30 protein-coding genes and 1 pseudogene are annotated in these 41,328 nt (G+C 44.4%); 5 read left to right on the forward strand and 26 right to left on the reverse strand.

Annotated elements, in window-relative coordinates; translation table 11 throughout:
* Positions 1 to 918: 918 nt before the first annotated feature.
* From ulaG to AB3329_RS09125, 22 genes are all read right to left on the reverse strand, one after another.
* The gene (ulaG, locus tag AB3329_RS09020; protein ID WP_368395672.1) at positions 919 to 2,010 is read right to left on the reverse strand and encodes an L-ascorbate 6-phosphate lactonase; all 1,092 of its coding nucleotides are present in this window, start codon (positions 2,008 to 2,010) and stop codon (positions 919 to 921) included.
* Positions 2,011 to 2,269: 259 nt separating this feature from the next.
* Complete coding sequence (locus tag AB3329_RS09025; protein WP_368395674.1) at positions 2,270 to 4,324, reverse strand: PTS sugar transporter subunit IIA; 2,055 nt, start codon at positions 4,322 to 4,324, stop codon at positions 2,270 to 2,272.
* A gap of 35 nt (positions 4,325 to 4,359) precedes the next feature.
* The gene (locus AB3329_RS09030) at positions 4,360 to 4,995 is read right to left on the reverse strand and encodes a beta/alpha barrel domain-containing protein (RefSeq protein ID WP_368395675.1); all 636 of its coding nucleotides are present in this window, start codon (positions 4,993 to 4,995) and stop codon (positions 4,360 to 4,362) included.
* Between the two features lie 4 nt (positions 4,996 to 4,999).
* Positions 5,000 to 5,899, reverse strand: coding sequence for a 4-hydroxy-tetrahydrodipicolinate synthase (dapA, locus tag AB3329_RS09035; protein WP_368395677.1), 900 nt, complete (start codon positions 5,897 to 5,899; stop codon positions 5,000 to 5,002).
* Positions 5,900 to 5,903: 4 nt separating this feature from the next.
* Entirely contained in the window at positions 5,904 to 6,515 is a 612-nt protein-coding gene (locus tag AB3329_RS09040) for an SIS domain-containing protein (RefSeq protein ID WP_438272902.1), read from the reverse strand.
* A gap of 60 nt (positions 6,516 to 6,575) precedes the next feature.
* Positions 6,576 to 7,838, reverse strand: a complete 1,263-nt coding sequence (gene ulaA, locus AB3329_RS09045) for a PTS ascorbate transporter subunit IIC (protein WP_368395679.1) — start codon at positions 7,836 to 7,838, stop codon at positions 6,576 to 6,578.
* A gap of 422 nt (positions 7,839 to 8,260) precedes the next feature.
* The gene (locus AB3329_RS09050; RefSeq protein ID WP_368395681.1) at positions 8,261 to 8,536 is read right to left on the reverse strand and encodes a PTS sugar transporter subunit IIB; all 276 of its coding nucleotides are present in this window, start codon (positions 8,534 to 8,536) and stop codon (positions 8,261 to 8,263) included.
* The gene (locus AB3329_RS09055) at positions 8,529 to 8,993 is read right to left on the reverse strand and encodes a PTS sugar transporter subunit IIA (RefSeq protein WP_368395683.1); all 465 of its coding nucleotides are present in this window, start codon (positions 8,991 to 8,993) and stop codon (positions 8,529 to 8,531) included. Before AB3329_RS09055 ends, AB3329_RS09050 begins: the two co-directional genes overlap by 8 nt.
* Before the next feature lie 284 nt (positions 8,994 to 9,277).
* Entirely contained in the window at positions 9,278 to 10,945 is a 1,668-nt protein-coding gene (locus AB3329_RS09060) for a BglG family transcription antiterminator (RefSeq protein WP_368395685.1), read from the reverse strand.
* Between the two features lie 790 nt (positions 10,946 to 11,735).
* Positions 11,736 to 12,449 carry an L-ribulose-5-phosphate 4-epimerase gene (locus AB3329_RS09065; protein WP_368395687.1) on the reverse strand — a complete coding sequence of 238 codons (714 nt, stop codon included), beginning with the start codon at positions 12,447 to 12,449 and terminating at the stop codon, positions 11,736 to 11,738.
* Positions 12,450 to 13,313, reverse strand: a complete 864-nt coding sequence (locus tag AB3329_RS09070) for an L-ribulose-5-phosphate 3-epimerase (protein ID WP_368395689.1) — start codon at positions 13,311 to 13,313, stop codon at positions 12,450 to 12,452.
* Positions 13,314 to 13,317: 4 nt separating this feature from the next.
* Complete coding sequence (locus AB3329_RS09075; protein WP_368395691.1) at positions 13,318 to 13,983, reverse strand: 3-keto-L-gulonate-6-phosphate decarboxylase UlaD; 666 nt, start codon at positions 13,981 to 13,983, stop codon at positions 13,318 to 13,320.
* A gap of 158 nt (positions 13,984 to 14,141) precedes the next feature.
* Complete coding sequence (locus tag AB3329_RS09080) at positions 14,142 to 14,627, reverse strand: PTS sugar transporter subunit IIA (protein WP_368395693.1); 486 nt, start codon at positions 14,625 to 14,627, stop codon at positions 14,142 to 14,144.
* A gap of 176 nt (positions 14,628 to 14,803) precedes the next feature.
* Positions 14,804 to 15,082: a PTS sugar transporter subunit IIB gene (locus AB3329_RS09085; RefSeq protein WP_067064165.1), complete on the reverse strand. Its 279-nt coding sequence runs from the start codon at positions 15,080 to 15,082 to the stop codon at positions 14,804 to 14,806.
* A gap of 118 nt (positions 15,083 to 15,200) precedes the next feature.
* Positions 15,201 to 16,661, reverse strand: coding sequence for a PTS ascorbate transporter subunit IIC (gene ulaA / locus AB3329_RS09090; protein ID WP_368395694.1), 1,461 nt, complete (start codon positions 16,659 to 16,661; stop codon positions 15,201 to 15,203).
* Positions 16,662 to 17,160: 499 nt separating this feature from the next.
* The gene (locus AB3329_RS09095) at positions 17,161 to 19,524 is read right to left on the reverse strand and encodes a phosphoketolase family protein (protein WP_368395695.1); all 2,364 of its coding nucleotides are present in this window, start codon (positions 19,522 to 19,524) and stop codon (positions 17,161 to 17,163) included.
* A gap of 340 nt (positions 19,525 to 19,864) precedes the next feature.
* The gene (locus tag AB3329_RS09100) at positions 19,865 to 20,932 is read right to left on the reverse strand and encodes a zinc-binding dehydrogenase (protein ID WP_368395697.1); all 1,068 of its coding nucleotides are present in this window, start codon (positions 20,930 to 20,932) and stop codon (positions 19,865 to 19,867) included.
* A gap of 46 nt (positions 20,933 to 20,978) precedes the next feature.
* Positions 20,979 to 22,247, reverse strand: coding sequence for a PTS galactitol transporter subunit IIC (locus AB3329_RS09105; RefSeq protein ID WP_368395698.1), 1,269 nt, complete (start codon positions 22,245 to 22,247; stop codon positions 20,979 to 20,981).
* Positions 22,248 to 22,833: 586 nt separating this feature from the next.
* Complete coding sequence (locus AB3329_RS09110) at positions 22,834 to 23,133, reverse strand: PTS sugar transporter subunit IIB (RefSeq protein ID WP_067064175.1); 300 nt, start codon at positions 23,131 to 23,133, stop codon at positions 22,834 to 22,836.
* A gap of 552 nt (positions 23,134 to 23,685) precedes the next feature.
* Positions 23,686 to 24,159, reverse strand: a complete 474-nt coding sequence (locus AB3329_RS09115) for a PTS sugar transporter subunit IIA (RefSeq protein ID WP_368395699.1) — start codon at positions 24,157 to 24,159, stop codon at positions 23,686 to 23,688.
* A 31-nt stretch (positions 24,160 to 24,190) separates the two neighbouring features.
* Positions 24,191 to 26,134 (reverse strand): BglG family transcription antiterminator, encoded by a 1,944-nt coding sequence (locus AB3329_RS09120; RefSeq protein WP_368395700.1) that lies wholly within the window; start codon positions 26,132 to 26,134, stop codon positions 24,191 to 24,193.
* A 247-nt stretch (positions 26,135 to 26,381) separates the two neighbouring features.
* Positions 26,382 to 27,674 carry an adenylosuccinate synthase gene (locus AB3329_RS09125; RefSeq protein WP_368395701.1) on the reverse strand — a complete coding sequence of 431 codons (1,293 nt, stop codon included), beginning with the start codon at positions 27,672 to 27,674 and terminating at the stop codon, positions 26,382 to 26,384.
* Between the two features lie 187 nt (positions 27,675 to 27,861).
* On the opposite strand from AB3329_RS09125, the gene gshAB reads away from it, so the two are divergent.
* From gshAB to dusB, 5 genes are all read left to right on the forward strand, one after another.
* The gene (gshAB, locus tag AB3329_RS09130) at positions 27,862 to 30,126 is read left to right on the forward strand and encodes a bifunctional glutamate--cysteine ligase GshA/glutathione synthetase GshB (RefSeq protein WP_368395702.1); all 2,265 of its coding nucleotides are present in this window, start codon (positions 27,862 to 27,864) and stop codon (positions 30,124 to 30,126) included.
* Positions 30,127 to 30,580: 454 nt separating this feature from the next.
* Positions 30,581 to 31,405, forward strand: a complete 825-nt coding sequence (locus AB3329_RS09135) for a hypothetical protein (RefSeq protein WP_368395703.1) — start codon at positions 30,581 to 30,583, stop codon at positions 31,403 to 31,405.
* Positions 31,406 to 31,464: 59 nt separating this feature from the next.
* On the forward strand, positions 31,465 to 32,739 hold the full coding sequence (locus AB3329_RS09140; protein WP_368395713.1) for a toxic anion resistance protein: 1,275 nt from the start codon (positions 31,465 to 31,467) through the stop codon (positions 32,737 to 32,739).
* A gap of 233 nt (positions 32,740 to 32,972) precedes the next feature.
* Positions 32,973 to 33,845 (forward strand): Hsp33 family molecular chaperone HslO, encoded by an 873-nt coding sequence (hslO, locus tag AB3329_RS09145; protein WP_368395704.1) that lies wholly within the window; start codon positions 32,973 to 32,975, stop codon positions 33,843 to 33,845.
* The gene (gene dusB / locus AB3329_RS09150) at positions 33,832 to 34,806 is read left to right on the forward strand and encodes a tRNA dihydrouridine synthase DusB (protein WP_368395706.1); all 975 of its coding nucleotides are present in this window, start codon (positions 33,832 to 33,834) and stop codon (positions 34,804 to 34,806) included. Before hslO ends, dusB begins: the two co-directional genes overlap by 14 nt.
* Before the next feature lie 547 nt (positions 34,807 to 35,353).
* Here dusB and AB3329_RS09155 read toward each other — a convergent pair.
* From AB3329_RS09155 to AB3329_RS09170, 4 genes and pseudogenes are all read right to left on the reverse strand, one after another.
* Positions 35,354 to 36,016, reverse strand: a complete 663-nt coding sequence (locus AB3329_RS09155; RefSeq protein WP_368395707.1) for an alpha/beta fold hydrolase — start codon at positions 36,014 to 36,016, stop codon at positions 35,354 to 35,356.
* Positions 36,017 to 36,228: 212 nt separating this feature from the next.
* Entirely contained in the window at positions 36,229 to 37,734 is a 1,506-nt protein-coding gene (locus AB3329_RS09160; protein ID WP_368395708.1) for a CHAP domain-containing protein, read from the reverse strand.
* A gap of 351 nt (positions 37,735 to 38,085) precedes the next feature.
* A pseudogene (gene essC / locus AB3329_RS09165) lies at positions 38,086 to 40,533 on the reverse strand (type VII secretion protein EssC); the annotation flags it as partial.
* A gap of 162 nt (positions 40,534 to 40,695) precedes the next feature.
* Entirely contained in the window at positions 40,696 to 40,905 is a 210-nt protein-coding gene (locus tag AB3329_RS09170; RefSeq protein ID WP_368395710.1) for a DUF4176 domain-containing protein, read from the reverse strand.
* Positions 40,906 to 41,328 lie beyond the last annotated feature (423 nt).

Below are 41,328 nucleotides of genomic sequence, written 5' to 3' on the forward strand. Positions count from 1 at the left end.
CTGCCAGAACGACTAGAAAGGTGCGGTCGACTGTTAAGGCGACAAAGCTTTCAGTCGTTTACGGCTAGCGGTAACTAGGTAACGATACAGATTTCCTGTCCCCTCACTTTCCCTTTTCTAGGTTCGGGCTGAAATCATCCACTGGATGATTTCACTGCACAGCTCTTAGGGCGTGTTCAATTAACAAGATACAAAGCCCGTTTAAAAATCCGTATGAAAATAAGGGATGACGAGTGATGCTGGCATCACGATGACAGCCATCTTTTTCACTAGGATTTTAGGGCGTGTTCAATTCATCAAGATACAAAGCCTGTGAAAAACGCAAAAGGAAAATAGGGGACTGACTGACGAATCGCCAGATTCTAAGTCAGGACATCTTTTTCCCGCAGCGTTTAAGACGTGTTCGATTCCAACAAGATACAAAGCCCGTTAAAAAAGCAAAGCAAAAATGGCGGTAAGTCCGAAATCTTTGATTTCGCAGACGCACCTCTGCCAGAACGACTAGAAGGGTGCGGCAGGCTGCTAAGACTGCAAAGCCTTCAGACGTTTACGGCTAGCTAAGTTGAAATCAATTCTAAACTTACTATATCTTTTTCCCGCAGCGTTTAAGGCGTGTTCGATTCCAACAAGATACAAAGCCCGTTAAAAAAGCAAAGCAAAAATGACGGTAAGTCCGAAATCTTTGATTTCGCTAGCGCACCTCTGCCAGGACGACTAGAAGGGTGCGGGCGGCTGTCAAGACGACAAAGCCTTCAGACGTCTACGGCTGGCGGTAAGCCAGAAATAACCTGAGGCAGATGGTACAGCCTAGAAAAATACCCGCACATCCTGCGACATGCGGATATTAAAACCTTCAGTCAACTGCAGCCGACTGCTGAAAAAGCCTTATGAAACACGAGGAAAACCTAAAAAGCAGGTTTACAGCAAGGCCTTAAATTGAATATTGGAATCCTCTTCAAAGCAATCATCAAAGCCGCGAGGATGATGGTATTCAATGAGGTTTTTATCCTGAGGATAAGTATACTTACCGCCGACTTCCCAGATAAATGGATGGAATTGATACTGAAGCCGATCTTTACGCATTTTCCAAAGCTGAATAATCTCATCTGTTGAAGCCATGAAGTTAGACCAGATATCATAGTGCACCGGAATAACAACTTTTGCCCGCAGATTCTCAGCCATACGTAAAAGATCAATTGAAGTCATTTTGTCTTGAATACCAACTGGATTGTCACCATAATTGTTAATGGCCACATCAACATCAAAGTCTTTGCCGTGTTTTGCAAAATAATTAGAAAAGTGTGAATCTGCCCCATGGTAAACCGTACCGCCAGGAGTTTCAAAGACATAGTTAACAGCTTTGCGAGCCATTTCTTCGTCTGTAACAGGCAGTCCTGCCAATTCTCCGTCCTGAGCCTCAGCACCTTCTACCGGCAGGGTTACCAGGCAGGTCCGGTCGAAAGATTCAACTGCAGTGATTTTAAGATCTTTTAATTCAATCGTGTCACCAGGTTTAACAACAATGATGCGTTCTTCAGGAACTCCCCAGTTTTTCCAGATTTTTGCACATTCGTAAGGGCCGACAAATTTGACATGATCAAGTTTAGGATTATTGACAATAGCAGCTGCAGTGTTGATGTCAATATGGTCACTGTGAAAATGCGAAACCAAATAGTAATCTAATTCATTGATAGCAAATGGATCGATGACCATCGGCTGAACACGAAGATTGGGCTGGAGCTTGCGCACTCCGGCCATATTAGCCATCTGGTGGCCGCGAACCATGTCCTTAACTTTCTTTGTATGCTTGCCCCGATTGGACCACAAATCCATGACAACATTTGCCCCGCCGGGGGTTTTGAACCACACGCCGCAGTTCCCCAGCCACCACATCGCTACATTGCCTGCCGGAACCTCTTCTGCTTCAATTTCTTCGTTGAGCCAGGTCCCCCATTCCGGAAAGGTATTTAAAATCCACGACTCTCTGGTAATGTCTTTTACATTTGGCATAGTTTTACTCCTCCTGATAGTTTTACATTTTTCTACACTATTAGTATAGACCCAAAAAGGGGCACAAAAAAGACCAAGTATCACACAAGCATGTGTGCAAAAATGTACTTTAGGCACTTAACAGCCTTCATTGTGTCAGAAGTCGGGACAGAACCTGATGAGCAGGGGAAATAGACGCAGGCATTCCCGTTTTTTAGATTAGAGCCAGCTGTCCGCGCTCTTATTGGAAGGACTGAGTAGCTCAACGTCCACTATTGGTTTATTGGTTGGCTACAATATAGTCGTAGATTTTATCTGGGGCAGATTGGTCAAGCGTTTCGAAAAAATCTTTTCGGGTGAGCAATTTCAGCAACTGGTTCATAGCTAACAGATGGACACTGCTCTTAGGAGCTGAAAGGAGTAAAATGTATTTAACTTTTGTCTGTTCTTTAATCATGTAGGGCTTTTTCAAAACAATCAAACTCATTCCCAAGTGGTTACCGCCTGTATCTCTAGCATGCGGCATACAAAACAGATCAGTCAGCTGCATAATCTTTCCGGACTGATAGTCTTCTAAAAGTTTTTTTAAATAAGACTCTTTAATGATTTTATTTCTCAGCAAGGGAGCGGCTGCCAGAATAATCCCTTCTTCATAGCTGGATATTGTAACAATGCTTTGAATAAATTCCAAGCGCAAAATATCTGATAAGTTTGGTTTGGCCGAACCTTTTTCCTTATCTGTATCAATCGCCGGACTCAGTAAATAATCATATAATTCACCTTGGAGCTGCTCAGAATTTTTGATATCGCTGTTTTTACTGATAATAGTCATCAAGTCTGTTACCTTAGGAAAGCGAACCTGACCGATACCAAATCTGCTGTAGACTTTCTTGAGCAAGTGATAGCGTTCTTGTGGTGTCATTGCCGGATTGACAATGAAAATATTTTTGTTAACTTGATATAAGTCAACATTATTTTCTGTTGAAAAAATCAAGTCAACCGTGGAAGTTTCCTGCAAAAAATGATGACTGTCATAAGGGCCGATGAAATGAAAATCCGGAAAAAGAAGCTTGAGCTGCTGGAAGACAAAACTTGAGCTACCGATACCTTTCTGGCAAATAACAGCCGCAACTTTTTTACCATCTTTTTTAATCCCGTAATCTTCAATAGCCACAATGAAGTGCATGCTCAAATAAGCTACTTCTTCATCAGGAATTGGGAACTGATAATAGGATTCAATCGCTTTTAAAGAAGAACGGACAAGCTGAAATAAGTTGGCATACTGCGAACGAATCCGTGCTGAGAAATTATTGAGAATCGGAATTTTATATAACATACGGTAATGAACTGCTCGAAAATGGCTGTACAGATTGCTTTTGACTTCTTTAATATTGTAAAATTCAATGCCGGATAAAAGTTCAAAACGATTGATAACCTTATTGACCAGATTAAGTATAACAGTTCGGTCAAAAGTGGCTTCTGATATAGATACAGTCGTAAAGGTCAGAATCCATGAGGTCAAAAAGCTAATAGCCTTTGGACTGGGGGTAAGAGCCAGAATTTTTTTTAGTACAGCTGCGGCAATCATGAATTCCTTGGATGATTTTAAAGAAGTGTAGCCTACTGTATCCTGAGGACCTGTCTTGGACAGATAAGGTTTGAACAGGGTCAAAGTATAGGTAATTTCAAGCAGCTGCTTATCCGTAAGCGTAAGCCCGTATTTTTCTACGGCACAGTGCCTAAAAATAGCCGTGACAGATGCTAAATCGTTAATCTTTTCATTGTAAAACAAATAATCATAGAAAAAAGTCTGCCAATCCGAGGATAAGTCCTCTAAAATATAAGACATGGCCAAATAACGAATTTGATAGTCATCACCCGATAAATAATAGCCGACAGTTCTGTCATTAGCTATACGGATATGATAAGGGGACAGTTCTTTTTGCAGTTTTTTAATATCTTCCATAACGGTCGATTTACTGACTTTTAGTGAAGCGAGAAAGTCGCTGGTTGACAGATAAGCTACCTCCTTTCGAAAAAGGATAAAATAAATATATTTGCGGCGCTCCTCTGCAGTCAGTAAATAATCATCAAAAAAGTGCCCCTTATTAAAACAGTCAATAAAAAATTCTTTATTCTTAAAAGATAAGATAAGGTTCTGCTGCAGTAAAGACAAAGCTTGCTGATGATGCTCCTTTAAAAAATCGTTAATATAGTCCAGCGTATAAAGGATCTGTTTTTTTGATAGACCTGTTCTTGCCATAAGCTTGGTTAGGCTGATTTCTTCTTCACTGATAAGAATATTAATGATTTGGATTGATTTTTTATCTAACATGGCCTTCTCCATTAGATCATCCTGCAGCAGTGCTGTTATGAACGCTTAATATATCGTTTAACAGCCTGCCGCAACAGACGGGCATGTTCCTCAATTGTTTGAGCGCTCCCGCTGGTCAGCAAAGAGCCGATTCCCATACAGTCCACTCCGGCCTCCAACCATGCATCTACGTTTTCTAAAGTAACCCCGCCAGAAGAGAGAAGCGGAATAAAGGGAAGAGGTGTTTTCAGGGCGGCAACCAAATCCGGCCCCCAAAATGATGAGGTTGGAAAGGCTTTAATCATTGCCGCACCGGCTTCCAAGGCTGCAACAGCTTCTGTTACAGTCGTGCAGCCGGGCATATAGGCGATTTGATAGCGGTTGCAGATTTTCGCTACTTCTTCTTTGAAAGTAGGAGCAATGATAAACTGCGCTCCTCTCATAATCGCTTCCCAAGCTGTTTCGCTGTCCAGAACTGTTCCGGCACCTATTAGCAGTTCTTCTCCATGTTCTTTATACAGTTCTTCAATCAAATGACCGGCATTAAAATGAGTGTAACTGATTTCCAGACAACTGACGCCGCCGGCTAAACAGGCGGCTGCAATCTCTTTAGCCCTCTCTGGTCTTTGTGTGCGGACAATAGCCATAATTTTACCGCTATAGATTTTATTCAATACAGCTAATTTTTTCATGTTACTACCTCGTAAATCCTTCATATTCCTGATAAGCTGCTAACACCTGATCTATTGTGTCTTTTTGGTGGTCAGTCAGGCAGCTGAGTACAGGAGCCAGCGGCTGGCCGACAGGAATGCCGATTTGATTGAGTGAAAATTTCAAAACAGCCGGTACAGTAGCTAATTTAAGAACTTTACGAAAGGCTTCGATACTGTTTTGAAGTTCCTGAGCTTCTGCCAGACGCCCTGCTACAAAGGACTGATAAATCCCTGCGTCTGTTTTAGTTAAAAGATTGGATGTTGCTGCAACTGCTCCCTTGGCTCCTAGTTTTAAGGCTGCTAAAATCTTCGAATCCGACCCTACAAGTACTGAGAAATCTTCATGATCCGTCAGCTCAATATAACGTTTAAGCTGCTTAAGATCGCCGCTGCTGTCCTTTACAGCAATAATATTAGGGATTTTAGCCAAACGGCCTACTGTTTCTGCTTCCAAATTATTACCGCTGTTTTTCGGTATATTATACAAAATAATCGGCAAATCAACAGCTTGAGCAATGGCTTTATAATGCTCATATATCTCCTCTTGTGTCAATGAGAGAAAATACGGAGTGATAACAGAAACAGCAGCAACTCCAGCATCTGCCATACGCCTGCTTAAATCAATAACTTCCCTAGTTGCGACAGCTCCCGTCCCGACATAAACCGGCAGACGGCCTGCTGTTTTTTCGACAACTAGCTTAGCGTAAGCCAGTTTCTCATCCGGACTTAAGCCGTAAAACTCACCGTTGGTTCCAAGAATAAATAACCCCTGTACACCGCCTGCCACTAATTTTTCAATTAATTTTTCAATTCCTTCATCAGAAAAACTGCCATCAGCAGCAAATGGTGTGACCATAGCCGTTATGATACCATCAATAGTCAATTTTTTATTTCCTTTCTAGCGATTCGCCTAAAGCTCCGCCCGGATGCCAGAGATGGTACTGTTTCAAATTAAGCCGGTTTTTTTCCTGTAAAACAATCGATAAGGCTTGTAAAATCAAGATTTCGACAACAACTGATGCTCTGGGGGGCTTATTAAAAGAGTCTCCTTCCTGCTCTACACCGGCAAACAGGGTTAAATCTGTATTCTCAGCCAGCCAGGAAGAGGCTCCGCCAGTAACAACAATAAGGGTCACTCCCAGTTTTTTCAAAGCTCCGACTGTCCTTTGCAGCTCTTGTGTCTCTCCACTGTTTGAGACAGCAATTACAATATCTCCACTCATAACCTGTCCGGCAGAACCATGAAGTGCTTCTGTCGCATCTAAGAAATAACTGGGAGTCCCGGTTGACGAAAATAGAGCCGCAATATAGTGCGAAACATGACTGGGTTTGCCGATACCTGTAATATGGACACGGCCGCCCTGCTGTTTAGCATTTAGGATAAGATCGGCAGCCTGATAAATTTTGGACTTATCTAATTGCGCCATAAACTGACTGACTTCGGCTGCCAGTGTTTCTGTAAAATAGTTTAATTGTTTTTCTGCTATGTCGTTTGTCATAACTCCCTCCTATTATTCTGCTGGGTCTGTTAAAACATATCCTTGCCGGTTTTCAACAGTTTAACGGCCCATTACCTTTAAAACAAAGTCCAGCAGGTTCCCAACGATATTATAGTCAATATTAGGAAATGTAGAGCCCTCTATTCCTAAAGAGCCGTAAAGCGGATAAAGCAGAACCGGCAAAAAGGCTAATAGGAGACCTTGAATAAAAGATCCTGCCAAGGCTCCCCGCCAGCCGCCAGTGGCGTTGCCAAATACCGCGGCTGTCCCGCCGGAAAAAAAGCAAATATGCGCTGCCGGAATAATGATAACCGGAAATTTAAATACAACCATGACAAAGACAGCAATTAAGCCAGCTATGTACGAAGAAATAAAACCGATAATAACAGCTGTCGGTGCAAAAGGAAAGACTGTCGGAACATCCAAAGCCGGCCGTGAATTGGGAATAAATTTTTCTGAAATAGAGACAAAAGCTGCCGTAATTTCCGCCAAGAACATTCTTACTCCTGTCATCAAAATAGACATGCCGGCAGTAAAGGTAAAGGCTTGAACAAATGGGAAGACCAGCCAATGGGTATCACCGGCTAATTCCTGTGTTGCTGCCGGTCCCGCTTTTAAGGCCGACAGATAGAAAAGCAACAGCATAATAACAGCCACACCCATCAGGAAATCTCGGAAGATGGATAACCAGCCAGGAAAATTAAAACCTTCCGTTGTCTCCTGTTCATGCTTTTTAAAAAGTTTACCGATATAGCCTGAAGCTGCATAGCCAATCATATTAAAATGTCCGATTGCGGTAGCATCGCTGCCAGTAATCTTTCTCATAAAAGGCTGACATAACTGCGGTAAGGCTGCTGAACAGAAACCCAGGATCAAGCCACCACTGATAATGGCCGCTACATCACTGACCCCGTGAGCTTTTAATACAAGTGATAACACACAAGCAAAGAACAGACTGTGGCCGGTTGTAAAGAAAATATTTTTAAAAGGTGTTAATCTGGCGACAACCAAATTCATCACAAAGCCCAAAATAAGTGTACAGCTTGTAACAAAAGCAAATTCGCTCTGTGCAAGAGCAGTCGCTGCCTCTGGAGAAGCAACAACTCCTACCAGATGAAACCCTTTCTGAAAAAGTGTGTTAAAGTTTTGAAGGGCTACAGTCATGATAGAACCGCCAGAGCTAAAGACAACAAAACCAATAACCGTTTTAAATGTTCCAGTTAAAACGTCCGGTCCGCTTTTTTTCTGGGCCAAAAGACCGACCATAGCTACTAAACCCAGCAAAATAGCAGGTGTACTTAAAAAACTAATAATAAAATCCATTTTTCTCCCCTCACACAAAGATACAAAGCCCGTGAAAAGAGCAAAGCAAAAATGACGGTAAGTCCGAAATCTTTGATTTCGCAGACACACCTCTGCCAGAACGACTAGAAAGGTGCGGTCGACTGTTAAGGCGACAAAGCTTTCAGTCGTTTACGGCTAGCGGTAACTAGGTAACGATACAGATTTCCTGTCCCCTCACTTTCCCTTTTCTAGGTTCGGGCTGAAATCATCCACTGGATGATTTCACTGCACAGCTCTTAGGGCGTGTTCAGTTCACACAAAGATACAAAGCCCGTGAAAAGAGCAAAGCAATAAAGAGGCTTGCCGATAATTCTAAGAGTTGCTGCAGCTAAAAGTAACCTTGCTCATAACTGACGTATCCCCGCATCAGGCTCTCTCTTTTTGCTAAAGCTTGAAGCTGGCTAATTTAAAACACTTTCCAGCTTATTTTTGATTTCTTCTTTGTCTACTACACTGTTGATGCCGATAATTTTCTGAGGAATATGCTTTTCGGCCAGTTCATCAGCTACATCTGTCAATGTAATGACAATGTCTCCGGTAAAGCCCGGTAAAGCATCTAAAGATGCATGCTCTACCTCCAGAGGGAGCTCATGCTCCCGTATAACTTCCTCAACTTTAATTTTTAACATCAGACTAGAGCCTACTCCTGCACGACAGGCTACAAGTGCTTTAATCATAACTGCTGCCTCCTTCATATTTTTTTAACAATGATAGAAAATCCTCTTTTGTTGCCACTGATGCTAGCTGTCTTACAAATGCTTCACGGCTTAATAAATCGGCTAATCCCGATAATAATTCAAGGTGAGAATGATTAGCCGCAGCACTCAAAGGAAAAAGATATTTCACAGGATCGTTTGTCTTATGTCCAGAAAAAACAGGCCGCTTCAGTTTTGTAAAACCCAGAGCTGTTTTTAAAGCGCCGCTGCCTTCCGGTGCATGCGGCAGGGCAATATGTCTGGTAATCACAATATAGGGTCCGCTTTCATGAAAAATATCAACAATCCGTTCAGCATAAGCGTCGGTTACAAAACCATTTTCCGCCAAAGGTTTTACCGATAACCTGATTGCATCTGCAAAATCTTGAGCCACAACATCTATTAAAATTAAACGGCTATCTATAGCTTCCGATAACATAATGCCGCATTCCCTCCTTTCTTCATGACAATAGTAACAAAAAAATAAGGGCTTTTTAAGCCCTGTTTTGGTCCGATTTTTGGCCTGCAGCCAGCTAAAAATCGGACTCTTAGTTTTCAATAAAATAAAAATAGTCTGTTTTTTAATTTTATGCAGGTATAAAATTAAGGGCTCACAAGCTGCAGCTTTACAGCATAAAAAAAGTCGGGACAGACCTCCGCAATCAATTATTGAGGTCCGCCCCGCTTCTCTTATTTATTACAATATGTCAAAAGCAGCTCTCCTTAGTCCAATTCGGCCAGTGAAGCCAGTTCTTCGCCTACTATTTTTTCAATTTGGGTTTTTAAGGCGTAGCGGTCTTTGGCATTAGAAATATAGCCCTGCAGGCATTTTTCCAATTTTTGGCTGAAGAGTGATTCCGTTTGACTGCCTTGATTTTTTACAAAACGCTTTAACTTAATAATGTCATCATCATCCATAATCGGATGTACGACAATCCAAGGAATACGGCTGTCTAAAGCATCACTGGTTGAAATCACTAAATCAGCTTCCATAATATCATTGACACTGTGAAACTGTTCCGAAGTCAAAACAGCATCAATTTGGCAGTTATGCAAATGTGTCCGACACTGGCTCAGAAGGAGCTTTTGCACTCCGATTCCTTCATCACATACCAGAACTGCTTTCTTTTGGTATGAAGCCGTATCTTGCTTTTTCTGCAGTTCCCCGCCCAAATGAATAGTAAGGTAAGCAATATCATCATCGGTCATACGAATCAGCCAAGCTTCCTCCAAAAGAGGAACACAAGACTTGGTCATGGCAAATAAATCACCATATTTCTCTTTGATATGCTTGGTCAGAGGATTAACCGACAAAACACCGTACGTTTTCCGATAAAGCATCGCCTTACAATGAGTCAGGAGCTGATTCAGCAGGTAATCATGATTTTTAAAGCTAAGACCGTAACGCTCCTGAATCTCTTTAAGAAAAGCTTCCAAGGTAGCACGCATCTCATCATAATCACGGCTTTCCAAGTGACTGTCACGATCTTTGCGAAAAGAGAGCAAAAGCATGGCAATCAGGCTGATTTCAACATCATCCAGCTGGAGAGCAAAAGAAGCAGACAGGCCGTCAGCAATTTCACGCGCCAGCTGGTACTCTTTTCGCTGCCAAGTCATACTGAAATCCCTTTTAACTGCTTCTTTTTCAGCTTCTGTCAAATCGATACTGCGGTAGCTCAGCAGCAGATAAGGCAAAACCTGAACCATAAATTGGCTGTCTTGAGCATTAAGGGTCTTCCCCAGACTTTCTTGAGCAGAAGCGAGCCGTTGCTGCAGATAGGCTGTCACTTCATCAGAAAAATAGCTGTTAAAACCTGTTAAATCAATGATTCTCTCCCTGATAATATCAACAAAATTTTTGTTTCCTTCTGTATAGATCGTATAAAGCAGACGATATAAAAACTGAATTTTAGACAAGGGATGGCACTTTAAATAATAACCTCTGGACTTAGTAACCTGCAGCTGAATATCATATTCATCGGTCATCAACTTACGCCGAATATCATTAAGGTCATTAAGAATCGTATTGCGGGAAACAGCATTCAGCTGCATCAGCTGGTCAATGGTAACCCGGTCTTTGGAAACAGCAATATAGGTTAAGGTCAGCTGAATACGCTCTTCTACACTCATCACATAGCTGTAATCATCAAGCTGTTCCAAAAGCTCTTGACAGACAGCCTTCTGCTCTTCATTTAAAACAATACCGACCCGCGGATAACTGACAATTTTCTCCATACCAGCCGGCAGAGCTTCATTAATTTTCTCTAAATGGTAATAAATTTTACGTCTGGACTGATTGAGCTTCTTTGAAATAGCCATAACCGTTTCAGGCTCATCAAGGCTCAGTAAATACGACAGGAGGGCATAACTTTTTTTATCTAATATAATCATCAATCCCCACCAAGATACAAAGCCCGTTAAGAACGCAAAAGGAAAATAGGGGACTGACTGACGAATCGCCAGATTCTAAGTCAGGACATCTTTTTCCCGCAGCGTTTAGGGCGTGTTCAATTACACCAAGATACAAAGGCCGTTCAAGCTCACAGCAAAAATGACGGTAAGTCCGAAATCTCTGATTTCGCAGACGCACCTCCGCCAAGACGACTAGAAGGGTGCGGTCGGCCGCTAGGACGACAAAGCCTTCAGACGTCTACGGCTAGCGGTAACTAGGTAACGATACAGATTTCCAGTCCCCTCACTCTCCCTTTTCTAGGTTCGGGCTGAAATCATCCACTGGATGATTTCACTGCACAGCTCTTAGGCCGTGTTCAATTAATAAGATACAAAGGCCGTTTAAAACGGGATGACAGCGGCCTTATGCTTATCTATTAAATAGTATAATATAAAAATGTCACTTTTTGCTAATTCCTATCTGGGTTATTATTTTTCCTCATCTTTTACGGCAGGAAAACTTACAGACAGCTGCAAACTCCCAGAAAGACTTTTTGCGTCTGCTCTTCTTTGCAGTTCTTTAGTATAGGCTGCTAACTGCCTATAGCAAGTCTGAAAAGCCGCTGTTAAGACACTAAGGAGGCTGGGACAACAGTCCTGGCCTCTTTTTATTCTTCCCTATTTTCTTCGTCAGCTTTTAATTCAGCCACTGACGGTCCTGGACAGACTGCCAGAGCTTATCCAATCAGAAGAAGAGCAGCAAGCTTTCTTTTGTTGATCGTCTTTGCTGCTAGTCTGCATTTTTTTGCCCATAATAAGCATTAGGACCGTGTTTGCGCAGGTAGTGTTTATCTAAAATATAGTGAGGTGCCGGCTGCACTTGAGGATTTAGCTGCTCTGTCAGCCGATTCATTCGTGCTACTTCTTCTAAGACAACACTATGGTAAACAGCCTGAGCTGGATCTTTCCCCCAAACAAAAGGACCGTGGTTGCGGACGACAATCCCAGGAACAGCTACCGGATCAAGACCGCGCTCTTTAAAGGTTTCAATAATAACTGTGCCAGTCTCTTTTTCGTAGGCTGTACTAACTTCATCAGGTGTCAGCGAACGGGCGCAGGGAATCGGACCGTAGAAGTAATCAGCATGAGTTGTGCCATAAAAAGGAATATCCCGTCCGGCCTGAGCCCAGCCAACAGCTTCTGTCGAATGGGTGTGGACGATACCGCCGATTTCTGCAAATGCTTTATAAAGCTGAACATGGGTCGGCAGGTCGGATGATGGGTTGAGATCGCCTTCAATCACATTTCCATCAAGGTCTGTCACAACCATGTTATCCGGTGTCAGTTTTTCATAATCAACACCGGAAGGCTTGATAACAATCCGGCCGCCTTCCCGGTCAACTTCCGAAACATTTCCCCAAGTAAATTTTACTAGACCGTGGGCAGGCAAAGCAATATTCGCTTCATAAACGCGCTGCCGCATTTCTTCTAATGATTTAACCATTTATTTTAACCCCGCTTCTTCAATCAAAGGGTAGAGAAAATCCTGAGCTGCTTTAATTGCTTTTTCTGTCTCCTCTACCGTCTCACAATTTTCAGACCACATTTCCAGTAAAAACGGCCCTTGGTAATTGGTTTCTTTCAAAACAGCAAACATACCCGGCCAGTCAACGCAGCCATCGCCAAAAGCAACATCACGGAACTGCCCCTTGCTTTTATGCGTAACAGCATAGGTGTCTTTTAGGTGCAGGGCGGCAATAGAGGCGTGCCCAAGGAAGAATTCACTGTAAATGTCGTTATGCCAGGCTGAAAGATTGCCCGTGTCCGGATAAACAAAGAGATAAGGAGAATCAACTGCCTTTTCTACTGCTAAATATTTTTCAATAGAGTTAATAAAAGGATCATCCATAATCTCGATGGCCAGAATGACCTGAGCCGCCTCGGCCCAGTCACAGGCTTTCCTCAGATTCTTAAGAAAACGGGCCCGTGTTTGTGCCGACTTTTTCTCGTAATAGACATCATAACCAGCCAGCTGGATAACCCGAACCCCTAAGTCCTGAGCCAGCTCAATACATTTCCGCATGGTCTCCAAAGACTGGGCTTCAATTTCAGGGCTGTTGGAGCCCAAAGGGTAACGGCGATGGCCTGAAAAGCAGATGCTGGGTATTCGGATACCTGTCTCATAAACAGCCTTAACCACATCAAGCCGCTCTTCTTTGCTCCAGTCCAGTCTGACTAAGCGGTTATCGCTTTCGTCAATGGACATTTCAACAAAATCAAAGCCTAATTTTTTAGCAAATTCAAGACGTTCCCGCCATGAAAAAGGCTTGGGTGTTGCCTTCTCATAAATTCCGATAGGACGAGCCATGCAGTCACCCCCAAATCCGTTTAATTTCTTCTTTAAACGCCCGGGCCGCAGCTGCCGGATCATCGGCTTCTGTAATGCCTCGGCCGGCGATGAACGTAAAGACATCAACGCCATCAAAAAGTTTCAGGGTTTCAACCGACAAACCGCCGGTTACTGACACACGAAAGCCCATGTCAATAAGTTTCTTTACCTTATTAAGATCCTTTTCTCCCCAAGTTTCACCGGCCAGCAGCGCATCGCGCGACTGGTGATAGATGGCCTGAGAGATTCCGGCATCCAGCCATTGCTGCGCCTGCTCATAAGTCCAGTCCCCATACAATTCGATTTGGATCTCCCCGCGTTCGCCGCGTACTGCTTCGATGGCCTTGCGAGCCGCCTCCATAGTTGGAATGGTCGCGCAGCAGATGCAGGTCATCCAGTCAGCCCCGCGTTCAGCATTATTTTTGGCTACTGTGCCTCCGGCATCCGCACACTTCGTATCGGCAACAATCCATTTATCCGGAAAAAGATTGCGCAGTACTTCCACTAATTCGCTGCCGACTTGCAGCAGGCAAACTGTGCCGCCTTCAATAATATCCACTTCCTGTCCCACAGACACGGCAGCCTTAATAGCCCCCTGAAGGTCGGAGTGGTCCAGAGCAACTTGTAAATTTGGAAGTGTTTTTGTCATATCTCATCATCCTTTCATTTTTATGCAGTATTATGCAGCAAAGACGGTATCAATCAGCCGTCTGCTGTTTTGAAAACGTCAAATCATCTTGTCTTATTTTTTCAAATAGGAGCTGACTGTCAGAGGAAAGGCTGCAGTCAGTCCTTTCTTTATTTTTATTAGGAATCTAAGTCCAAACCTTCAAGATAAGGACTGTCTTTAGATTCTTCAACCATAGCCAAAACTTCTTCTGCTGTTTGGCAGGCGATCAGACGTTCGATGGAATTGTCCAGTTCAAAAAGTGCAATAATCTGCGGAATAGCTACAGAAGTATGAATTTCTGAGCTGGTTGCTGCCAAAGCCAAAAGAACGGAGACTTCCTTCCCGTCTGGAAAAACGACAGGCTCAGTCAGTGTCACTAAAGAGAAAGCATCACGATTGACCCCTGCTTCAGGACGGGCATGCGGCATGGCCATACCAGGCATCAAAATATAATAGGGGCCGTATTCATCGGTCGAATCAATAATGGCTTGGTAGTACTCTTCTTTAACAGCACCGCTTTCGATCAAGGGATCGACAGACAGTCTGACAGCCTCTTTCCAATCTCCGGCTGTCAGACCCAAGCGGATGGACTGATTTTCTTTAAAAGCTTGTGTTAAATTCATATGACTTCCTTTCTTTATCTTTTTCAAATAAGATACCGCCCCCAGCTATTAATGTCAGCAGAGATAAAATGATGAGGGATAGCCTGAGGGCAGATCAGCAGTTTTTCTGCAGCATTTTGTTTAGTTTAATAGTAAAGGTGCCCTCAGCAAAATGGAAAGCACCTTACCACATATCATTACAAAATAGCCTGCAGTTTTGTTTTTATTTCATTATCATCCATCAGATTATCAAGGCCGACAAGATGCCCGTCAGTGCGCCCTTCCAATTCCTTGATCAAGTGATTGGAGGCCACAACAATATCGTAACCCGAAGCCAGCCCTTTAGCTTCGCCGACTGAACAGGAAGCTGACTCGATATCAGTCACTCCCAGCTGACGCAGAGCGTTCTCAACTTTCATTTTTATCACCATAGATGAGCCCATACCATTACCACAGGCTGTAAGAACTTTAACCATTTGTTTTTCCTCCTGTTTTTCTTTTTATCCTAAATCATTTCATTTTCAGCCGCTCCTCTGCAGCTTAGCTGTACTCCTAAAAACAGCCCTATACTTAGATTCAAGCATACCACTACATTTATTCTTCGTCTGGAGCATCTCCGCGATAGTAAGCTTCTTTGTCCTTAGCTTTGATAAATTGAAGCTGAGGGATTGCAAGCAAGAAGACACAGACAAGAATAAAGCCGATAATACCAATATATTTGAAAAGATAAGCAAACGGTACCCAAGGAATCGCAAAGTCAATATTGCCGTGGTAGCCGCCATAAGAAGCCAGACCCAGCAGAGACACAGCCAAAGCGCCGACTGCTACCTGCAGAACCCCTGAAATAAAGGAGAGGACAACAGCAGCTTTCCAGCCGCCGCGTTTATCCGCATAAACCGCAACTGCAGCATTATCAAAGAAGACGGGTACGAAACCGGTAATAATCAGGACCGGATTTCTAAAGATAATTAAAAGTACAATCGTCACTAACTGACCAATCAGACCGGTTGCAAAACCAAACAGTGTCGCAGAAGCTGAACCAAATCCATAAGAAGCAGCAACATCGACCGCAGGGAAGGAACCTGGCAGCAACTTAGCTGAAATCCCTTGGAAAGCGTTAGTCAGTTCTGCCACGAACATCCTTACCCCCTGCATCAAAATAAAGAGATAGACAGAGAAAGTAAAGGCTGTTGAAACCACATACATAAAGAATGACTGGGTTTCTGGATTAAAGAGGGTGCCTGTTGTAATAATTTCCGGATCCGACATGATTTCAGGTCCCAAAATATACAGAATGACACCGAAAAAGACCAGCATCAGTGTTGCAGAAGCAACGACAGTATCATGGAAAATATTTAGAAAAGCGGGTAGTTTTAAATCATCCAGATTTTCTTCTTTTTTACCTAATTTTGGTGCCACTTTATCGACAAACCAAATGGCAAACTGCTGCTGATGGCCGATGGCAAAGCCGCCGCCGCCAGTCAGCCGCTGAGTAGCCTCCACGGTCATATTAGAGCTGACAGCCCAGTAAAGTCCGCAGATAATACCAATAGCCAGAGTCCCCCAGAACTGGTTGCGCAGCACCGGTATCAGAACTAAGGTCATCATGGTAACAGTTGCTGCCTGCTGTACCATGATGTGCCCAGTAATGAACAAGGTCCGAATTTTGGTGATTTTACGCAGAGCAACCAGCAGAATATTGAGGAAAAAGCCAATCAGCAGTGCTGTCGTTGCTGTTCCTACAAAAGCCGGAAACTTCTCTTCAATCAAAGTATTAGCAGCTGTCAGCCCAAAATAAGGGTCAATCACCGCCGCACCAATGTTAAACTTCGTATTCAAAGCGGCCAAAATCGGACGGAAAGTGGTAACCAAACCAGAAGCGCCGACATTGAGAATCATATAGCCGACGGTTGCCTTAACAAATCCTGCAAAAACATCATGCCAAGGCTTCTTAAGCAGAATATAGCCGATTAAAACCAGAAGTCCGACGAAAAAGGCCGGCTGCTGCAAAATGTTTTGTGAGAACCAGTTAAGAATATTTAGTAGTATATCCATATGAACTACTCCTTTTCTAAATGTTCTTGTTTTCTTATATCTTTATTATAGATTCTGAAAGCCTAAACAAAAAGACCAAGAAACACACAATCATGTGTACAAAAATGTGCTGAAAGGTTTTGTCCAAACGGCTGGCAATCCTATTTTGGAATCATGAAATCTGCTTAAATACATACAAGCTAGGCAGCACTGCCTGCTGCCTTATTATCTTCTATCCGGCTTAGTGTTTTTTAGCAGCTGATACTGACATAAGTTTAAAGAAAAGATAATCATTGGTTTGGGGCAAACACAGCAGCGGTCTTTGCAAATAGGGATAACAAAAAAGACAGGACCATGGATTTCTTTCAGGGAAAAATTCATGGTCCTGTCTTTGGAAAATTGACAAATAAAACAATAGCGCTATTAAAGTTTTTTGAATAAGAAAAACCGGGACTTTTTCAGCCCGGTCTTAAGAAGTTCTTTTTAAACGGTTACTGCATCTGTTCTCAGACAGATAGGATCAGTCTAAGCTTTCCCACTGCCAGCCTTTAACCTCCGGAATATCGTCGCCATGCTCCCGAATATACTGTGTATGGTAAGCGATTTTGTCATCCATCATTTTAGCAAAATCAGCTGCCCTATCTCCCAAAACGGTCACAGCAGCATCCTGCGCCAGATGGAAGCGGTCCAACTCAGACAGGACACGCATATCAAAAGGTGTGGTAATATCTCCGTTTTCTCGGTAGCCATGAACATGAAGATTGTGGTTGCGACGACTGAAGAAGATATCCCGAATCATTCCCTCATAGGCATGAAAAGCGAAAATAACAGGTTTATCTTTTGTAAAGACGGCATCAAACGCAGCATCGCTTAAACCTCGTGAATCAATATCAGGATGGCGGAGCTTAAGTATATCAACAACATTGACAAAGCGAATTTTCAGATTTGGGAAAGCCTGATGCAAAATAGTAATAGCAGCCAAGGCCTCCAAGTTCGGTTCTGTTCCAGCAGCAGCAAAGACCACATCCGGCTCCTGCCCCTTATCAGTCGATGCCCAGTCAATAACCTTATAGCCTTGTTCAGCCAGTTCTTCTGCTTCCTTGACAGAATAAAATTGAGGACGGGGATGTTTTGATGTCACCACTAAATTAATTTTATCCTCTGACTGCAGCGCCTTATTCATTACAGCCAGCAAAGAATTGGTATCTGCCGGCAGGTATTCTCGAATAAACTCCGGTGTCTTTTCAGATAGATGAGTCAGAATGCCTGGATCTTGGTGGGTATAGCCATTATGATCCTGCTGAAAAACAGTAGAAGTAGAGATTAAATTTAAAGACGGATAATTCTTGCGCCACTTCGTATGTGTTTTTGATTTGCGCAGCCATTTAAAGTGCTGAGTAATCATCGTGTCAACCACGCGCAAAAAGGACTCATAAGAAGCAAAGAAACCGTGACGTCCCGTTAAAACATAGCCTTCCAGCAGTCCCTCAGCCTGATGCTCAGACAGCTGGGAGTCAATCACGCGCCCGACCGGACTGAGCCATTCATCATAAGTCTCGTCCCTGCGAGCCAGCCACTGCCGATCTGTTTTAGTAAATACTTCATTTAGCCGATTGGATTTTGATTCGTCCGGGCCAAAAATACGAAAATGATTTGGGTTGACTTCCACTAAGTCGGCAGCATACTTCCCGAATTCTATCATATCTTGAGCAAGGACAGCGCCTGGTTTTGCAGTGTCTACAGCAAATTTTTTCCAGTCGGCAGTGTCTATCGGCTTAAGGACACCGGCATTAGTAATCGGATTAGCAGACATACGCCGGTCCCCCTTAGGAGAAATAGCAGCAACATCAGGAACCAATCGGCCAGCCTCATCAAACAGCTCTTCCGGCCGGTAAGATTTTAGCCACTTTATCAGAGCATCTGCTTGTTCCATATGCGCAGCATCGACAGGAATCGGAACCTGATGGGCACGAAAACCGCCTTCAATAGGTGCGCCCTGCCATTCTTTAGGACCTGTCCAGCCCTTAGGAATACGCGCAACAAGAACCGGCCATTGGGGCATGCTGGCCTGCTCAGCCGGACGCTGACGGGCTGCTGCCTGAATGGATTTAATCTTTTCAACAGCCTGATCCAGTTTTTCTGCCATCAGCTGATGAGCAGCCAAATCGGGAGTCTTAACATCTACAAAAATAGGATCCCAGCCCAGTCCTTGGAAGAATTGCTGCAGTTCTTCATCCGTACGGCGGGCAAAAATAGTCGGATTGTGGATTTTTCCGCCATTGAGATACAAAATCGGTAAAACTGCCCCATCATTAACAGGATTGATGAAGGTGTTCGACAGCCAGCCTGCCATCAAAGGACCTGTCTCAGCCTCACCATCTCCAATAACAGTTGCTGCAATAACATGAGGATTGTCTAATACTGCACCAGCTGCATGTGACAGCGCGTAGCCTAATTCTCCGCCTTCATGAATGGAGCCCGGAGTTTCAGGAGCTGCATGTGAAGCGATTCCTCCAGGGAAAGAGAATATTTTGCACAGTTTGGTGAAACCAGCTTCATTTTGGGGAATTTCAGGATTTAATTCCGTATAACGGCCGTCTAAATAGGCATTTGCAACCATCACCTGGCCTCCATGGCCGGGGCCCTCGATATAGAACATGTCCAAGTCATATTTATTAATGACACGGTTAAGATGGGCATAGATAAAATTTTGCCCCGGAACGGTCCCCCAGTGTCCAATTGGGTGAGCCTTAAGGTCATCTTTGACGAGGTCTCTTTTTAAAAGAGAATTGTCCTTGAGGTACATTTGTGCGGCCGAAAGATAGTTAGCTGCGCGCCACCAAGCGTCAACCTTTTTTAAGTAATCTTCTGATTCATAGGTCATAAGTTTTCTCCTTGTGATTTTTTGAGCATAGCTCTTTTAAAGAAAGGGGCAGGACGAGAATTGGCAGATGCGGGGAATCCATTGTTCGTCCCACCCCATACAGTCGTCTGAACCGTCCCTTCCTTTGCCTAGACAAGAAAGGCGATCAGACAGCTTTTGCATTTTATGTTTAAACCGGTATACTGTCAGACTTTGAGGCCTTTTTTACTCAAAGACTAATTTTACGCTGAAAGTCAGCATCAGTCTGCCTCATACAAGTTTTTAAGAAAGGACCGGTTAGGTTAGACAGAGAAGTTTCCTGTGAACAGACCAGCAGCAGGCCTGTTCTTTCTTTTTTCAGTCAGTCTAACTCTCCGGGATTGGAGGCAATCAAAACTTTCAGTTCTTTACCGGCCATCATTGCTTCAAAAGCATCCCGCCAATGTTCCAAATCAAAAACAGCAGTCACCATTTTTTCTTCATCGATAGCCCCTTTACCTTCCAAATGAATGGCTATCGGCCAGTCATACGGATTCTGTGAGCGCGATCCCTGATAAAGAATTTCATGCTGAATAATGGTTCTTTCATCCAGCTCATTCAAGTCTTTAGCAAACAGCCCGACTTGCTGCAGAACCCCTCCCTTACGAATCAGAGGGAGAGCTGCGTTAACTGCCGGAATAGCACCGGAACAGTCATAAACCTTATCCACACCCACGCCATCAGTTACCTCTCTTATAATTTGCGCCAAGTCTTCTTCCTGTGTATTAACAACAATATCTGCTCCCAGTTCTTTTGCAATCTGCAGCCTGTCTGCATCTTTAGTCACCCCTGAGACAATCGTAAAGGCGCCGATTTCTTTTGCAATCTGCAGAGACAGCAGCCCCATTGGCCCAGGACCGATAATCAGGATAGTATCGTGAAAATCAAGCGGTGTCAGCTGATACATAGCATGCACACAGGAAGCCAACGGTTCAGACATAGCAGCCAGTTTGTAGCTGACATTATCCGGAAGGATATGGACACTCTCCTCCCGTGTCAAAACATAATTAGCCATACTTCCAAAGGCTTTTGTCCCAATTCCCGACCGCTTTTCACACAAGTTATACTTTTTCTCTTTACAGTAAGTACAGGTTCCGCAGGTATCAAAGGTTGTCTCACTGGTTACACGGTCTCCTACTTTGACTTTTGTAACCCTTTCTCCGACAGCTACCACCTGCCCTGAGAATTCATGCCCTAAAACCAAAGGTGTAACAGCATTTTTATATTCTCCTTTATAGGTGTGAATGTCTGTCCCGCAGATACCTGTATAGGCTACTTTCATCAACACACGATCCCCTTTTACTTCAGGAACATCAATCTCTTCCAAGGACATATGATCAAAGCCGGGTGCTGATTTTAAAACAGCCTTCATTTTTTTAGGAATACTCATTTCCATCTCCTCCATAACCATCATTTTAAGATTATCAGAATGCCTTTTAAAAAACGGAGTTAACCAATTCTGACAGCTTCAGGAAAATCCAGTTCAATAGGTTGCCGCCTGTATCAAAATTGGAAATTTGCGAAGCCCCCTTAGGAAATTTAATGACACCTTCTGCCATTTTGGTCAGTACAGGCGCATAATCTGTGGCCATCCACAGAGCAAAAGTAATCACAACTGTCAAAGCAATAACAGAGTGCAGAATGTTCCCTTTTCGCGTAGGCACAACCAGAGCAGCGAAAAAGGGAATAGTCGCTAAGTCAGCAAAAGGCAGGACGCGGTTCCCCGGAAGCAAAACAGCAATCAAAAGAGTGATAGGAACCATCAGGAGTCCCGTTGACAGTGCAGCGGGAGAGCCGGTTGCCAGTGCCGCATCCATTCCTAAGAAAATTTCACGATTGGCATAACGCTTTTGAAGTGTAGCCTGAGCGGCTTCCTGAATCGGAATAAGGCCTTCCATCAGAATCTTGACCATACGGGGCAGAATAAACATGACTGCTCCCATAGCCATGGCTGTCTGCAGAATTCTTGTGATATCATAGCCTCCTAAAATAGCCATGGCACCGCCGATAATAATCCCCATAATCATCGGTTCTCCAAAAATACCAAAACGTTTTTGAATCGTCTCAGGTTCAACATCCAGTTTTCCAATACCAGGAATCTTGCTTACTGCCCAAGCAATCGGTATCCCAAGAAGCGCATAGCCCTGAGCTGAGCCAGTTGTTATCGAAACCCCTTCAAGCCCATAATACTCCTGAACATAAGGAGCTGTTTTATCAGCAACAAGCTGGACAATGACAGTATAGCCGATACCGCAGACAATCCCCCAGAAAAAACTTCTGGTTACAATATAACCGGTCGCAGCTGCCGCACTCATATGCCAATAATTCCAGATATCAATATTAAGTGTTTTGGTCCAGTTAAAAGCCAGCATAATAAGATTCACTGCTAAGATAACCGGTATCATGACTGCTGCAATCGGCTGGGCCCATGTCGCTGCCGCAACAGCCGGCCAGCCTGCATCTACAATTGTCAGCTCCAAACCAAATCTCTCAACCATAGCCTGAGCTGCAGGACCGACATTATCCGATAAAAGACCTAATACCAGACTGATCCCCAACATCCCAATTCCTACAGTTAAACCTGACGTGATAGCATTCCGGATAGGTACCCGAAAAATAACAGCTAAGGTAAAGATGATTATCGGAAGCACTACGCTTGATCCCATATTCAAAATACCTTGAACAACAGTTGTTAACGTATCCATAACCCACTCCTTCTATAAGATACAAAGGGCGTGTAAAGAGCAAAGCAAAAATAGGAAAATTGACGAAGAGTCGCTGAGACTCTAGGAGATTTTATCTTTTTTGCACAGCTCTTAGCCCGTGTTCAATTACACAAGATACAAAGGCCGTTTAAAGCTCACAGCAAAAATAGGAGCCTGACCGATGAGTCACTAAAGACTCGAGGGAGGGCTATCTTTTTTGCAAAGAGCTTAGGCCGTGTTCAATTCAACAAGATACAAAGCCCGTTTAAAAATCCGTATGAAAATAGGGGATGGCAAGTGACGCTTGCATCACGATGACAGCCATCTTTTTCACTAGGATTTTAGGGCGTGTTCAATTCAACAAGATACAAAGCCCGTTAAGAAATCCGCATGAAAATGACGGTAAGTCCGAAATCTTCGATTTCGCAGACGCACCTCTGCCAGAACGACTAGAAGGGTGCGGCAGGCTGTAAAGACTGCAAAGCCTTCAGACGTTTACGGCTAGCTAAATGAGAAGTCAGCACCTGATGGCGCATTTCTTTTTCACTAGGATTTTAGGGCGTGTTCAATTCAACAAAACGTTTTCTCACTGGCGAGCCTGTATTTTAGCGGCTTCTTCTAAAATTTGAGCTTCAACCTTGTCCTGTCCAATTCCAGTTAAGAATGCCATTGCTTTTATTGCCGGTATCTTATACTCTGTAGGCAGCATCGTTGTTGTAATCAGCATATCATTTGAATCCTGCTTAGAAACAGCCTCTGCTATTTTAATCTGTGTAATTTGTGCATCAATGTGATTGCGGGCAAATAAATCTTCGATTTTTTTCATAACAACTGTAGAAGTTGCTATACCTGCCCCGCAGGCTACCAGTACTCTAACTTTTGACATAATTAATCTCCTCTCAACAAGATACAAAGGGCGTATAAAACGCAAAAGGAAAATAGGGGACTGACTGACGAATCGCTAGATTCTAAGTCAGGACATCTTTTTCCTGCAGCGTTTAGCCCGTGTTCAATTCAACAAGATACAAAGCCCGTTAAAAGAGCAAAGCAAAAATGACGGTAAGTCCGAAATCTGTGATTTCGTAGGCGCACCCCTGCCAGAACGACTAGAAAGGTGCGGCAGGCTGTAAAGACGACAAAGCTTTCAGACGTTTACGGCTGACGGTAAGCCAGAAATCTGTGATTTCGTAGGCGCACCTCTGCCAAGACGACTAGAAAGGTGCGGCAGGCTGTAAAGACTGCAAAGCTTTCAGACGTTTACGGCTGACGGTAAGCCAGAAATCTGTGATTTCTCAGGCGCACCTCTGCCAGAACGACTAGAAAGGTGCGGTCGACTGTTAAGGCGACAAAGCCTTCAGACAGCTACAGCCAGACAATGATTAAAATCAGAATTCAGCTTGTCCATTCTTTTTTGCAAAGAGCTTTGCCCGTTTCCCGTTTAAATATTATTAGTTTTTACAATCGTTATGATGTCATCTGCAGAACCTGCTTCTCTCATTTGTGTCAATACTTTTGAGTTCTGCAGCAGCCCCATCAGCGACTGAAGCATTTCAAGCTGGGCATGAGGCTCTTTCAGGCCTAAGACAAAAGCTATTTCAGCAGCTACTGACTGATTAAAATCTTCCATACTGACAAAAGTAACCGGTTCAGTTGTGACAATAGCAACAAACTCTTTTTTGATGCACTCAGCGTCAGTATGCGGGATAGCGACACCCATTGCTTCTAACTGCAGGCCTGTTGGAAAATTTTCTTCGCGTTCTATGATTTTTTCAAGAAAGCTTTTATGGACGTAGCCCGAATCGAGAGATTCTTGATAAATTTTCTGAAACAGAGCGCTCTTTGAGTCAAAATGTTCATTGACAAAGATTAGCTTCGGTGTGATATAATCCTGAAGTTTCATTTTTTCAGTCATACGGTTCCTCCCTTCCATTAGCTTCCTTAAATCACAATCGTTTCATAAAATCAGAAACAGTCGTCGAATGCCATAATTGATCAATATAGTCTGAACTGTCAATTTTCGAATAAAGGCTGATAAGAGCATCCTTATAAAAAAATTCATCTTCCTGAGACATGGAAATCAGCATAATGACTTTAACCATGTTGCTGCCCCAGCGAATCGGTTTCTTCAAAGTCATAATCACTAACTGCGACTCACTCACAGCAACCGGCAGAGCATGCGGGAGCGCTATACCGGTGTAGACACTGGTGCTCCCCAAATCTTCGCGAATCCGGATAGACTGGCGGTAGGACGGATTCTCACGATTTTGAGCGGCTGACTTGGCAACAAGGAAATCAATACAGTCATTAACAGTCCCCTTATCCACATTTAAAAAAATATTGCCGCCAATCAGCTGATGAATCAAAGACTTTGTGTAAGCTTCCTTGCTTTCTATAACAGATAAAACCCGTCTATTCCCCTTTTGGAGCTGTAAATAGCGGCTTTGCAAATTTTCTAAATCTGCATCGGTCAGTATAGGACTGATAAAAATAATTTTAGAAGCATCCACATCCGTATCTGACAGTGAAATAGAGCTGATAATCATATCGGCCTGCTCGATTTTAGCCTGAGTCAGTTCACTGGCATCAATTTTGACCAGATGATCAAAATTGGATATGATATGCGACAGCGACCGTATATTCAGCTCAGTTGTTGCCAGACCCTGAGGGCAGACAAGATAGATCAGCAAAGGTTTAGCCAATTTTTCAATGGCAATTTCAAAGTGTACTGTTAAAAACGCCATTTCGCCATCAGTAATATCAATGGAAAATGTATCTGAAAGTTCCCGGCAAGACAGCCAGACAATATTGTAGAGAACACTGTACTTCTTTTTGATTTCTTCTGTGATATCACTGCTGACAATAATCTTATTTTTCAGACGGAAAATCATCGGCTGAACATGGCTGATCAGCATCTTAAACAAATGACGGTCTTTTCTTAAATCTATACTGAGAAGCCGGCTGACACGATCGATCAGATTGCTGATAATACTGTTAATCTGGTCTCCTACAATCAAATCATTGGTTTCATAACCGACAGACAATAAGGTATAGGACAGATTGATAATCTCTAACAGCGGCATTGAATCACCTTTAAAGCAAACATACTCCCTAAATAAATCACAGGCAAAAGTATAGACCTCATAATAAGAAAGCTTATCAACAAAATGCATACTGCCGTCGGAAACAAATGTATGACCGTTGACATAACGCATTTTGGCAATCAATAAATCAACAATCAAATAAATGCTGTACTGCTCACTCAGAGTAAAATGATAAATTTCAGCATAATGGCTGACAATGGATATCACACGCTCAATCTCCTCTTTTGAGAAGAAATAGGTGAACCGTTTAGTTTGGGTTATGCTAGGCAGGTCCAAATGGAATTCTGTTATCAGATAGTTCCTCAGAAAAGTCCGAATCTCCTGCTCTTGTCCGACAATATGATATTTGCCGTTGTGGCGCTCCATGCGGATACGATAATCAGCAAATTTATTTTCCAATTTATCAATATCTCTTCTGACTGAGGTTTCGCTGACAAAGTACTGAACGGACCAGTCAATGATGTCGACTTCTTTTTCATCAAAGAAAAGGGACTTCAGCAGCAGATATTCTCTGGATATATCGTTAATTTCTTCCGCGTGGAAATGGAAATGGTTTAATAAATCCGCAAGATGCTTCTTTTCATTAGCATCAACAGCCAAGCGTATCCCCCTCCGAGGAATTTTTTCAATTTTATTAGACAGTTCTTCTATCTCATTGTTTAAAAAAGATAAGTCTGAATAAATGGTTTTAGTTGAGACAGAATATTTATCGGCCAGAGTTTTACCGGTGATAAAGTTTTCTGTCAGCAGCAAATCCCTCAAAATGCTTACCTGTCTGTAATTCACATCATCACCCCCTTTCCTTAATTATGTTTCATTATAAAGGTTTACCTGCATAAAACAAAGCCAATATACTTCTTCATTAATGTGGAAGCGCTGCCAGAGTTGATATAAGTGCTTAGATCTGATAGGCTTAATAGCTGTCAAATAAAGGGCTGACAACAAAAAAACACTTCTGAAGCTGAACATAAAGTTCAGCTTCAGAAGTGCGCTTCAGATTCAAGTCTTCTTATTTTATTTATAAAGCAGCAGGTCAGCTGTTAGCCCAGACACTCTCCAAAATATTGGTTTGTTCGCGGCCCGGTCCGACTGAAAAGGTTGAAATCCGCACACCAACCAACTCACTGATACGGCGCACGTAGTGCCGGGCATTTTCCGGCAGTTCTTCCAAGCTGCGAACATGAGTGATATCCTCCTGCCAGCCCGGCAGCTCCTCATAAATAGGCCGGCAGCGCTTGAGCTGTTCCAGACTGGCCGGATAGTGGCTAATCCGCTGGCCGTCTAATTCATAGGCTACACAGATTTTAACAGTATCCAGCCCCGACAGCACATCAATACAGTTTAAAGACAGGTTAGTAATTCCGGAAACCCGGCGGCTGTGCCGCATGACAACAGAATCAAACCAGCCGACCCGACGGGGCCGTCCTGTTGTCGTACCGTACTCATGGCCGATATCACGGATTCGCCCACCGATTTCATCAAACAGTTCAGTAGGAAAAGGACCATCACCGACCCGGCTGGTATAAGCCTTGCAGACACCGACAACTTTATTGATTTTACTTGGGCCGACACCTGAGCCGATGGTTACCCCTCCGGCGACCGGATTGGATGAGGTCACAAAAGGATAGGTCCCCTGATCAATATCCAGCATCACCCCTTGAGCCCCTTCAAATAAGACCCGCTTGCCCCTATCAAGAGCATCATTGAGAATCACAGATGTATCGGTCACATACTGTTTTATTTTCTGCCCGTAGGCGTAGTATTCTTCAAAAATATCGGCAAAAGCCATCTCACTGCAGTCATACATTTTTTGAAAAAGGCGGTTTTTTTCAGCGAGATTAGCCTGCAGGCGTTCAGCAAAAATAGCTTTGTCCAAGAGATCGGCAACCCTGATACCGACACGCGCTGCCTTATCCATATAGGCCGGTCCTATTCCCTTATTGGTTGTGCCGATTTTATTATCTCCTTTGGCTTCTTCCTGCAATTGATCAAGCTTGATATGATAAGGAAGAATCACATGGGCTCTGTCCGAGATGCGCAGGCTCTCTGTTGCGACACCCTGCTGATGCAGATAATCCAACTCCTCAACCAAAGACTTTGGGTTGATAACGACACCATTGCCGATAACCGAGATTTTTTCCGGAAAAAAGATTCCTGAAGGAATCAGATGGAGTTTAAATGTTTTGCCATCAATCACAATAGTGTGGCCGGCATTATCGCCTCCCTGATAGCGTGCAATGACTTCTGCATCGGCCGATAAAAAATCCGTAATCTTCCCCTTGCCTTCATCCCCCCACTGGGTTCCAACAACTACTACTGATGTCATACCTTTGTCACAGGCCTGTCCAGGCCTTTATCCTTTCTTGACAGCATGGCAGGAATCGCACCTGCAGATTTGCCTTACAATTCATTATAGGAGATTTCTGATTTTTTTTCAATATATCATAGCAAAACACTGCGTTTTCCAAAAGAATCTTGTAAACTAAAGATATACTGATAGCAAGGAGAGAACTATGGCAAGAATCAACCATATTTTGCAAGACAGCCCCCGGAGTCTTCCTGTCCTTCAGGCGACCTTCGGCTTGGAAAGAGAGAGTCTCCGTATCAATGCTGATCACAGACTGGCACAGACTCCCCATCCTGAATGTTTGGGCAGCCGGGATTTTCACCCATATATTCAGACGGACTACAGCGAACCTCAGATGGAGCTCATCACACCAGTCGCCTCTTCAACCAAGGAGGCTCTTCGATTTTTAAATGCCATTACGGATGTTGCACAGCGCTCATTAGAGCCCACCGAGTATCTTTGGCCCTTGTCAATGCCGCCTGAACTCCGTGAAGAAGAAATTGAAATTGCACATTTAAGTGACGCCTTCGAATACCGTTACAGAAAATATCTGGGTGACGTTTACGGCAAAATCCTTCAATCCATGTCCGGAATTCACTATAATATGGAGTTGGGCAGAGACTTAATAGAACAGCTTTACACGGTGAGCGGTTATAATTCGCTGACCGCCTTTAGGAATGCTCTCCATCTGAAACTGGCACAGAACTTCCTGCGTTACCAGTGGCTCCTGACTTACCTTTACGGGGCGAGTCCAATAGCTGAGCCCGGTTTTCTCAAAGAAAAACAATCCGGCCCCGTCCGCTCTATCCGCAACAGCCATTTAGGCTATGTTAATCATGAAAATATCAGCGTATCCTATGACAGCCTCCAAGACTATATTGAGGATATCGAGAGCTGTGTCGCAGACGGCAGGCTGATTGCTGAGAAAGAGTTTTACTCTCCTGTCCGCCTGCGCGGCAGCAAGCATAACCGGGACTACCTGACACAAGGGGTGACCTATTTAGAATTCCGCTGTTTTGACCTCAACCCCTACACTCCCATTGGTATTGACCAGAAAACTCTGGATACTGTCCATCTGTTCAGTTTGGCCTTGCTCTGGCTGGACAGTCCGGAGCAGGTTGACAAGGAACTGGCACAGGCTAAGGACCTGAATAACCGCCTAGCTCTCAGCCATCCTTTGGAGAAACTTCCAGAAGATGCACCGCTGGATGGCGTTTTGACCGCTATGCAGGCTGTCATCACTCATTTCCAGCTGCCTTCCTATTATCAGGAGCTGCTGGAGGAGATCCGCAGACAGGCTGATAATCCGGCTTTGACTCTGGCCGGACGCCTCCATCAGGAAATCACCCAGGATTCACTGGCTGCATTTGGCCGGACCAAAGGACAGGAACACCATGCCTATGCCTGGGAAGCACACTATGCACTCAAAGGTTATGAGAATATGGAACTCTCCACTCAGATGCTGCTTTTTGATGCCATTCAGCAGGGAATCCATTTTGAAATTCTCGATGAAACAGATCAGTTTCTCAAGCTCTGGCACGGCAGCCATTATGAATATGTCAAAAACGGCAATATGACAGCCAAAGATAATTATGTCGTTCCTCTGGCCATGGCCAACAAGACCGTTACGAAAAAAATTCTGCAGGAAGCCGGCTTCCCAGTTCCGGGCGGTGCCGAATTCTCTGACGAAGAAGCGGCCCTGCGCTACTACAGCCGGATTAAGCAGAAACCGATTGTGGTCAAGCCGAAATCCACTAATTTCGGACTGGGAATCTCCATTTTTAAAGAAAGCCTCAGCTTAGAAGCCTATGAAAAAGCGCTGGATATTGCTCTGGCAGAAGACAGCGCTGTGCTTGTTGAGGACTATATTGAGGGAACAGAGTACCGCTTCTTTATTCTAGACGGCCAATGCGAAGCTGTCCTGCTGCGCGTTGCAGCCAATATTACCGGTGACGGCAGACACACAGTCCGCCAGCTCATAGACCGTAAAAACGCTAATCCGCTAAGAGGCAGAGACCACCGTTCGCCTTTGGAAATAATCCAGCTGGGAGAGGTTGAGAAGCTCATGCTGGAGCAGGAGGGCTATCAGCCTGATGATATCCTGCCCCAAGGGCTGACCGTCTATCTGCGCCGAAATTCCAATATCTCAACCGGCGGTGACTCTATCGACTGCACCGAAAGCATGGACCCCTCCTATAAGGCGCTGGCTGCCGACATGGCTAAAGCAATGGGAGCCTGGGTCTGCGGTGTTGATCTGATTATCCCAGATAAAGAAAAACCAGCAACCGCAGAAGAACCTAACTGCACCTGTATAGAACTCAATTTCAATCCATCAATGTACATGCACACCTACTGTCAGGAAGGACCGGGACAGGCTATTACACCAAAAATTTTGGCCAAACTCTTCCCAGAAGCAGCAAAACAGCCTTAAACCTGAAGCCCAGATCCTGACAGATATAGATCAAGTAAATCCCTTCTTTAAAACACTGCCCCTCCCAAAACTAAGCTTTTTAGGTGCGGCAGGCCGACAGAAGGGATTGTTTTTTAAACTTTTTTTAGATAAAATAAAGGTAATTGTCAAACCTGCGTCAATACTGTAAAAACAGGCTTCAGGGCTGACAGTTTTCTGTAAAACCTGCATTGAGCAAAATGCTTCCCTATTCTGGGTTTAAGCTGGGAAATCTGCCCTCTGTTTGGCATTTGCTGCTTTTTACGGAAAATCCTTGTCAGACAGACGCCGTTTACGCTAAAATAGATAATAACAAAGCAAGCGCTGAAAACACCTGTAGACAGAAGTCTTTTTTAGGAACCTTCTGAAATTGAGCTTCTGCAAGCCGAATCCTGCTGTCCGTCATTACTCACCTAAAAGAAAGGGCTGGTACTTTATGCCTTACTATGGCCGTCCGCCAAGAAGAAAATTTTCATTTACATTTCTTATCGGAATCCTTTTTATTCTGCTTCTCTTAAATACTGTCATAGAGCACTTTCTGCCTGTTTTGCTCTTGTTAGGTACAGGCGGCGGTATTTATTATTTGACCACCCGGAAATCCAGCCTGGAAAAAGCCAATATTTCTCGGCGCCTGCAGGATTTAAAAGACAGCATTCGCTTGGCCGACCGCCAGATTAAGCTTCTGGACAGTTATTTGGATGCCAAAGAATACGCCCAGTACAGTGTTGTCGGACGGCAGCTTCTGCCAAAATTAGAAGAAATTAAAGCCGAAGCGGACAGTCTTAAGAATAATATGGATATCGCCATTTATAAGAGGGTTACGAAAAAAGCAGAAGCCTTTGAGACCGATATTAAACTGCAGCTGGAAAAACTCCATGTCAGCACGGCAGCTGAGCCTGTCGACCAAGCAGAAAATGATTTATTTCATCAGGCTCCTGAGCTGATTAAAGTTTATGACAGTATTCAGACCGACCACCAAGCTATTCTTAAAAAAATTGAAGAAGCGGACAACAAGGCTGAACTCACAGCCCTTCATCAAGCCAATATGCAGCGGTTTCAGGATATCCTGGACGGCTATTTAAAAATCAAGTCCACACCCAAAAATTATTATAATGCCGAAGAACGTTTGGAACAGGCCAAGGCCGCTTTAGAACAGTTTGATTTGGACTTGGATGAAACACTGCGCCAGCTCAATGAAAGCGACCTTAAAGATTTTGATGTCAGCCTCAGGATGATGGGACAAAAAGCAGATGACCTCTAAAAAAACGGGCTTCTAAGTCAAAAAGCCCAAAGTTTACAGAAGCAGTAAAGGAGATTATGATGACAGATACATTTAACTTTGATATTGATGCAATCGCCAATAATGCTGTAGCCAAAACCGATAAAACAACAGAACTGATTACTTCCGGCGATACCAGCTCAGCTGGAAGCCTCTCTTTCTACGAAAAACTGACGGAAGAACAGCAAAAAGCCATTTCGGAAAAAACACCGGCACTGGTTGACCACTTTATCAGCGACCAAAATGCTCTGCTGGATTTCGGCCAGTCGGCCGTAGAAGGTGTCAATACTACCGTCAACCATATCTTAGCTGAACAGAAAAAGCTGGAAATCCCCCAAGTTGATGAATTGCTGCGCAATACCAACCGCGAACTGAATGGTTTTATCGCCAAATACAAAGACGCCAAGCCGGCTGAGCTTGAGAAAAAGCCGAATTTTCTGCAAAAATTCTTCAAGCAGGGCAAGGCCGGACTTCAGGAGTTCTACTTCGACTCCAAAACAATCGAACAGAAAATGGACAGCATGGCTGCTAATGTTGTCAAACAAGAAGAAACTCTGGCCAGAAACATTGTTTCTGCTGAAATGCTGATTGAAGACAACACCAAATCTATTGAAAATCTGGTCGGAGTTATTGCCTTTATTGAAGCCGGTCAAAAGGAAGCGGCCCAGCGGGCGGATAAACTTCAAAATGACATCGCTCAGCTGGACAGCTCGACCCCTGAATACCAAGAAAAAACAGATGAACTGGCACGGATGACCGAAGTCATCAACACTCTTGAGCAGCAGCATACGGAATATGTCAGCCGGCTCTATGTCGCTTGGGCAACAACTCCGCAGATGCGCAATATGGTTAAAGTTTCCTCGGATATGCGGCAAAAACTGGGCATGCTGCGCCGCAACACCATCCCGACAATGAAACTCTCCATTGCTCAGCTGGGCATGCTACAGCAGTCCGTTCAGTCAGGCGCTACTGCCGATGCTATTGTCAATGCCAATAATGCAGCTCTGCAAATGCTGGCTGAAACCAGCAAAGAAGCCATTCCTGCTTTAGAAAAATCTGCCCAAAGCCCTACCGTCACGATTGCCTCTGTCACTTCACTGGCCGAAAGTCTGGTCGCACAAAACCAAGGCATTATCGCAGCCATTGACAGCGGACGCAAACAGCGGGCACAGCTGGAATCAGCTATTATCAAATCAGCTGAAACCATCAATGATTCAGTCAAACTCCGTGACGAAAAAATCGTCCAGGCCCTGCTCAATCAGGGAAAAGAAACCCAGCAGGACGTTGAAAGCCCAGACGAAGAAAAAACAAACTAGCATTGCAGCCAGTTCTTAAAACAAGCTTGTTTCGCATATAGGAATAAGCTTGTTTTTTCTTGGAACAAAAAACAGAGCTTTTGCTCTCAGCCCCTTTTCAGACAAGAAATAAAATCACAGAGCCTTCCTCAGATAAATCCTGCCGCAAAGGCTTTCGTCAGTTAACAGTACAATCAGTCTTTTTTCAGTCTCACTCCCGCTTCTTTTGGGACCTTTTATGTTAAAATAATCTTATGGATAAAATCATTAAAACTATTTCAGAAAACGGGGCTTTCCGTGCCTATGTCCTTGACTGTACAGAGACCGTACAGACAGCCCAGCAAAAACATCATACTTTGGCCAGCTCCACCCTCGCCTTAGGCCGTGCCTTAATCGCCAATCAGATACTGGCTGCCAACCAAAAGGGCGACAGTCAGGTCACCCTGAAAATTATCGGTGATGGTTCGCTCGGCCATATTATTTCCGTCGCAGACAGTAAAGGGAATGTTAAAGGCTATATTCAAAATACCGGAATTGACCTCAAGAAAACAGCAGACGGCCAAGTCATCGTCGGCCCTTTAATGGGAAGAGGTCATTTTGTGGTTATTACCGACTATGGTACAGGCAATCCCTACACATCAACGACGCCTCTGATTTCCGGAGAAATCGGTGAAGATCTGGCCTATTATTTTACAGAAAGTGAGCAAACCCCATCAGCGGTTGGGCTCAATGTCCTGCTGGACCAAGACGATCAGGTCCAAGTCGCAGGCGGGTTTATGCTGCAGGCTCTGCCCAGCGCTCCAGAAGCGGATATTGCCCGCTTTGAAAAACGGATTCAAAACATGCCGGCGATTTCAAGCCTGCTGGCCTCAGAAAATCATATCGAGGCACTGCTGGCTGCACTTTACGAAGACGATGCCTATAAACGTTTGGCGGAAACCGAGCTGCGCTTCAACTGCGACTGTTCACAGCAGCGGTTCAAAAATGCACTGTCTGCTCTAGCCACAACAGAACTACAGCAAATGCTGCAGGAAGACCGCGGTGCTGAAATTACCTGTCAGTTCTGCGGCCAGCATTATATATTTACAGAAAAAGATTTAGAGGAGATGATTGATGATAAAGCTTAAGCCCTCATTTAAGATTGGTCAGGTAACCATTCCCCGCCGCACTGTTCTGGCTCCTATGGCCGGTGTCACTAATGCTGCTTTTCGGACAATTGCTAAGGAATTTGGAGCGGGGCTGGTTGTTATGGAAATGGTCTCTGATAAAGGAATCCAGTATAACAACACCAAAACCCTGCACATGCTGCACATTGATGAAGGTGAACACCCTGTATCCATTCAGCTCTTTGGCAATGACGGAGAGAGCTTGGCCAGGGCCGCTGACTTCATTCAGACAAATACAAAAGCTGACCTTGTCGATATCAACATGGGCTGTCCGGTTAATAAGGTCGTCAAAAACGAAGCCGGTGCTATGTGGCTGAAAGACCCAGAAAAGATTTATTCTGTTGTTACAGCGGTCAAATCCGTTCTGGATATTCCCTTAACTGTTAAAATGCGGACGGGCTGGGCCGATCCCAGTTTGGCTGTCGAAAATGCCTTGGCAGCCGAAAGTGCAGGAGCTGCTGCTTTAGCCATGCATGGCCGTACACGTGAACAGATGTACACCGGCAAGTGCGACCATGACACACTGGCAAAAGTAGCTAAGGCCATTCAGCGCATCCCCTTTATTGCTAACGGTGATATCCGCTCCGTTCAGGATGCACAGTTCATGATCGAAGAAGTCGGTGCTGATGCTGTCATGATCGGCCGAGGTGCCCGCAGCAATCCCTATATTTTCACCCAAATCAATCATTACTTCGAAACCGGCGACATTCTGCCGGATCTGCCTTTTACAGAAATGCTCGCCATTGCCCGCGACCATCTCAAACGCTTGGTCGACCTCAAAGGCGAAGAAATTGCGGTCCGCGAATTCCGCGGCTTAGCACCTCACTATTTACGCGGCACCGCCGGCGCAGCCAAAATCAGAGGTGCGGTCGCCCGAGCAAAAACAGCAGCCGAAGTCGAAACAATTTTTGCCGCTATCTAAAACAAGATACAAAGGGCGTGAAGAACGCAAAAGGAAAATAGGGGACTGACTGACGAATCGCCAGATTCTAAGTCAGGACATCTTTTTCCCGCAGCGTTTAGCCCGTGTTCAGTTCATCAAGATACAAAGGCCGTTAAAAGAGCAAAGCAAAAATGACGGTAAGCCAGAAATCTTTGATTTCGTAGGCGCCCCTCTGCCAAGACGACTAGGGAGCGAGACAGAACCCCAGACCGTAAAGTTCGATGTCTCGCCCCCGCAAAGCCTAGCAGACATTTTAAAGCTTTGAAAAAGCGACTAAAATGCCGCTAGGCTACTGCGTCTTGTTTATACTACAAGCAATGATTTGAGAGGTTAGGATTTTTGTCTGCCTTCAGTCGTTTACGGCTGGCGGTAAGTCCGAAATCTATGATTTCGGCTGCGCACCCCTGTCAGAACGGCTAGAACGGATTAACTTCCTTAATCAGATATTTGTTCATCCACAGAAATAAGAAAGTGAGGGCAATATTTTGCCTCATCATTTCCTCTCGTTTTAACTTTTTTGGTTTATTTAGGTTGAGAGCAGGAACCTTAAAATTATTTTATTAAAATCGGAAATTTCTTGATGAATAGCGTGCCCTGAATTTTTAAAAATTATTTTTTTACAATTAATTCTTGACGCTAATTCATCTGAGTATTCTACTGGAATAACCTTGTCTAACATTGCTCCAATGACTAATGTTTTTGATTTTATATCACTTAATTGCTCATAGACATCAAATGTTAAACAAGATTCTGCAAGAATACTGAATCTCTCTAAATCTTTTACCTTAACCATATATTTTAGAGCAACATGGATAAGCTTATGCTTTTTTAAATATTGTTTTGAATAGACATTATCAATCATATTTGATAATAAAGCTTTTACATCTCCCTTATCAGCTAATGCTATCCAATTATTGATAACATCATTTTGCTTCATATTATTTCTAGCAGTTGTTGCAACCAAAACAAGATGTTCAATTAAATCTGGATAATTTATTGCTAGGGACTGAGCTATCATACCGCCTTGCGAAACACCTACAGCATCAATTTTATGTATATTTAATTTATTCAAACAATAAGCAATCTCTTGGGCCATATCCTGTATTTGATAGCTTCTTTCAATAGTGTTTGGGTGATCAAATATCAGTACTTTATAATTTTTAGCGAATTTTCTATAAAAAAAGGCCATTTGTTTAGCTTTCCCTTTTATTCACTCTGTACCAAGACCGGGTATTAAAAGAAGAAATTTTTCACCAGAACCAAACGTAATATAATGGATATTGTCTCCATGGAATTCTACTACTTTATTTTTTGCATTAATCATATATAGTAGTCTCCTTACTTAGCAAAAAGACTGGCTTATTGCCAGTCTTTTTGCTATTTTCAAATTGATTGAGCAGATTAATTTTTCTGACCAACTACATAGGTCAGCTGTTTCGCCTGTGCAGCCGAGAAGGTGCGGTAGGAAATCACTCCGAGACCCAGAGCGTTGGATTCAGAAATCAGGATTGAACCATCTTCCTTAACTTCTTCAACAATAGCTACATGGCCATAAGTACCGTCAGCACCGGCTTGACCTGGCGCAAATGAAACAGCATAACCGACTTCAGGCTGATGGGTTGTCACATAGCCTGACTTATGCTGCCAGTCGCCTCCATTGCCCATATAGGCATCAAACCGATATCCCAATTCCTCAGCACGGTTAAAGACATACCAAGTACATTGACCCCAAGGATAGCTTGCAGCAATATAGCCAGCTGCATTAACAGCTTCGGAAATACTGTAGCCAGCTGGAATTTCCGCATAAGTCACTCCGGAGATATTTCTCAGTTCAGCTGGAATTTCAGGGGTGCCGCCGTGTTTATCGATCCATTCGTCTAGATCTTCCATGATTTCAGCACGTTTTTTCCCTGTCCCGGAAGTATCGGTGAAGTAAACACCGCCGTCAGCAACCGTATCCAACTGGCCTAAAGCGAGTTTCTTAGCCTTATCATCCTGCCGTTTAAATGTTGTGTTTTTATTTTGAATAATTGTGACTTTAGTCAGCTCACGCACAGCCTTATCATCATTGTAGTTAGCTGCATTCTCGGGATTACTGTCAAAAGCCCCATAGCCAAATACATTTGAACCAGGAAGAGCCGCAACACCTGCTGAGCCAAGCGAACTTTCAGCCATAGCAATAGCAACGATAGCGCGGACATCCAGTCCACTGGCTTCTTCCCATTCCAGCAGCTTTTCACCATTGATACGGTTCTTGTCATAAGCGACTCCCGTCGAAGCCAGATAGCCGTCCAGCTGCTCTGCGGTAATCCCGTAACGGTGCGACAGCAAATTATGCGTATAGGCATCATCGCCTGTCCAGTGTTCTACATATGCACGATTAGTGGTTGTAGCATCAGCAATCTCACTGCCATCAGATAAAAACGGCAGACCAAAGGAGGATAAAGGATTGCCTCCCAAGGGATTGGCAGCCGCCTCGTTTCCGGCTGCGGAAGCTTTATCTGAGCCAGGCTGACTGCCTGATTTTTTTTCTGTTTTAGCAACTCCGGAGTTTGTACTAGGAGCTGTTTCCTTTTCTGCAGCAGTCGTTGCTGAGGTTGTTGTCTCTGTCGTAGTCGTCGTGGTTGTGCTTTCCGTTGTATCGGCTGCAGGAGCTTCCTCAGCGGAAGGCGCTGTATCAGTATCAGCCCCATCTGCATCGTCTTCAGAAGCATCCGCATCTGTATCAGGATCCGTTGCAGCTTCTTCTTCAGCAGTTTCCTCTTCTGTCGTAGTCGTGGTTGTCGTCGTGGTTTCTGCCGGTGTATCATCTGCAATAATAGAGGATACTTGGGTTAAGCCCGATGCTTCTGATAAAATCAAGCCTGAAATAGTCAGTAATGCTAATAATTTTCTCTTGTAAGACATGAAATTCTCCTTAAATTATTTTTTCTTATAACTATCTATTCGAAAAAATGTCTTATTATATTGCTACTATATGACATTATAACATTTTTCTAATGATTTTTCCTTAAAATAACTCCAAAAAAATGAGCCGAGAACCATTTTTTATCGGCTGATAATCAGAATCATTTTAAGAAAAAACTTATAAATAGCCCTAAGAAACTATTTTTATCTGTCTGTACATCTTCTCCTTTCACATTATACCAAAAATATATAGAAAGAAAAGGACTTTTGCTCACAGAGGTTATTTGTAATTTTTTTCAATTTTCAATTTTTAATTGGCCGCTTTTACATCTGCCGGCGTCTTGAGCATCTCCAAGGTTTGGTCAGCTCACCAATGTGTTCCCTAGCCGCTACAGAACCGATTTCAGCCACCACTGCCTCCAGCTCTGTCGGCACCTCCTCGATACTCTGGGCGCCGTCTAAACCGGATAAGTCATGGTTTAAAAGCTCATACTGGCCCAAGCCATTGATGGCATAAATCGTCTGATCCACTATCCCCTGAGCCGCCTTCTCCGGCTGATAGGCAGCACCTGACCAGGCTGACTGAAAGAGCTCATACACTTCATTATTGCCCACCTGTAAGTAAGCCCGGCCGGTCTGGGTAATCTCCGCCGCATCCGGCGTCTTGAGCATCTCCGTGGAATCCTGACGGTTGGCCACCTTCAAAGCAATCTTAAAGCGCGCATTGGACCAAATCTGATCGTTGACCACCCCTGACGGTTTCTGGGTCGCTAAAATCAAATGCACCCCCAAAGACCGCCCCAAACGGGCCGTCGACACCAAGTCATCCATAAAGTCCGACTGGTTGGCCTTCAGCTCCGCAAACTCATCACTGATGAGAAACAAATGAGGCAGAGGCTCTGCAGCCTCCCCTTCCTTATAAAGCTTCTGATAAGCATTGATATGATTGACCCCGTACTGAGAAAAGAGCCGCTGACGCCGCTTCAGCTCCGCATCGATGGCAATCAAAGCCCGCCTGGACTGAGCCCCGTCCAGATTGGTAATCGTCCCTAAAAGATGAGGCAGGTCCTTAAAGAGATGGGCCATCCCTCCTCCTTTATAGTCAATCAAGAGAAAGCCCACATCATAAGGGTGAAAGCTGACCGCTAAGCTTAAAATATAAGACTGAATCAGCTCCGACTTCCCTGACCCTGTAGTCCCCGCAATCAAACCGTGCGGCCCGTGCGCCTGCTCATGCAAATCCAGCGCCACCACATCCTCCTGACCCCTCAGCCCTAAAGGAACCGATAAGGTCCGGTGGGGCGCATGCAAAGCCCAGCGTTCGGCAATCCCTAACTCACTGACCGTCTCCACACCATAAAGCTCCAAGAAGGAAACCGTCTCTGGAATCGTGCTTTTCAGATTCTGCAGGTGATTGAGAGGCGCCAAGCGTCTGGACAGGGCTTCCTTATCATAATCAGCCGGAAAATGGTCCAAGGCAAAAGGCACCGCCCGAAGCTCCCCTTCCTCCAAGACCAGCTCCCCCTTGTTGCGGTCCTTGATGGTGATGATGGTCTGCACATTCTCAGACAGGCTGGACAGCACATCCTCCACAAAGACCAAGGAACAGCCCAGAGCCGTCGGGTCCTCTGTGAAGAATTCCATAATCACATGATCCATGATTAGGGTCCGATCCGTCATCAAAACCACATAGTGCGGCGTAAAGAGCGTCTGCTCCTTCTGCCCTTCCTGCTGCCTTGCCTGACGCACCTTTAACATCTGGTTGAGACTGGTTAAGACCTGATCCCGGGTCCGCTGGTTGTAAACCAGCCCCCGAACATTGAGCGCCTGGAGCTTAGCATGCGGCAGCCAGCGCAGCCAGGACCACTGGGACACCTCCTCTTCTGGAAGCACCACCACAAACTGCAGGTCATGATAAGAATGAAAGAAGGCCAGCTGACGCACCATCAGCTGAAGCTGCTCCAAAACTAAGGCTCTGGGACCCGTATAGCCCACAGGTCCCTGCATGAGATTAGCCACAATGGGCAGATCCGACAGCCTACGGCTCTTCTGGTAAAGCTGATAGCCCTGCGCCGCCAGAGGGTCGGTCTGACCGCTCCGCTCCGTCTGACTGTACTTGAGCGGATAGCTGGTCGCCACCTCGCCCAGACCCAGACGGTAGTGCAGCGCATCGAACTGCTGCAGGGTCTTTTCATAAATCCGGTGGTGGTACTGAGCCGCCAGATTATCCAGTGTCACCGGATCCGGATAGTGATAGAACTGGCCCTGACGCTGGCTTCTGGCTAAGCCTTCCAGCTCCACAGCCTTATCGGATAAGTAGCGCTGATAGTGGGCGACCCGGTCTTTCTTATCCCGCTTATACTGCCGGCGCCTTTTAAAGTAGTTGCTTATGGCAAAAATCACCGTCACCGTGGACATGGCCATGGTGATGATGATATAGATCCCACGAGGCTGAATGATAGAGATGACAATCAAGAGCGACACCATAACCAAAGGCGGCAGAATCAGGCGCAAAAGCCCGTCTTCCGGCTTTTTAGGCTCCTTTTCCGGCGCATTGATGGTCACCGGATCTTCCGAGCTCCGGTAGATGATGCGGGGCGAGCGGTGGTAGTCCGGATAGCCCTCATAAAAACCATAATGGGACTGCGGCATTGCAGCCAGAGCCTCTGAAACCTGAAAGGCCCCGCTCACCCACAGCTCTTCATCATAGACCTTGATGAGGAGCCCAGCCATACTGAGTTCATCCCCCAAAGCCAGCTCCCGTACCTTTAAGCTCAGCCGCTGGTTATTGAGATAAAGAGTAAAACAGAAAAAAGGCGCGGTTGCGCCAAAACATCACTGTTTTAAAGACTCTTTTCTAAGACTTATTGTATTCTTCTACCGTAAATTTCGGGTAGTCAATCTGCTCTATAAGGTCATCATAGTTTGTCGAAATCTGCTGGAAGCTGGCATCAATATAGCCTAAGAATAGGATTTCCTCAATATCTTCTCTGTTAAAAAAGCCGGCTCTTGACTGATAACACCCAAGGGAAGGGGGACTGCTCCAAAATCAAAGTAGCCTTCCTTCCCATTCTTGTTTGTAATGGGCAAAAGAGTGCTGATCATCAAGCTTTGGGCATTGTCCTTAACTCTGACAACGGTTCCTATCGGTAGTAGTTCTCTATCTGGCATTAGTCATCTCCTCGTAAAATAAGTTTATGGGGATTTTTCTATCCCAAGTTTTTAATCATTGTTATAACGTTAACTTGACTATTGCAAGGTTTTCCAGAACAATAGAGTCATGGAATGGACTCATGGTTGTTTCTTTCTCTCCTTGTTGCTTAGACTTCATTTTAAAGTCTGTTACCCAAGCCTTGTCCCTACTTCCAACACACTAGCTGTTTCCACTAAGCTCACTTCTGTACCTAGTAGGGTACAGGCGGCAGCTGAGCCAGTGACTAGAATTCTCTTATGCGAGGCTGTTGGTGCAAGGTGTTTCTGGGGAACCTTACAGTAGTCAAGAAAACTTCCAAATCCAATTGAAAGGAGACCTTCCAAATGAAATGTTTTGTCGGTTTAGACGTTAGCTCTACCAAACTTGATGTCTGTGTCATG

It is taken from the genome of Streptococcus huangxiaojuni, assembly GCF_040930515.1.
Classification (GTDB): Bacteria; Bacillota; Bacilli; order Lactobacillales; family Streptococcaceae; genus Streptococcus; species Streptococcus huangxiaojuni.

Coding starts and splice junctions, on each gene's coding strand:
- AB3329_RS09170 (WP_368395710.1), bottom strand. CDS start 40,905: ATGCCAGATAGAGAACTACTACCGATAGGAACCGTTGTCAGAGTTAAG.
- AB3329_RS09115 (WP_368395699.1), bottom strand. CDS start 24,159: ATGACTGAAAAAATGAAACTTCAGGATTATATCACACCGAAGCTAATC.
- AB3329_RS09105 (WP_368395698.1), bottom strand. CDS start 22,247: ATGGATACGTTAACAACTGTTGTTCAAGGTATTTTGAATATGGGATCA.
- AB3329_RS09100 (WP_368395697.1), bottom strand. CDS start 20,932: ATGAGTATTCCTAAAAAAATGAAGGCTGTTTTAAAATCAGCACCCGGC.
- dusB (WP_368395706.1), top strand. CDS start 33,832: ATGATAAAGCTTAAGCCCTCATTTAAGATTGGTCAGGTAACCATTCCC.
- ulaA (WP_368395679.1), bottom strand. CDS start 7,838: ATGGATTTTATTATTAGTTTTTTAAGTACACCTGCTATTTTGCTGGGT.
- AB3329_RS09025 (WP_368395674.1), bottom strand. CDS start 4,324: ATGTTAGATAAAAAATCAATCCAAATCATTAATATTCTTATCAGTGAA.
- hslO (WP_368395704.1), top strand. CDS start 32,973: ATGGATAAAATCATTAAAACTATTTCAGAAAACGGGGCTTTCCGTGCC.
- AB3329_RS09050 (WP_368395681.1), bottom strand. CDS start 8,536: ATGATTAAAGCACTTGTAGCCTGTCGTGCAGGAGTAGGCTCTAGTCTG.
- AB3329_RS09030 (WP_368395675.1), bottom strand. CDS start 4,995: ATGAAAAAATTAGCTGTATTGAATAAAATCTATAGCGGTAAAATTATG.
- AB3329_RS09110 (WP_067064175.1), bottom strand. CDS start 23,133: ATGTCAAAAGTTAGAGTACTGGTAGCCTGCGGGGCAGGTATAGCAACT.
- AB3329_RS09060 (WP_368395685.1), bottom strand. CDS start 10,945: ATGATTATATTAGATAAAAAAAGTTATGCCCTCCTGTCGTATTTACTG.
- AB3329_RS09080 (WP_368395693.1), bottom strand. CDS start 14,627: ATGAATTTAACACAAGCTTTTAAAGAAAATCAGTCCATCCGCTTGGGT.
- ulaG (WP_368395672.1), bottom strand. CDS start 2,010: ATGCCAAATGTAAAAGACATTACCAGAGAGTCGTGGATTTTAAATACC.
- AB3329_RS09040 (WP_438272902.1), bottom strand. CDS start 6,515: ATGACAAACGACATAGCAGAAAAACAATTAAACTATTTTACAGAAACA.
- AB3329_RS09055 (WP_368395683.1), bottom strand. CDS start 8,993: ATGTTATCGGAAGCTATAGATAGCCGTTTAATTTTAATAGATGTTGTG.
- AB3329_RS09095 (WP_368395695.1), bottom strand. CDS start 19,524: ATGACCTATGAATCAGAAGATTACTTAAAAAAGGTTGACGCTTGGTGG.
- AB3329_RS09125 (WP_368395701.1), bottom strand. CDS start 27,674: ATGACATCAGTAGTAGTTGTTGGAACCCAGTGGGGGGATGAAGGCAAG.
- AB3329_RS09160 (WP_368395708.1), bottom strand. CDS start 37,734: ATGTCTTACAAGAGAAAATTATTAGCATTACTGACTATTTCAGGCTTG.
- AB3329_RS09085 (WP_067064165.1), bottom strand. CDS start 15,082: ATGGTTAAAGTTCTTACAGCCTGTGGTAATGGTATGGGCTCATCTATG.
- ulaA (WP_368395694.1), bottom strand. CDS start 16,661: ATGGATATACTACTAAATATTCTTAACTGGTTCTCACAAAACATTTTG.
- gshAB (WP_368395702.1), top strand. CDS start 27,862: ATGGCAAGAATCAACCATATTTTGCAAGACAGCCCCCGGAGTCTTCCT.
- AB3329_RS09140 (WP_368395713.1), top strand. CDS start 31,465: ATGACAGATACATTTAACTTTGATATTGATGCAATCGCCAATAATGCT.
- AB3329_RS09065 (WP_368395687.1), bottom strand. CDS start 12,449: ATGGTTAAATCATTAGAAGAAATGCGGCAGCGCGTTTATGAAGCGAAT.
- AB3329_RS09075 (WP_368395691.1), bottom strand. CDS start 13,983: ATGACAAAAACACTTCCAAATTTACAAGTTGCTCTGGACCACTCCGAC.
- AB3329_RS09070 (WP_368395689.1), bottom strand. CDS start 13,313: ATGGCTCGTCCTATCGGAATTTATGAGAAGGCAACACCCAAGCCTTTT.
- AB3329_RS09135 (WP_368395703.1), top strand. CDS start 30,581: ATGCCTTACTATGGCCGTCCGCCAAGAAGAAAATTTTCATTTACATTT.
- AB3329_RS09155 (WP_368395707.1), bottom strand. CDS start 36,016: ATGGCCTTTTTTTATAGAAAATTCGCTAAAAATTATAAAGTACTGATA.